The organism is Rhodococcus sp. JVH1, assembly GCF_000280725.2.
GTDB classification, from domain to species: domain Bacteria; phylum Actinomycetota; class Actinomycetes; order Mycobacteriales; family Mycobacteriaceae; genus Rhodococcus_F; species Rhodococcus_F jostii_A.
This window is the reverse complement of the sequence record NZ_CP166289.1, coordinates 5,894,702-5,952,372: the sequence shown is the minus strand read 5'-3', so window position 1 is coordinate 5,952,372 and position 57,671 is coordinate 5,894,702. Positions and strand designations below refer to the sequence as shown.

Annotated in this window: 51 protein-coding genes (2 of these 51 running past the window's edge); 13 read left to right on the top strand and 38 right to left on the bottom strand. The window is 67.6% G+C overall.

Features of this window, described 5'->3' with window-relative positions:
- The 12 genes from rpsG to JVH1_RS27610 all read right to left on the bottom strand — a co-directional run.
- Positions 1-14 carry the start of a 30S ribosomal protein S7 gene (gene rpsG, locus JVH1_RS27665; RefSeq protein ID WP_005252199.1) on the bottom strand. The gene continues 457 nt to the left of window position 1, outside the view, so 14 of the gene's 471 nt are visible here — the first part of the coding sequence; the start codon lies at positions 12-14; its stop codon lies beyond the left edge, outside the window.
- Positions 14-388: a 30S ribosomal protein S12 gene (rpsL, locus tag JVH1_RS27660; protein WP_005252198.1), complete on the bottom strand. Its 375-nt coding sequence runs from the start codon at positions 386-388 to the stop codon at positions 14-16. Before rpsL ends, rpsG begins: the two co-directional genes overlap by 1 nt.
- A 362-nt stretch (positions 389-750) precedes the next feature.
- Positions 751-1,290, bottom strand: a complete 540-nt coding sequence (locus JVH1_RS27655; protein WP_043778770.1) for a DUF3558 domain-containing protein — start codon at positions 1,288-1,290, stop codon at positions 751-753.
- A gap of 11 nt (positions 1,291-1,301) precedes the next feature.
- Positions 1,302-1,826, bottom strand: coding sequence for a DUF3558 domain-containing protein (locus JVH1_RS27650; protein ID WP_009474625.1), 525 nt, complete (start codon positions 1,824-1,826; stop codon positions 1,302-1,304).
- 38 nt (positions 1,827-1,864) lie between these two features.
- Positions 1,865-2,554: a TetR/AcrR family transcriptional regulator gene (locus JVH1_RS27645; protein WP_009474626.1), complete on the bottom strand. Its 690-nt coding sequence runs from the start codon at positions 2,552-2,554 to the stop codon at positions 1,865-1,867.
- A gap of 59 nt (positions 2,555-2,613) precedes the next feature.
- Positions 2,614-3,414 (bottom strand): enoyl-CoA hydratase family protein, encoded by an 801-nt coding sequence (locus tag JVH1_RS27640; protein ID WP_009474627.1) that lies wholly within the window; start codon positions 3,412-3,414, stop codon positions 2,614-2,616.
- Entirely contained in the window at positions 3,414-4,604 is a 1,191-nt protein-coding gene (locus tag JVH1_RS27635) for an acyl-CoA dehydrogenase family protein (protein WP_009474628.1), read from the bottom strand. Before JVH1_RS27635 ends, JVH1_RS27640 begins: the two co-directional genes overlap by 1 nt.
- On the bottom strand, positions 4,601-6,640 hold the full coding sequence (locus JVH1_RS27630) for a biotin carboxylase N-terminal domain-containing protein (RefSeq protein ID WP_009474629.1): 2,040 nt from the start codon (positions 6,638-6,640) through the stop codon (positions 4,601-4,603). Before JVH1_RS27630 ends, JVH1_RS27635 begins: the two co-directional genes overlap by 4 nt.
- A gap of 8 nt (positions 6,641-6,648) precedes the next feature.
- The gene (locus JVH1_RS27625; RefSeq protein WP_009474630.1) at positions 6,649-8,247 is read right to left on the bottom strand and encodes an acyl-CoA carboxylase subunit beta; all 1,599 of its coding nucleotides are present in this window, start codon (positions 8,245-8,247) and stop codon (positions 6,649-6,651) included.
- A complete protein-coding gene (locus tag JVH1_RS27620; protein WP_009474631.1) occupies positions 8,244-9,392 on the bottom strand; it encodes an acyl-CoA dehydrogenase family protein in 1,149 nt (382 codons plus the stop codon). Before JVH1_RS27620 ends, JVH1_RS27625 begins: the two co-directional genes overlap by 4 nt.
- Complete coding sequence (locus tag JVH1_RS27615) at positions 9,389-11,095, bottom strand: acyclic terpene utilization AtuA family protein (RefSeq protein ID WP_009474632.1); 1,707 nt, start codon at positions 11,093-11,095, stop codon at positions 9,389-9,391. Before JVH1_RS27615 ends, JVH1_RS27620 begins: the two co-directional genes overlap by 4 nt.
- A complete protein-coding gene (locus JVH1_RS27610) occupies positions 11,092-11,883 on the bottom strand; it encodes a TIGR03084 family metal-binding protein (protein ID WP_009474633.1) in 792 nt (263 codons plus the stop codon). The genes JVH1_RS27615 and JVH1_RS27610 overlap by 4 nt, the downstream gene beginning before the upstream one ends.
- On the opposite strand from JVH1_RS27610, the gene JVH1_RS27605 reads away from it, so the two are divergent.
- Genes JVH1_RS27605 through pepN form a run of 4 tightly spaced genes read left to right on the top strand, consistent with a single transcriptional unit; the run spans position 11,861 to position 17,109 of the window.
- A complete protein-coding gene (locus tag JVH1_RS27605; protein WP_272943924.1) occupies positions 11,861-12,829 on the top strand; it encodes an SDR family oxidoreductase in 969 nt (322 codons plus the stop codon). The genes JVH1_RS27610 and JVH1_RS27605 overlap by 23 nt on opposite strands.
- Positions 12,830-12,886: 57 nt before the next feature.
- Complete coding sequence (locus JVH1_RS27600; RefSeq protein WP_009474635.1) at positions 12,887-13,687, top strand: crotonase/enoyl-CoA hydratase family protein; 801 nt, start codon at positions 12,887-12,889, stop codon at positions 13,685-13,687.
- A gap of 19 nt (positions 13,688-13,706) precedes the next feature.
- A complete protein-coding gene (locus JVH1_RS27595; RefSeq protein WP_009474636.1) occupies positions 13,707-14,561 on the top strand; it encodes a DMT family transporter in 855 nt (284 codons plus the stop codon).
- 37 nt (positions 14,562-14,598) lie between these two features.
- A complete protein-coding gene (pepN, locus tag JVH1_RS27590) occupies positions 14,599-17,109 on the top strand; it encodes an aminopeptidase N (RefSeq protein WP_009474637.1) in 2,511 nt (836 codons plus the stop codon).
- Here pepN and JVH1_RS27585 read toward each other — a convergent pair.
- Positions 17,099-18,541, bottom strand: coding sequence for an FAD-dependent oxidoreductase (locus tag JVH1_RS27585; RefSeq protein ID WP_009474638.1), 1,443 nt, complete (start codon positions 18,539-18,541; stop codon positions 17,099-17,101). The genes pepN and JVH1_RS27585 overlap by 11 nt on opposite strands.
- 106 nt (positions 18,542-18,647) lie before the next feature.
- On the opposite strand from JVH1_RS27585, the gene JVH1_RS27580 reads away from it, so the two are divergent.
- A complete protein-coding gene (locus JVH1_RS27580; RefSeq protein WP_009474639.1) occupies positions 18,648-19,208 on the top strand; it encodes a TetR/AcrR family transcriptional regulator in 561 nt (186 codons plus the stop codon).
- Here JVH1_RS27580 and JVH1_RS27575 read toward each other — a convergent pair.
- Together JVH1_RS27575 and JVH1_RS27570 are read right to left on the bottom strand one after the other, a co-directional pair.
- Positions 19,184-19,516, bottom strand: a complete 333-nt coding sequence (locus JVH1_RS27575; RefSeq protein ID WP_011594838.1) for a hypothetical protein — start codon at positions 19,514-19,516, stop codon at positions 19,184-19,186. The genes JVH1_RS27580 and JVH1_RS27575 overlap by 25 nt on opposite strands.
- Before the next feature lie 82 nt (positions 19,517-19,598).
- Positions 19,599-20,801, bottom strand: coding sequence for an adenylate/guanylate cyclase domain-containing protein (locus JVH1_RS27570; RefSeq protein WP_011594839.1), 1,203 nt, complete (start codon positions 20,799-20,801; stop codon positions 19,599-19,601).
- Positions 20,802-20,890: 89 nt separating this feature from the next.
- On the opposite strand from JVH1_RS27570, the gene JVH1_RS27565 reads away from it, so the two are divergent.
- From JVH1_RS27565 to JVH1_RS27555, 3 genes are read left to right on the top strand one after another with little or no spacing between them, the layout of a single operon-like run.
- Complete coding sequence (locus tag JVH1_RS27565) at positions 20,891-21,454, top strand: TetR/AcrR family transcriptional regulator (protein WP_009474642.1); 564 nt, start codon at positions 20,891-20,893, stop codon at positions 21,452-21,454.
- 3 nt (positions 21,455-21,457) lie between these two features.
- Positions 21,458-21,886 carry a PaaI family thioesterase gene (locus JVH1_RS27560; RefSeq protein ID WP_005252159.1) on the top strand — a complete coding sequence of 143 codons (429 nt, stop codon included), beginning with the start codon at positions 21,458-21,460 and terminating at the stop codon, positions 21,884-21,886.
- Positions 21,887-21,917: 31 nt separating this feature from the next.
- Positions 21,918-22,862 carry a serine/threonine dehydratase gene (locus JVH1_RS27555; RefSeq protein WP_009474643.1) on the top strand — a complete coding sequence of 315 codons (945 nt, stop codon included), beginning with the start codon at positions 21,918-21,920 and terminating at the stop codon, positions 22,860-22,862.
- Between the two features lie 12 nt (positions 22,863-22,874).
- Here the strand turns inward: JVH1_RS27555 and JVH1_RS27550 are convergent, their stop codons facing one another.
- The 7 genes from JVH1_RS27550 to JVH1_RS27520 form a co-directional block, all read right to left on the bottom strand.
- Positions 22,875-23,852, bottom strand: coding sequence for a pirin family protein (locus tag JVH1_RS27550; protein ID WP_009474644.1), 978 nt, complete (start codon positions 23,850-23,852; stop codon positions 22,875-22,877).
- Positions 23,853-23,871: 19 nt separating this feature from the next.
- Positions 23,872-24,318 carry a MarR family winged helix-turn-helix transcriptional regulator gene (locus tag JVH1_RS27545; RefSeq protein WP_009474645.1) on the bottom strand — a complete coding sequence of 149 codons (447 nt, stop codon included), beginning with the start codon at positions 24,316-24,318 and terminating at the stop codon, positions 23,872-23,874.
- Positions 24,302-25,399, bottom strand: a complete 1,098-nt coding sequence (locus JVH1_RS27540; RefSeq protein ID WP_009474646.1) for an LLM class flavin-dependent oxidoreductase — start codon at positions 25,397-25,399, stop codon at positions 24,302-24,304. Before JVH1_RS27540 ends, JVH1_RS27545 begins: the two co-directional genes overlap by 17 nt.
- Positions 25,400-25,544: 145 nt before the next feature.
- A complete protein-coding gene (locus JVH1_RS27535) occupies positions 25,545-27,074 on the bottom strand; it encodes a DHA2 family efflux MFS transporter permease subunit (protein ID WP_009474647.1) in 1,530 nt (509 codons plus the stop codon).
- Positions 27,071-27,541: a MarR family winged helix-turn-helix transcriptional regulator gene (locus JVH1_RS27530; protein ID WP_005574387.1), complete on the bottom strand. Its 471-nt coding sequence runs from the start codon at positions 27,539-27,541 to the stop codon at positions 27,071-27,073. Before JVH1_RS27530 ends, JVH1_RS27535 begins: the two co-directional genes overlap by 4 nt.
- 107 nt (positions 27,542-27,648) lie before the next feature.
- Positions 27,649-28,614 (bottom strand): NADPH:quinone oxidoreductase family protein, encoded by a 966-nt coding sequence (locus tag JVH1_RS27525; RefSeq protein WP_043778777.1) that lies wholly within the window; start codon positions 28,612-28,614, stop codon positions 27,649-27,651.
- Positions 28,615-28,651: 37 nt separating this feature from the next.
- Positions 28,652-30,313, bottom strand: a complete 1,662-nt coding sequence (locus tag JVH1_RS27520) for an FAD-dependent oxidoreductase (RefSeq protein WP_043778780.1) — start codon at positions 30,311-30,313, stop codon at positions 28,652-28,654.
- 152 nt (positions 30,314-30,465) lie between these two features.
- On the opposite strand from JVH1_RS27520, the gene JVH1_RS27515 reads away from it, so the two are divergent.
- The gene (locus tag JVH1_RS27515) at positions 30,466-31,245 is read left to right on the top strand and encodes an acyl-[acyl-carrier-protein] thioesterase (protein WP_009474651.1); all 780 of its coding nucleotides are present in this window, start codon (positions 30,466-30,468) and stop codon (positions 31,243-31,245) included.
- Here JVH1_RS27515 and JVH1_RS27510 read toward each other — a convergent pair whose 3' ends face one another.
- The gene (locus JVH1_RS27510) at positions 31,246-32,082 is read right to left on the bottom strand and encodes a helix-turn-helix transcriptional regulator (RefSeq protein WP_009474652.1); all 837 of its coding nucleotides are present in this window, start codon (positions 32,080-32,082) and stop codon (positions 31,246-31,248) included.
- Between the two features lie 134 nt (positions 32,083-32,216).
- Here JVH1_RS27510 and JVH1_RS27505 point away from each other — a divergent pair, with 134 nt between their 5' ends.
- Complete coding sequence (locus JVH1_RS27505; protein WP_043778859.1) at positions 32,217-33,230, top strand: aldo/keto reductase; 1,014 nt, start codon at positions 32,217-32,219, stop codon at positions 33,228-33,230.
- Positions 33,231-33,239: 9 nt separating this feature from the next.
- Positions 33,240-33,752, top strand: coding sequence for a histidine phosphatase family protein (locus tag JVH1_RS27500; protein ID WP_009474654.1), 513 nt, complete (start codon positions 33,240-33,242; stop codon positions 33,750-33,752).
- A gap of 5 nt (positions 33,753-33,757) precedes the next feature.
- Here JVH1_RS27500 and JVH1_RS27495 read toward each other — a convergent pair whose 3' ends face one another.
- A complete protein-coding gene (locus JVH1_RS27495) occupies positions 33,758-33,958 on the bottom strand; it encodes a hypothetical protein (protein ID WP_005258232.1) in 201 nt (66 codons plus the stop codon).
- A gap of 117 nt (positions 33,959-34,075) precedes the next feature.
- Between JVH1_RS27495 and JVH1_RS27490 the strand changes: the two genes are divergently transcribed.
- Positions 34,076-34,636, top strand: a complete 561-nt coding sequence (locus JVH1_RS27490) for a TetR/AcrR family transcriptional regulator (protein WP_009474655.1) — start codon at positions 34,076-34,078, stop codon at positions 34,634-34,636.
- On the opposite strand, the gene JVH1_RS27485 is transcribed toward JVH1_RS27490, so the two are convergent.
- The 3 genes from JVH1_RS27485 to JVH1_RS27475 all read right to left on the bottom strand — a co-directional run bounded on the left by JVH1_RS27485 (position 34,633) and on the right by JVH1_RS27475 (position 43,610).
- Positions 34,633-35,865 carry a peptidoglycan DD-metalloendopeptidase family protein gene (locus tag JVH1_RS27485; protein ID WP_051033666.1) on the bottom strand — a complete coding sequence of 411 codons (1,233 nt, stop codon included), beginning with the start codon at positions 35,863-35,865 and terminating at the stop codon, positions 34,633-34,635. The genes JVH1_RS27490 and JVH1_RS27485 overlap by 4 nt on opposite strands.
- A 163-nt stretch (positions 35,866-36,028) precedes the next feature.
- Positions 36,029-39,985, bottom strand: coding sequence for a DNA-directed RNA polymerase subunit beta' (locus tag JVH1_RS27480; RefSeq protein WP_009474658.1), 3,957 nt, complete (start codon positions 39,983-39,985; stop codon positions 36,029-36,031).
- A 118-nt stretch (positions 39,986-40,103) separates the two neighbouring features.
- Positions 40,104-43,610, bottom strand: a complete 3,507-nt coding sequence (locus JVH1_RS27475; RefSeq protein WP_011594854.1) for a DNA-directed RNA polymerase subunit beta — start codon at positions 43,608-43,610, stop codon at positions 40,104-40,106.
- Positions 43,611-44,020: 410 nt separating this feature from the next.
- Here JVH1_RS27475 and JVH1_RS27470 point away from each other — a divergent pair, with 410 nt between their 5' ends.
- Positions 44,021-46,183, top strand: a complete 2,163-nt coding sequence (locus JVH1_RS27470) for an MMPL family transporter (RefSeq protein ID WP_009474660.1) — start codon at positions 44,021-44,023, stop codon at positions 46,181-46,183.
- 108 nt (positions 46,184-46,291) lie between these two features.
- On the opposite strand, the gene JVH1_RS27465 is transcribed toward JVH1_RS27470, so the two are convergent.
- The 11 genes from JVH1_RS27465 to JVH1_RS27415 all read right to left on the bottom strand — a co-directional run.
- Positions 46,292-47,179 carry a hypothetical protein gene (locus JVH1_RS27465; RefSeq protein ID WP_043778787.1) on the bottom strand — a complete coding sequence of 296 codons (888 nt, stop codon included), beginning with the start codon at positions 47,177-47,179 and terminating at the stop codon, positions 46,292-46,294.
- A 79-nt stretch (positions 47,180-47,258) separates the two neighbouring features.
- Entirely contained in the window at positions 47,259-47,855 is a 597-nt protein-coding gene (locus JVH1_RS27460) for a hypothetical protein (RefSeq protein ID WP_009474662.1), read from the bottom strand.
- 134 nt (positions 47,856-47,989) lie between these two features.
- Positions 47,990-49,237 (bottom strand): MCE family protein, encoded by a 1,248-nt coding sequence (locus JVH1_RS27455; RefSeq protein ID WP_011594858.1) that lies wholly within the window; start codon positions 49,235-49,237, stop codon positions 47,990-47,992.
- On the bottom strand, positions 49,234-50,535 hold the full coding sequence (locus JVH1_RS27450; protein ID WP_011594859.1) for an MCE family protein: 1,302 nt from the start codon (positions 50,533-50,535) through the stop codon (positions 49,234-49,236). The genes JVH1_RS27455 and JVH1_RS27450 overlap by 4 nt, the downstream gene beginning before the upstream one ends.
- Positions 50,532-51,788, bottom strand: coding sequence for an MCE family protein (locus tag JVH1_RS27445; protein ID WP_011594860.1), 1,257 nt, complete (start codon positions 51,786-51,788; stop codon positions 50,532-50,534). Before JVH1_RS27445 ends, JVH1_RS27450 begins: the two co-directional genes overlap by 4 nt.
- The gene (locus JVH1_RS27440) at positions 51,788-52,783 is read right to left on the bottom strand and encodes an MCE family protein (protein WP_005564073.1); all 996 of its coding nucleotides are present in this window, start codon (positions 52,781-52,783) and stop codon (positions 51,788-51,790) included. Before JVH1_RS27440 ends, JVH1_RS27445 begins: the two co-directional genes overlap by 1 nt.
- Positions 52,780-53,859 carry an MCE family protein gene (locus tag JVH1_RS27435; RefSeq protein ID WP_011594862.1) on the bottom strand — a complete coding sequence of 360 codons (1,080 nt, stop codon included), beginning with the start codon at positions 53,857-53,859 and terminating at the stop codon, positions 52,780-52,782. The genes JVH1_RS27440 and JVH1_RS27435 overlap by 4 nt, the downstream gene beginning before the upstream one ends.
- Positions 53,856-55,214, bottom strand: coding sequence for an MCE family protein (locus tag JVH1_RS27430; RefSeq protein ID WP_043778792.1), 1,359 nt, complete (start codon positions 55,212-55,214; stop codon positions 53,856-53,858). Before JVH1_RS27430 ends, JVH1_RS27435 begins: the two co-directional genes overlap by 4 nt.
- Entirely contained in the window at positions 55,211-56,071 is an 861-nt protein-coding gene (locus tag JVH1_RS27425; RefSeq protein ID WP_009474663.1) for an ABC transporter permease, read from the bottom strand. Before JVH1_RS27425 ends, JVH1_RS27430 begins: the two co-directional genes overlap by 4 nt.
- A gap of 4 nt (positions 56,072-56,075) precedes the next feature.
- Positions 56,076-56,870 (bottom strand): ABC transporter permease, encoded by a 795-nt coding sequence (locus JVH1_RS27420; protein ID WP_005252107.1) that lies wholly within the window; start codon positions 56,868-56,870, stop codon positions 56,076-56,078.
- A gap of 9 nt (positions 56,871-56,879) precedes the next feature.
- Positions 56,880-57,671 carry the 3' portion of an ABC transporter ATP-binding protein gene (locus JVH1_RS27415; RefSeq protein WP_005258257.1) on the bottom strand. It continues 303 nt past the right edge of the window, so 792 of the gene's 1,095 nt are visible here — the last part of the coding sequence; the start codon falls outside the window, past its right edge; it ends in the stop codon at positions 56,880-56,882.

Here is a 57,671-nt window from a genome sequence, read left to right as displayed (position 1 = left end):
CCCTTACGTGGCATTAGCTCTTCTCCTTCTTGGCGCCGTAGCGGCTGCGGGCCTGCTTGCGGCCCTTGACACCCTGGGTGTCGAGCGAGCCACGGATGATCTTGTAGCGCACACCGGGGAGGTCCTTCACACGACCACCGCGGACGAGCACCATCGAGTGCTCCTGCAGGTTGTGACCCTCGCCCGGGATGTAAGCGGTGACCTCGACGGAGCTGGTCAAGCGCACACGCGCGACCTTACGGAGCGCCGAGTTCGGCTTCTTCGGGGTGGTGGTGTACACGCGGGTGCACACGCCACGACGCTGCGGGCTGCCCTTGAGGGCTGCCGTCTTGACCTTCGCGGTCTTGTCGCGGCGGCCCTTGCGGACCAGCTGGTTGATGGTTGGCATTTACCGGCTTTCTTCGTGTTGAACAGACTGCTCTGGACAAGCAACCTTGGCTGTTCTGAAATTAGGGATCTAGCAGTTGGGGCAAGAGAGCTGCTGCCCCTCACCCGCACCTCGAGCTGCACCCGAGGTCGGGTGTGTCGCATACCCCCACACAGGCAGCCGGATGCTCGTTCCATGCAGATATCTGCACGAACGCGCGCACGGCAATACCTCGCTAGGCACACAGATCGGCCCGGGCATGCCGGACACGACCCACAACGATACCCGGCGGCGCGCCGGAAGGTCAAAGTGGGCTGGCAGTGGTAAGGGCTGACCTGCGATGTGGGGTACTGCTCGGAGCTGTCGGTACGGACACGGGCACATCAACTACTCAGATTGAGCGTCAGATCCGCAAGCGTCGATGCCGCTTCACACGGGTCTGCCGCCCCCGTCTGGAACTGTACCCACCAGCCGACGACGCCCGCGGAGGGAGATCCGACCGTCACTCCGCACGCCCCCGGATCGCCGGGGGGACGCATCACGACAGCCTTGCGGCCCTGGATGGTGGAGGACGCCACGGTGTACCCGAGCTTCTCGCCGGTCGACTTCTCCGTGTCGAGGGAACCCGTCTCGAACCAGTTGAACGTCACCTTCACGGGACCGTTGGCGCCGACCGCGTCCCAGCGGCAGATCGCGCCGAAGAAGCCCCGTTCGATGGCGTCGGCACCAACGGTCTGGGCGATCTGTTCGTCCGCGACGGCGTTGCATTCCTCCAGCAGGGCCGTGAATTGTTCGGTGTCCCCGGACGAGGACGCCCCCTCCGCCCTGGGCGAGCCCTCGATCGTCGACCCGCACCCCGCGATCAGCCCGACCGCGGTGGCCGCGGCCAGTACCCGCACTGCACGCCACGTCCCGCTGCTCATCACTCCCCCGCTCACTTGGCCCTCGACACGCTGAGTTCGGCGAGATCGCGCGCCACCGTGCACGGGTCCGCCGCGGGTTGCGCGTCCGCGTACATCACCGACCAGTGCACGAAGTCGCCCCCGAACTCCACACCGAGTTCGCACAGAATTCCTTCGGACGACGCAATGAATCCGGGATGCCCCTGGATGTCGATGTCGGTGGCCGGCCTGCCGATCAGCTCGGAACCCGCCCGCTCGCGGCCGATGGGACTGCCGCGGTACCAGGAGAACGTGACGCTGGGACCGCCTATTCCCGCGGTTTCCCACTCGCAGCCGACGGAATTACGCGTCACGCCGGTGAAGGGCGGCATCCCGAACGCCTTCGCCACCTCGTCGTCGGTGACCGAACCGCACTGACCGAAGAACGGGCCCGGATCGGTCACCTGCGGGAGTTGCTGCGCGGCGGGTTCGGTACCGGAATCGTCTCCGTCTCCCCCACAGCCGGCCAGACCGGCCGCGACGGCGATCAGGACGAGCGCTCCCCATTTCCGGCCCATGGTCGGTGACTCTACCGATCCCCGCGCTCTTTGCCCGATCAGTCGAGAACGGCCACGTCGAGACTCCGCGGCTCTACCGATTCACCGCTCCGCGGCTCTGCCGATTCACCGCTCCGCGGCTCTGCCAACTCATCGCTCCGCGGTAGTGCCGCGTCCAGCTGCGCCGCCCACTGGCGCACGATCTCCGCCCGTCGTTTGGAGTCGTCCGTGAGCACGTCGGCCAGACCGAGTCCGCGGGCGAGATCGAGGGTGGCCTGGACAAGCCGGTGCGCCACCGGATCGGCGTCGTCGAACCCGAAGTGCTCGACGGCGGTGCGGTGCGCGACCCGCCCGAACCGTTCCTCGAGCGGCACGATCCGGGCCCGGAGTTCGGGGTCGGCGGCGGCGGCCGTCCAGACCTGCAGCGCCGCCTTGAACAGGGTGCCCGTGTAGTAGTCGACGAGCCGCGACACCACGGCCTCGGTGCGTCCCTCCCCGGTCGGCAGGTCGGTGGCCTCGCGGCGGGCCTGCTCCATCCGGGCGTCGAACATGACCTCGAGGGCCGCGGTGATGAGGTCCTCGCGGGTGGGGAAATGGTGCTGGGTCGCGCCGCGGGACACGCCGGCGCGCTGGGCCACGAGGCTCACCGTGGTGGCACCCCAGCCCGACTCGGCGAGGCAGTCGATGGTGACCTCGAGGAGATGTCCGCGCGTGACCCGGCTACGGTCCTGCTTCGGTTCGCGGGTCATGTGTCACTTCCTCTCGTCGCGCTGCGCGCCCGTGAGCGGGTGACGAGTCCTTAGACTCGTCAACCACGCACGGGGCCGGAGGCCCATCTCGGCGGCCGCTTCTGCAGAAACGCCATCATGCCCTCCCGCGCCTCCTCGGATTCGAACAGCCTCGCCGACTGGGCGGTCAGCTCGTCGGTGTAGCGGTCGAAATCGGCGAGCACGCTCCGGGTCGTGAGGGTCTTCGACTCGGCCAACCCCTGCGGCGAGGCTTGCCGCAACTGGTCGAGCAATTCCTGGACGGTGTCCTCGGGATCCTCGGCGGACTCGCTGATCAGCCCGATGGCCTCCGCCTCGTGGGCACCGAACTTCTCGCCCGTGAGGAGGTAGCGGCTCGCGGCACGCGAATCGATGCGGGGCAGCACGGTCAACGAGATGATCGACGCGGCGAGTCCGAGCCGGACCTCGGTGAGCGCGAACGTGCTGCGCGGGCCGGCGACGGCGATGTCGCAGGCCCCGACCAATCCCATGCCCCCGGCCCTGACGTGACCGTCGATCCGGGCGATCACCGGCTTCGGCAACTCGACGATCGCCCGTAGCAGTGCGGCCATCTGCCGGGTGCGTGAGCCGACGTCGCCGGACGTCTCACTCAGATCCGCCCCGGCGCAGAACGTGCTGCCGGTGTGGGTGAGGACGACGCCGCGGACGTCGTTGTCCGCGGCGGCGTCCCGCAATCCCTGCAGCAGTTCGTCCACGAGCCTGCCGGAGATGGCGTTCCTGTTGTGGGGCGAATCGAGGGTGAGGGTGGCGAACCCCCGGTTCACCTCGTACCGGACGTACCGGTCGGCTTCCACGTCGGTCATGTGCTGTCCGTTCGACATCAGTACGACTTCGGCAGCCCGAGCGAGTGCTGGGAGACGAAGTTGAGGATCATTTCCCGGCTCACCGGGGCCACACGGGCGATGCGTGCCGCACCGAGCATCGCGGCGAGACCGTATTCCTTGGTGAGACCCGCGCCTCCGTGCGTCTGGACGGCTTGGTCGAGTGCCTTGATGCTGGCCTCGGCGGCGGCGTACTTGGCCATGTTGGCGGCCTCGGCGGCGCCGAAGTCGTCGCCGCTGTCGTAGAGGACGGCCGCCTTCTGCATCATCAGCTTGGCGAGTTCGAGTTCGATCTTGATCTGCGCCAGCGGATGCGAGATGCCCTGGTGCGCGCCGATCGGCTCCTTCCACACCGTGCGGTCCTTCGCGAACCGCACCGCGGCGTCCAGCGCGTAGCGGCCCATGCCGATCGCCATGGCGGCGCCGAGGATGCGTTCGGGGTTGAGACCCGCGAACAGCTGCATCAACGCCGCGTCGGCCTCGCCGACGAGCGCGTCGGCGGGCAGCCGGACGTCGTCGAGGAACAGCATGAACTGGTGGTCGGGCTCGACGATGTCCATCTCCATCGGCGTCTTCACGAAGTTCTCGGCGTCGGTGGGGACGATGAACAGTGCAGGCTTCAGCTTGCCGGTCTTCGAGTCCTCGGTCCGCGCGACGATCAGCACGGCGTCGGCCTGGTCGACCCCGGAGATGTAGATCTTGTTCCCCGACAGCAGCCAGTCTTCGGCTTGACCATCACCCCTCGCTTCGCTCGACCGGACCCGCCGCGCAGTGGTCGTGATCTGGTGCGAGTTCGAACCCGCGTCGGCCTCGGTGATGCCGAACGCCATGATCTTCGAGCCGTCGGCGAGGCCGGGGAGCCAGGTCTGCTTCTGCTCCTCGGTGCCGTACTTGCCGATGATCGTGCCGCAGATGGCCGGCGACACGACCACCAGCAGGAGGCCGGCGCCGTGGGCCGCGAGTTCTTCCTGGACGAGGGCGAGTTCGTAGATGCCTGCGCCGCCGCCCCCGTATTCTTCGGGGAGATTGACGCCGAGGAAGCCGAGTTTGCCGGCCTCGTTCCACAATTCGGTCAGCGGTTCGCTGCGCCGCGCCCGGGGCAGCACGTAGTCGACGTAGTTGAACCGCTCCCCGAGCCTCGACACGGAGGCGCGGAGTTCCTTCTGTTCTTCGGTCTCGATGAAGCTCATAGTTCTCCTTCAGGCTGCGCTGCTTCGACTACTGCAAGGACCGTTCCCACGTCGACCTGCTGACCGGCGGTCACGGAAAGTTCGGTGAGGACGCCGGAGGCCGGTGCCTTGATCGTGTGTTCCATCTTCATCGCCTCGAGCCACACGATCGGCTGGCCGGCGGACACGGAGTCGCCTGCCGCGGCGCCGAGGCGGATGACGGAACCCGGCATCGGCGCGAGCAACGACCCCTCGGCGACGACGGCGCTCGGATCGGTGAATCGCGGTGCGGCGTGCAGGCTCACCGGGCCCAGGGCGGAGTCGACGAACACGTCGTCGCCGTACCGGGACACCTCGAACGAGCGGCGCAGCCCCGCGACGTCCAGTGCGACGTGACGCGCCGTGGCCGACACGAGCGCGACGTCGTCGAAACCCTCGGCCTTCAGCCCGTACCGGGTGAGCAGGTACCGGATCTCGATGTCACCGCCTCCGCCCGTGAACGTCTTGCTCTGCGGCGCAGACGTCAGGTTCCGCCATCCGCTGGGCAGCGAGGTGTTCACCGTCGCGACGTCGCGGTTGTGCGCGGCGTCCGCGAGTGCGGCGGCCAGCGCCGACAGTCGCTCGGCGTCGGCCGAGGCCAGCGGACGGGCCAGCACGTCCAGCCCGTAGGTGTCGAAGAACGCGGTGTCCGTGTCGCCGGCGAGGAATGCCGGGTGGCGGAGCACGTTGACGAGGAGGTCGCGGTTGGTGCGCAGTCCGTGAATCTGCGCGCGGCCCAGGGCCGCAGCCAGCCGGGTGGCCGCATGCGTGCGGGTAGGCGCGAACGAGATGACCTTCGCGAGCATCGGGTCGTAGTGCACGCCGACGGTGGAGCCGTCGACCACGCCGGAGTCTAGGCGGATCCCCGGGGAGCGCAGGACGTCGAATTCGACCGCGTTCTCGGGCAGGTCCAGACGGTGGACCGGTCCGCTCTGCGGCTGCCAGTTCTGCGCCGGATCCTCGGCGTACAGCCGGACCTCGATGGAATGGCCGGACACGGCGGGCGGTTCGGGGTCGAGCCTGCCGCCCGCAGCGACCTGCAACTGCAGGTCCACGAGGTCGAGGCCGGTGGTGCACTCGGTGACCGGGTGTTCCACCTGCAGCCGGGTATTCATCTCGAGGAAGAAGAAGTTCCCCTGGTCCGGGTCATCTCCCCCTCGCTCCGCTCGACCGGAGTCATCTCCCCCTCGCTCCGCTCGACCGGAAGCCAGGAACTCGACCGTCCCCGCACCCTCGTAGTCGATGGCCTTCGCCGCGAGCCGGGCGGCCTCGAACAGTCGCTCGCGCATCCCGGGGACGGCGTCGACCAACGGTGACGGCGCCTCTTCCACCACCTTCTGGTGCCGACGCTGGATGGAGCATTCACGCTCCCCCACCGCCCAGACGGTTCCGTGCCGGTCGGCCATCACCTGGACCTCGATGTGCCTGCCCGTTTCCAGGTAGCGCTCGCAGAACACGGTCGGGTCACCGAAGGCCGATTGCGCTTCGCGGCGGGCCCCTTCCAGCTCTTCCGGGAGGTCCGCGAGTTCACGCACGACACGCATGCCGCGTCCGCCGCCGCCTGCGGACGCCTTGACGAGCACCGGCAGGTCCGCTTCGGTGACGGCGCCCGGGTCGAGTTCGGTCAGCACCGGGACTCCCGCGGCGGCCATCATCTTCTTGGACTCCACCTTCGAACCCATCATCTCGATGGCGGGCGCAGGCGGGCCGATCCACGTCAGGCCCGCCTCGTGGACGGCGCGCGCGAAGTCCGCGTTCTCGGAGAGGAACCCGTAGCCGGGGTGGATGGCATCGGCGCCGGCGAGCAGTGCCGCCTCGATGACGAGGTCACCGCGCAGGTAGGTGTCGGCGGGACTGTTGCCCGGCAACCGGACCGCGGTGTCGGCCTCGGCGACGTGCGGGCTGAGGGCGTCGGCGTCCGAGAACACGGCGACGGTCCCGATGCCTGCGCGGCGGCAGGTGGCGAAGACGCGGCGGGCGATCTCACCACGATTGGCAACCAGTACGGACTGGATCATGTCGGGCCTCACATCCGGAAGACGCCGAAGTTCTCGGCGCCTTCGATCGGGGCGTTGGCAATGGCCGACAGGCACATTCCCACCACGGTTCGGGTGTCGCGCGGGTCGATCACGCCGTCGTCGTAGAGGCGACCGGACAGGAACATCGGCACGGATTCCGCCTCGATCTGGTTCTCGATCATGGCGCGCATGCCGGCGTCTGCCTCTTCGTCGAACGCCTGCCCGCGGGCTTCGGCGGAGGCGCGGCTGACGATGGAGATGACCCCGGCCAGCTGCGCCCCGCCCATGACTGCGGATTTGGAGCTGGGCCAGGCGAACAGGAAGCGCGGGTCGAATGCGCGTCCGCACATCCCGTAGTGGCCGGCGCCGTAGGACGCACCGAGCAGGATCGAGATGTGCGGGACGGTGGAGTTGGAGACGGCGTTGATCATCATCGACCCGTGCTTGATCATCCCGCCCTCCTCGTACTCCTTGCCCACCATGTAGCCGGTCGTGTTGTGCAGGAACAACAGTGGCGTGTTCGAGCGGTTGGCGAGCTGGATGAACTGGGTGGCCTTCTGCGATTCCTCGCTGAACAGCACGCCGCGCGCGTTGGCGAGGATGCCCACCGGATATCCGTGCAGTTCGGCCCAGCCCGTGACGAGCGACGATCCGTACATCGGCTTGAACTCGTCGAAATCGGAGCCGTCGACGATGCGGGCGATCACCTCGCGGGGATCGAACGGGATCTTGAGGTCGGCGGGGACGATGCCGAGCAGTTCCTCGGGGTCCTCGAGGGGTTCGATGACCTCGGCCCGCGGCGCGGGACCCTGCTTCTTCCAGTTGAGGCGCTTGACGATGCTGCGGCCGATCCGGATGGCGTCCTGCTCGTCGACCGCGAAGTAGTCGGCGAGGCCGGACTTGCGGGCATGCATCTCGGCGCCGCCGAGGGTTTCGTCGTCGGATTCCTCACCGGTGGCCATCTTCACGAGCGGCGGTCCGGCGAGGAACACCTTGGACCGTTCCTTGATCATGACGACGTGATCGGACATGCCGGGGATGTACGCGCCGCCGGCCGTCGAGTTTCCGAAGACGAGGGCGATGGTCGGGATACCCGCGGCGGAGAGCTGGGTGAGGTCGCGGAACATGCGACCACCGGGGATGAACACTTCCTTCTGGGTGGGAAGGTCGGCGCCGCCGGATTCCACGAGGGAGATGACGGGGAGCCTATTCTGCCGGGCGATGTCGTTGGCGCGGAATCCCTTCCGCAACGTCCACGGATTGCTGGTGCCGCCGCGGACCGTCGGGTCGTTGGCGACGATCAGGCACTCGACGCCCTCCACCACGCCGATACCGACGACAGTGCTGGCGCCGACCGGGAAGTCGCTGCCCCACGCCGCGAGCGGGCACAGTTCGAGGAACGGCGAGTCGGGGTCCAGGAGCAGTTCGATGCGTTCGCGGGCGAGCAGCTTGCCGCGCTTCTTGTGCCGTTCGGTGTACTTCTCGCCGCCGCCCGCGAGCGCCTTGGCGTGCTCGGTGTCGATCTCGGCGAGCTTGGCGGTCATGGCCTTCGCCGCCGCGGCGTATTCTTCGGAACCCGTGTCCAGCGTGGACTTCAACGTGGTCATGACTGATACCCCAATCGCTTGGCCGCGAGCCCCGTCAGGATCTCGGTGGTACCGCCACCGATCCCGAGGATGCGCATGTCGCGGTACTGCCGTTCCACTTCGCTCTCCCGCATGTAGCCGAGGCCGCCGAACAGCTGGACGGCCTGGTTGGCCACCCACTCGCCCGCCTCGACGGCGGTGTTCTTCGCGAAGCAGACCTCCGCGATGAAGTCCTCGTTCGACACGAGCGAACGCTCCACCAGCGCTCGGGTGTAGACGCGGGCCACGTCGGTCTTGCGCGCCATCTCCGTGACCGTGTTCTGGACGGACTGCCTGCTGATCAGCGGACGGCCGAACGTCTCGCGGTCGCGCACCCACTGCAGCGTGAGGTCGAGGCACCGTTGTGCGCTCGAATAGGCCTGCGCGGCGAGGGCGATGCGCTCGGTGAGGAACGCCTGCGCGATCTGTGCGAACCCGCTGTTCTCCTCGCCGACCAGGTTTGCGGCGGGCACCCGCGCGTCGACGAACGACAACTCGGCCGTGTCCGACGCGCGCCAGCCCATCTTGTCGAGTTTGCGTGCCACCTCGAATCCCGGTGTGCCCTTCTCGATCACGAGCAGGGAGACCCCGGATGCGCCGGGACCGCCGGTGCGGACGGCGGTGACGACGAAGTCGGCCCGCACGGCGGAGGTGATGAACGTCTTCGACCCGTTGACGACGTAGTGGTCGCCGTCGCGGATCGCGGTGGTCCGCAGATGCCCGACGTCGGAACCGCCGCCGGGTTCGGTGATGGCGAGCGAGCCGATGAGCTCGCCGCGCAGGGTGGGGCGGACCCACTTCTCGATCTGCTCCGGGTCACCGGCCGCGGCGAGGTGCGGCAGGGCGATTCCCGACGTGAACAGGGAAGCGAACGCCCCGCCCGAGGCCCCCGCCTGATGGAATTCCTCGCAGATCAGTACGGCGTCGACGAGGTCTCCGCCCTCGCCTCCGACGGATTCGGGGAAGCCGGCGCCGAGGAGTCCCAGCTCGGCGGCCTCCCGGTGCAGCGCGCGGGGCAGTTCGCCGTCGCGTTCCCAGTCGTCCAGGTGCGGCAGTATCTGCCGTTCGACGAAGCTGCGCACCGTCTTGCGCAGTTCCTGCCGTTCGGGTGTGTCCCACACGCTCACAACGTCGTCCCTTCGGGAAGGAGTGCTTCCGGTATGTCGAGGTGCCGGGATCTCAGCCATTCGCCGAGACCTTTGGCCTGCGGGTCGAACCGGGCCTGGGACGCGACGCCCTGCCCGAGGATTCCCTCGATCACGAAGTTGACGGCGCGCAGTTTCGGCAGCACATATCTCGTGACGGTGAGGTCGGCGGCCTCCGGGAGGAGGCGCTTGACTTCGTCGACGGTCAGGGCGTGGGCCAGCCACCGCCACTGTTCGTCGGTACGCACCCACACACCGACATTCGCGTTGCCGCCCTTGTCCCCGCTGCGCGCCCCGGCGATGGTGCCGAGCGCCACCCGGACCGTGGGTTCGGCGCCCCGCGGCTCCGGGAGCGCGGGTTCGGCGACGTCCTCGAGTTCCCGGACGTCGGTGGGGGGTTCGATGTCGACGCGCGTTCCGTCCGGCAGCACCGCGACGTGCGGCACCTCCTTGGCGTACACGTATCCCGGGGTGAACACGCCGTACGGCTGCCCCTGCCCGGGCGGCGCCGTCAGCGTGAATCCGGGGTAGCTCGCAAGTGCCATTTCGACTGCGACGGAGGAGAATCCGCGTCCGACCGCGTTGGCGTCGGAATCCCGGACCACGCAGCGCAGCAGCGCGCTCGCGGCCTCCTCGGTGTCGGCGTCCGGGTGATCGGTGCGGGCGAGCGACCAGTCGAGTTCGGCAGGCCGGGCGGGAAGCCACCCCTCGAGCTGCCGCTTCACCAGGGCCGCCTTGGCCTCGATGTCGAGGCCGGTGAGGACGAACACGGCCTCGTTGCGGAATCCCGCGAGCGTGTTCAGCGACACCTTGAGCTGCGGCGGCGGCGCCTCCCCGGTGACACCGCTGATGCGCACGCGGTCGGGTCCGTCCTGCGACAGTGCGGCGGAGTCGATCCGCGCGGTCACGTCGGGACCGGCGTAGCGGCCACCGGTGATCTCGTACAGCAACTGCGCGGTGACGGTACCGACGTTCACGGCGCCGCCGGTCCCGGGGTGCTTGGTGATGACGGACGAACCGTCCGAGTCGATCTCGGCGATCGGGAATCCGGGACGGTCGAGGTCGTCGATCTCGGTGAAGAACGCGTAGTTGCCGCCCGTGGCCTGGGTGCCGCATTCGATGACGTGCCCCGCCACCACGGCGCCGGCGAGCTGGTCGAAAGCGTCTCGCTGCCAGCCGAAGTGCGCGGCCGCCGGGCCCACGATCACGGACGCGTCGGTGACACGCCCGGTGACGACGACGTCGGCGCCGGCATTCAGGCATTCGACGATGCCCCACGCGCCGAGGTAGGCGTTGGCGGTCAGCGGGCTGCCCAGCCCCAGTTCGGCGGCCCGGCCGATGAGGTCGTCGCCTTCGACGTGGGCGATCTTCGCCTGCAGCCCCAGCTTGTCGTTCACCTCCCGCAACGCGTCCGCGAGACCGGCCGGGTTGAGGCCGCCGGCGTTGGCGACGACGCGGACTCCCTTGTCGAGGGCCAACCCGAGGCAGTCCTCCGCCTGACGGAGGAATGTCTTGGCGTACCCGCGGTTCGGGTCCTTCATGCGGTCGCGGCCGAGGATCAGCATGGTGAGTTCGGCGAGGTAGTCGCCGGTCAGGTAGTCGAGCTCGCCGCCTTCGAGCATCTCGCGCATCGCCGACAACCGGTCGCCGTAGAAGCCGGAGCAGTTGCCGATCCGCACGGTCATCGGGTTCCCGCCTCACGCCCGCCGCCCGCGGGGCCCGCGAAGGCCTGAGCGATGTTCAGCCACGTGTCCGCATCGGCGCCGGTGGCCTCGAGGGCGAGATCCGCCCGGTTCGCGCGCTGGGTGACGAGAAGGCAGAAGTCCGCGGCGGGCCCGGTGACCTTTTGCGCGGCATCCTCGGGTCCCCACGTCCAGACGGACACCCCGTCGGGGGCGGTGAGTTCGACGCGGAACTCCTCCGCGGGTGGGGCGAGTTCGTTGACGGCGTAGGCGAAGTCGCGGGTGCGGACACCGAGGTGGGCGATGCTCTTCAACCGCTCGGTGGGTGTGCGCGGCACCGAGAGCGCGTCGGCGACGTCCTGGCCGTGTGCCCACGTCTCCATCAACCGGGCGGTGGCCATCGAGGCCGCCTTCATCGGCGGGCCGTACCAGAGGATCTTCTGCCCGGGCGGCACCGACAGGAGGGCCTCCGCGAGTCGGGCGCGGGCCGAGCGCCAGGCCGCGAGCAGTTCCGCGGGTTGCCGCCGGGCGTGCTCCTCGGCACCGGCATCGACGAAGCCGGCCGGGTTCGAGGCGGCCACCGTGAGTTGCTCGGTGAAGCCGTCGGGGTCGGTGATCGCCAGGAGGGCGGCCTCGTCGGTCCACAGCAGATGTCCGATCTGGTGTGCGATGGTCCAGCCCTCGGCGGGCGTCGGATCGGCCCAGCGGGAGTCGGGAAGGTCGGCGACCAGGGCGTCCAGTGAATCGCTCTCGGCGCACAAGTCGTCGATGAACCTCTGCAGTTCAGCCATGCGACCAGCATCACACCGGCCCGAGAAAAAAGCAAGCACGATTGATTGTTATTTGGCTGCGGATCGCCCGGCGAGCTGCCACGCTGGTCACGTGATACGACAGTTGCTCACCCATGCCGCGCTCAACCCACTCCCCTCTCCGCGCGCACTGGCCGCCCGAGTCGTACCGGGGGCCGGCCACCGAATCGCCGGGAAACGGATCCTCGTCACCGGTGGTTCCTCGGGGGTCGGGGAAGCGGCCGCACGCCGGCTCGCCGCGCTCGGCGCGGAGGTCGTCCTCGTGGCCCGCGGCTCCGACGCCCTCGAGTCGGTGCGCGACGACATCCTGCGGTCCGGTTGCGACGCGCACGCCGTTCCCTGCGACCTCACGGACCCGGAGTCCGTCGACGCCCTCGTCGCTCAGGTGCTCGGGGAGATCGGCCCCGTCGACGTACTCGTCAACAACGCCGGGCGGTCGATCCGGCGGACGGTCGAGGACTCGCTGGACCGATTCCACGATTTCGAACGCACCATGGCCGTCAACTACTTCGGCTCGACGCGGCTGACCCTCGCGTTGCTCCCGTCGATGATCGAGCGCCGCAAGGGCCACATCATCAATGTCGCGACGTGGGGCGTGCCTGCCGGTGTCATGCCCAAGTTCTCCGCCTACCACGCGTCCAAGGCTGCCGTCGGCGCGTTCGGCCGGAGCCTGGGCGCCGAAGTGCGCGACCGCGGAATCTCCGTGACCACCCTGGACTTTCCCTTGGTCCGGACGCCGATGATCGCGCCCACCACGGACTACGACGCGATGGCCGCCCTGACTCCAGAGCAGGCGGCGGAATGGTTCGTCACCGCCGTGCGCACCCGGCCGATCGAACTGCTCCCCGGTTATGCCGAACTGTTCCGGCTGCTCGGCACGTTCGCGCCGTCCGCCACCGACGCACTGGTACGGCGCACCGGCATCTGAGCGCAATGACAGACTGGGACGGTCTCGAATCCGCGCTCACACCCGAGGGAGTCGTCCATGACCGACGCCGTGCTCACCACCCGCGAAGGCGACATCGTCACCTGGACGCTCAACCGTCCGGAGGCGCGCAACCCGATCTCCGAGCCGGACGTGATCGAGGCGCTCGAGAATGCGGTGGCCGACGTCAACGGTGATCCCAGCGTGCGCGTCGCGATCGTCACGGGTGCGGGTTCGGCGTTCTCCTCCGGTGGCAACGTCAAGCACATGCGCGACCGCGCCGGAATGTTCGGCGGCTCCCCCGCCGACCTGCGGCAGGGCTACCGGCACGGTATCCAGCGCATCCCGCTGGCCCTCTACCACTGTGAGGTGCCGACCATCGCCGCCGTCAACGGACCCGCGATCGGTGCCGGATGCGACCTGTCCCTGATGTGCGACATGCGGATCGCCTCCACGGCCGCCGTGTTCGCGGAGAGCTTCGTCAAGGTCGGACTCGTCCCCGGCGACGGCGGCGCCTGGTTCCTGCCGCAGGCCGTCGGGATGGCGCGGGCCAGCGAGATGGCGTTCACCGGCGACGCGATCGACGCCGCGAAAGCCCTCGAGTGGGGACTCGTCTCGCAGGTCACCGAGCCCGAGGAACTCCTCGGCGCGGCACGGGCGCTCGCCGAGCGGGTGGCGGTCAACCCGCCGCAGGTGCTGCGGATGACCAAGAAGCTGCTACGCGAGGGCCGTCACCAGAGCCTCGAGAGCCTCCTCGAACTGTCGGCGGCCATGCAGTCGCTCGCCCATCACACCGCGGACCATCACGAGGCGGTCGGCGCGATGCTCGAGCGCCGCAGCCCGAACTTCACCGGCGAGTGAACCCGGGCATCGCACACCGGTGACAGCCGAGCCGCGCAGTCAGCTTCTTCCCGTCGTCTCGGTCCTCGGATCGGTGCTGTCCGTCCAGTTCGGCGCCGCCTTCGCGAGCACCCTGTTCGAGGCGGTGGGCGCCAGTGGCGCGGTGTCGCTGCGGCTGACGATCGCGGCGATCATCCTCGGGGTGATCGTGCGGCCGCGGTGGCGACGGTGGACGCGAACGCAGCGCGAGGGCATCCTCGCACTCGGAGTGGCGCTGGCCGTGATGAATTCGGCGTTCTACGAGGCCCTCGCGCGGCTCCCGCTCGGCACCGCCGTCACCATCGAGTTCCTGGGTCCGCTCACCCTCGCCGCCGTGCTGTCGCGAAGACTGCGGGACGGCGTGTGGGTGCTGGCGGCGCTGACCGGCGTGGTCATGCTCGGCCTGCGCGAGAACTCGGGCGCCGAGTCTCTCGACCTCGTGGGGGTGGCATTCGCGCTCACCGCCGGGGCGGCGTGGGCCGGTTACATCGTCGCCGGCTCGAACCTCGCGGTAACGGTTCCCAGCGCGGACGGCCTCGCCGGCGCGAGCATCGTCGCGGCGGCCCTGACGCTCCCGCTCGGCGCGGTGTCCGGCGGCACCGCACTGTTCGACCCCCGGATCCTGGCCGTGGGCGCGGCGGTGGCCCTGCTGTCGTCGGTGATCCCGTACTCGCTCGAGCTACGGGCGCTGCAGGTGATGAGCAAAAAAGTGTTCGCCGTGCTCATCGCGCTCGAGCCCGCGGCCGCGACCCTCGCCGGGGTGATCGTGCTCGGGCAGGTCCTCGGACTGCAGTCGCTGGCCGCGATCGCGCTCGTCGTCGCGGCCGGCGTCGGCTCCGTCCTGAGCAACCGGTAGCGGCACGGCCTGCGGGCGGGGCTGGCAGGATCGACGCGTGAGCACAGCGAACCTGACCCGAGCCGAAACCGCCGAACGTTCCCGCGCGATCGACGTTCTCGGCTATCGGGTGGAACTGGACGTACTCGGCGCCGTCGACCGGGAGGTCGGGACGTTCGCGACCACCACGACCGTCGAGTTCACCGCCCGCACGTCCACGACCTGGCTCGACTTCCTCGGCGCCGGTGTGGAGTCGGTGACGGTCAACGGCGCCGACGTCCCCGTCGACTACGACGGCGCCCGTATCGCGTTGACCGGACTGCGTGAATCCAACGTCGTGACCGTCGCCGCCCGGGGCGAGTACAGCCGTTCCGGTGAGGGTCTGCACCGGTTCCTCGACCCGGCGGACGGGCAGACGTACCTGTACACGCAGTACGAACCGGCGGACGCGCGGCGGGTGTTCGCGTGCTTCGAACAGCCGGACCTGAAGGCGCCGTTCACGTTCGTCGTCACCGCGCCGGAGGAGTGGGAGGTGGTCTCCAACCAGCAGGTCGCCGAGCGGGAAGACACCACCGGTGGGCAGGTGGTCACGTTCGCGCCGACACTGCCGATCTCCACCTACATCACCGCCGTCGCGGCCGGGCCCTACCACCGGGTCGACTCGGAATGGAGTGGCGGCGACGTCACGATCCCGCTGGGCGTCCTGTGCCGCGCCTCGCTCGCGCGGTACCTCGACGCGGACACGATCTTCGAGATCACCCGGCAGGGGCTGGGGTTCTTCACGGAGAATTTCGACTACCCCTACCCGTTCGGCAAGTACGACCAGGTGTTCGTCCCCGAGTACAACCTCGGCGCCATGGAGAACCCCGGCTGTGTGACGTTCACCGAGGCGTACGTGTTCCGCGGCGCCGCCACCGACTCCCAGTACGAGGGCCGGGCCAACACGATCCTGCACGAGATGGCCCACATGTGGTTCGGCGACCTCGTCACGATGGTGTGGTGGGACGACCTGTGGCTCAAGGAATCGTTCGCCGACTACATGGGCGCACTGGCCAACGCGGAGGCCACCCGGTGGACCGACGCGTGGGTGGCCTTCGCCAACCGTCGCAAGGCGTGGGCGTACCTGCAGGACCAGTTGCCGACGACGCATCCGATCGTCGCGGACATCGTCGATCTCGAGGCCGCGAAACTGAACTTCGACGGCATCACGTACGCGAAGGGCGCCAGCGTCCTCAAGCAACTCGTCGCGTACGCCGGGCGTGATGCGTTCTTCGAGGGGGCACGCCGCTACTTCCGCGCCCACGCCTTCGGGAACACCACCCTCACGGATCTGCTGACGGAACTGTCGGCCACGTCGGGCCGGGACCTGACGAGCTGGGCGCGCGCCTGGTTGCAGACCACCGGCGTGTCCGCACTGAGCCTGCAGCGCGGCGCCGACGGGCGCGCCTCGATCGTGCAGACCGATCCGCGTCCACACCGCCTCGGCGTCGGGCGCTACGACTTCGACGGGACCGGCGACCTCCTGTGCGTGGAGCGGGTCGAGGTCGACCTCGCCGACGCCCACACCCCGATCGGTCTCGCCGACGCGCCGCTCGTGTTGCTCAACGACGCCGACCTGACGTACGCGAAGGTGCGGCTGGACGACCGATCGCTGACCACCGTCGAGACCTCCCTCGACCGGGTCCGCGACCCGCTGGCGCGTGGCCTGATCTGGTCGTCGCTGTGGAACGCGACCCGCGACAGCGAACTGGGTGCCACGCGGTATCTGTCGATGGCCCAGCGGTTCTCGCCGGCGGAGTCGCACCTGACCCTCCTCACGTCGGCGCAGGCCAACGCCCCCTATGCGATCGAGCACTTCTTCCCCGAGACCTCGCGCGACAGCGCCCGCCTCGACTGGCTCGAGCACACCTGGCGCGCGTTGTGGAACGCCACGCCGGGTTCGGGAAGCCAACTCGCCTGGGCACGGGCGGTGGCGTCCGCAGCGGCGATGGACGGCAGTCGCGCGGCCGGCATCCGGTCGATTCTCGAGGCCGGCGGGCCGGCACCGACCGGCCTGTCGCTCGACCCGGATCTGCGCTGGGGATTCTGGGGCGCGCTCGCCGCCACCGGGCACGCCGACGACGCGGACCTCGACGGTGAGCTGCGCCGCGACGACACCGGCTCCGGCCGCACCGCGTACCTGCGGGCGAGTTTCTCGCGACCGGACCCGGACGTGAAGGCGAAGGCCTGGGAATCGATCTTCCACGACCGCACACTGTCGAACGAACATCTCGGCGCGATCATCGCCGGGTTCCGCGCAGGTGCCCGGAACGACCTCGTCGAGGGATACGCTGCCGACTACTTCGCCTCGATCCGCTCGGTGTGGGAGGAGCGCAGTATCGAAATCGCGCGGCGGATCGTGGTCGGGCTGTTCCCGTCCGAGCCCACACTCGACGCGGCGGACGGTTGGCTCGTCACCCACGCCGATGCGCCCGCCGCGCTACGACGGCTGGTGCTCGAGCAACGGGATCATCTCGCCCGGGACCTGCGAGCGCAGGCGTTCAACAGCCGTTCGGACGTCACCGGCTGACCGGCCGGGCACCGTTCGACGTGCGGGCCGTCCACCGTTCCAGGACGCCCCGCCACAGCCCGGACGCACTGTCGCCCGCCCAGGCGATGTAGCCGTCGGGACGCACGAGCAGTGCGGGGCCCTCGTCGGTCCGGGTCACCGCGCGGACATCGCCCGGGACAGGAACCCCGTCCTCGGTGACCAGGACGAAACCGCCCGAGCGCATCACCTCGTACAGCCGTCCGCCGTCGGTGGGCAGGTCGTCGGCGCGTCGGCCGACGAGGGTGCTCTCGCCGGCGACGTGGCCGTACCCGATTCCGATCCCCGAGAACATCCGGGCGATCGCGTCGCCGATCGCCGGGAAGCCGAGAAGCGCCGCCACTACCCCGTTCCGGATCTTCCGGAGGATCCACGGCCGGACAATCATCATCCGCATCGTGGCACCGCTCGACCGCAGAACCAGCCGGCCCACCGGGTGCCGCTCGGAGTGGTACGTGTCGAGCACCGCGTCGTCCGCGCCGTCCAGCACGGCCGCGAGCTTCCATCCGAGATTGACGGCGTCCTGAATGCCGGTATTCATTCCCTGCCCGCCTGCAGGGGAATGCACGTGGGCGGCGTCACCGGCGAGAAACACCCGGCCCGTCCGATACTGCGGGACCTGCCGTTCGTCGCTGTGGAAACGCGACTGCCACCGCACGTCGCCGAGGCCGTAGTCCGTGCCCATGGCGACTTCGATGGTGCTGCGCAGTTCTTCCCGGTCCACGGGCGCGGTGTCGTCCACCTGATGCCGCCGGTTCCAGGCGATCACGCGAAACAGGTTGTCGCCGTACGGTGCGATGAACGCGAATCCGTCGCGGACGGCGTTGACGGTCACGAGATTGTCCGGTGGGTTTTCGAGTTCGACGTCGGCGAGCATGATCGACCGCAGCACGGCCTTGCCGGGGAACGGTTGCCCGATCATCGTCCGCACCGCGCTGTGCGCGCCGTCCGCACCGACCGCATACGTCGCGTGGAACGTGCTGTCGCGTCCAGAACTGTCGTGGCCGTGAACGCGCACGCCGTTCCCGTCCTGCTCCACCCCGGTCACGGTGAACCCGCGGATGATGTCGGCGCCCCTGTCCCGGGCGTGTTCCTCCAGGAGTGCGTCGACGTTCCGCTGCGGGGTGACGAGGACGAACGGGAACCGGGACCGCAGGCGCCCGAGGTTCAGCGCTGCACCGCGCCACAGCTTCAGACCGGGTGAGGCGGCACCGGTGGCGACGAGTCGGTCGGCGAGTCCGCGGGCGTCGAGCAGTTCGAGGGTGCGGGCGTGGACGCCGAATGCGCGGCTGAGGGTGGACGGCGCGGCGCGCTTGTCCAGCACCGTCACCGATCGGCCGGCCGCCGCCAACTCTCCCGCGAGCATGCATCCGGTGGGTCCCGCGCCGATCACCACCACGTCGATGTGCTTCATGACGTTGCCTCCGATCGAAAGTGCCCCAGCTAAGTCAACAACTGTTGACTTCAACGGTAGGCGCATCCCGGCGCCAGGTCAACAGCTGTTGACTTATACTCTGAGAATGCCCGACCGCCGCGCCCGCTCCGCCGTCGCCACCCGCGCCGCGATACTCGACGCCGCCCGCGCCCGATTCGGCACCGACGGCTACGAACGCACGACGATGCGCGTCATCGCGTCGGATGTGGGCGTCGACCCCGCACTGGTGGTCCGGTACTTCGGCAACAAGGAATCACTGTTCGCCGAGGCCGCCGAATTCGATCTGCACCTGCCCGACCTCCACGACGTTCCCGCGAAGGACCTCGCGACCGTGCTCATGCCGCGCTTCTTCGCGGTGTGGGAGAACGACGGCGCGTTCCTCCCCCTGCTCCGCGCGGCGGCGAGCAGCCCGCGGGCCGCCGAGGCGATGTTGCAGGTCTTCGCCCGCCAGGTGGCGCCCGCGCTGGCAGTGGTCACGGCGGACCGCCCGGACGAACGCGCGGCCCTCGTCGGGTCGCAGGTCCTCGGACTCGCCTTCTCGCGCTACGTACTCCGGGTGCCGCCCGTGGCGGACATGACGCACGAGGAGCTGATGCGCTGGGTCGGGCCGGTGCTCGAGTACTACCTCACGACCGAACCGCGGTAGCCCTGCCGGTGATGCCTGCCGCCGTTCAGCATCCAGCGGGCGTCGAGCTCGCTCGTGCTGCGGTGGTGCCGCCTGATCGTGAACGATGTGATCGGCAACCGCTCGACGACGCTCGCCTCGGCACGCGCATCGCCCGCGATGCCCTGTTCGAGAACCGAATACGCGGTGTGGTTGACCGAATGCACGGCCAGCCGGAGCGCGTCGAGCGCCGTGGGTCGCGGCCCGAACGCGGCGAGCGTGTGACCGCCGTCCACCGCGGTTTCGACCACCGCGTAGAAATGCCAGTCTGCGCCCGAATCGCCAGTCATGATGTGCCTCACTCGATGTGCTTCTGTGAGCTGTGCCATGACGATATCGCGGGGGTACGACACGTTTTCGGAGCCGCGTCGCTCAGGCGACGGACCGGCGGCCGATCCCGAAGAGCTCCTGGGGGACGTCGATCCCCTTGAGGCGGTGACTGCCCGCCGGTTCACCCCAGAACTCGTCGGTGTCGAGTTCGTCGTAGAACTCGCCGGTCACGACCACCTCGTGAGACGGCGCGACCGCGACGACGCGGCTCGCCATGTTCACGGGCCTGCCGAACCAGTCGCCCGCGCTCGGCACGGCTGTGCCCCAGGCGATCCCGGCCCGCAACGGCGGAAGCCCCTCGGCGCGGGCGGCCTGCACGAGGTCGAGGGCGGTGTATGCCAGCGCGTTGGGATCGGGCGAGACCAACATGACGGCGTCGCCGATCGTCTTCACCAGACGCACCGGCGGAAGCACCAGATCGGTGGCCAGCCCGTCCAGCCGCTCGGCCACCCGTCCCAGATCGGCGGGCGCCACCTGCTCACCGAGCAGCGTGAATCCGACGAGGTCGGCGAAGCAGACGCCGATCTCCTGCGCCCCTCGAACCTGCAGGTTCGAGTCCCTGGCGATACCCACCGCATCGGAGCGCAGTTGGTGGCGCAGAGTCGTGGCGATGAGGTGAGCCAGGATCTGCGCCTCGAAATCCGCGATGCGCCGTACCTCGACCGCGTACCGCAGGGCCACCTCGGGGTGATCCCGCGTCGCCTCGAGTCGCTCCTGTAGGAGCGCGTCCGCGGCGTCGGCGACCGTCCAGAGGTTGCGGCCGAGGACCCGGGCGGCCGCGAAGATTCCGCTCTCGTCGAGCCCCAGATCCCGGTACTGCTTGAGTCCGCGCGCGAGGTCGAGGTCGCCGTCGTCGTAGAACGTCCCGTCCTCCGACGCACCCCGGCCGATCGCCCGGAACCACCGCCGGGCGTCCTCCACGGTGACGCCGGTCTTCTCGGAGATCTCGTCGATGCCGTACCGGCCCTTCGGCGCCAGCGCGTGCTCGAGCAGCAGGTGCGCGAGCCGATTGTTCCGCGAGGCGGCGCGGAGTTCGTCGATCGACACCCCGTCCTCGATCAGGGTGTTCAGGACGCCCATCCGCGCAGAACGATCCGATCCGCTGAGTCCGTCGAGGAGGCCGGCGGCCTCGAACTCGTGGACTTGCGTGGGCGGCGGACCCGGGCGTCGAAGCGGGCGAGGCGGCGGGGACACCAGACGTCCCGTTCGGGGCGTGATCCGTCGGGGCTGTCGCGGGTTGCGCACGCCCTCATCGTCCCAGGAACGACGCCGCCCTTCGCCGTAATCCTGCGAACTCGCTTCCCCCGCGACCCCGACCGAACTATATTCGGTAGGTGCCGATTCAAAGTCTGTTGCTGGACGCGGCGGAGGGCCACTTCGCCCGCCGCGGCGTCCTCGCGACGCGGCTCGCCGACATCCGGCACGAGGCCGGTGTCAGCGTGGGAGCCGTCTACCACCACTTCCCGAACAAGGAAGAGCTGTACCTCCAGGTCTGGTTACGCGCTCTCGCCGACTATCAGGACGGATTCCGGACCGCGCTCACGAAATGCGCGGATGCGCGGTCCGGGGTGGAAGGCGCTGTCGTCCGCCACCTGCAGTGGGTGTCCGGCAACCCGCAGCGGGCCACCATCCTCGCCGCGCCCCGGCCCCCGGGCATCGACGAGCGGGCCGATTCCACCAACGCGGCGTTCTTCCGCGACGTCACCCACTGGTGGCGGGTCCACGAACACTACGGAACGGTCCGCCGGTTCGAGTTCGACGTGCTCTACGCGCTGTGGCTGGGCCCGGCCCAGGAGTACTCCCGCCAGTGGCTCGCGGGCGCCATGACCACCGACCCCACCGCCGTGGCGCCCGAACTGGCGACCGCCGCATGGAACTCGCTACGGAACCAGGAGTAGAGGATGACAGTCGACGTCGCGCTCACCGCCGACACCGCGCAGGCCGTGCTGGCGGCCCAGCCGTTCAGCGTGCTGGTCGGCGCCCGCATGACCCAGTTCGGGGAGGGCGGCGCCACCCTCGAGATCCCGGTCCGGGACGAACTGCGGCAACAGAACGGCTTCGTGCACGGCGGTGTCCTGTCATACGCCGCCGACAACGCTCTGACGTTCGCCGCGGGCACCGTGCTCGGCGCGAACATCATGACCGCCGGCTTCACGATCACCTACCTCCGCCCCGCCCAGGGCGTGCTGCTGCGGGCGGACGCCCGAGCCGACGCGTCGACCCGGCGACAGGCGTTGTGCCGGTGCGACATCTACGCGGTGCAGGACGACGGCTCGGAGGTACTGTGCGCCGCCGCCCAGGGCACGGCGACGGTCAAGCAGCCGCGGTAGTCGCGGCCGCACGGGATGGGACGATGGGACCATGGCTGAATCCGTCGACCGCGCATCCGTGGACAGGGCGCGTGAGCGCATCACCGGCCTGATCCGCAGGACACCCACGTTCCGCGCCACCGTCCCCACCGTGCACGGCGCCGTACCGGTGATCTTCAAACTCGAGTTCCTGCAGTACGGGGGCTCGTTCAAAGTGCGGGGCAGCCTCAACGCGCTGCTCCACGCCGAGGAGGACGGGCGGCTCGACGACGCGGGTGTCGTCATCGCGTCCGGCGGGAACGCCGCCATCGGCGCGGCCTGGGCGTCGCGTCTCAGGGGTGTGAAGTGCACGGTCGTCGTCCCCGTCACCGCACCCGACGTCAAGATCGACAAGCTGATCGCGCTCGGCGCGGACGTACGCAAGGTCGGTGCTCGATACGCCGAGGCGGCCGAGTATGCGGACGAACTCGCGACGTCGTCGAACGCTCTCGCCCTGCACGCCTACGATCTCCCCGACATCGTCGCCGGGGCGGGCACCATCGCCCTAGAGATCCAGGACGACGTCGCCGAGCCGCTGTCCTACGTGATCGCCGTCGGCGGCGGCGGACTGCTCTCCGGTGTCGTCGCAGGCAGCGGCGAGGACGACAGCATCCACGGCGTGGAACCGAGCGGAGCGGCGACGCTGCACTCCGCGGTCGCCGCCCGGCAACCCGTGGACATCGACATCGACAGCATCGCCGGCGATTCCCTCGGCGCCACCAAGATCGGTTCCATCGCCTGGGACACCGTCCTGTCGCGGCCCGTGTCCAGCTTGATCGTCGACGACGACGCCCTGATCGACGCGCGAACACTGCTGTGGGAGGAGTTCCGGATCGTCGTCGAGCACGGCACCGCCGCGGCGCTCGCCGCGATCGTCACCGGACAACTCGCCCCCGCCGACGACAAGCCGCTCTGCGTGGTGCTCTGCGGCGCCAACACGTCGATGACCAGCTACTGATCCGCCGTCTTCTCAGCCGCGCGGTTTCAGCCGGCTGTTCGGCAGTTCGGGTGCGGGCAGCGGATCGCCGTCATAGCCCTCGACCGTGCCGAACCGGGGGTCCGCGGGCGCCGCGCCCCGGAGCTCGGACTGCCACTCACGGCGGGAGCCGACGATCTCCTCGTGGGTGCGGCCGAGGAAGTTCCACCACATGATCACCTGTTCGCCCAGCGGCTCACCGCCGAGCAGCAGCAGCCGGACCCGCGTTCCGCCCGCGTTGCGCAGCGCCACCAGCGCCTCCCCGGGCGGCTGATAGCCGAGTTCCGCCCACCGCAGCGTGGTCCCGCGCAGCTGCACCTCGCCCTCGTCGACGAGCACCCCGACCTCGAAGCCACGTTCGATGTCGAGGGTGACGTCCGCACCCGGCTCCAGGAGGATCTCCGCGCCGAGCAGCGGCGTGAACGTGCGCACCGGCGACGTGGAGCCCACCGTGCTCCCGAGGAACACCCGCACGGTCGCGCCGTCCAGTTCGACCGGGTCGGGTGCGTACGTCTCGAACGCCGGATCCGCGTCCTGCGCCGACGCCGGCAACGCCACCCACAGCTGCGCGCCGTGCAGGATGCGTGTCTGCGGGGTCGAGACCTCGGAGTGCGCGATCCCCCGCCCCGCGGTCATCAGGTTGAGCTCACCGGGACGCACCATCGCATGCGAGCCGATGCTGTCGCGGTGTTCGATCTCGCCGGTGAACAACCAGCTCACCGTCTGCAGTCCCGTGTGCGGGTGCGGCGGAACGTTCATCCCGCCCGTCGTCCCGACGTCGTCCGGACCGTAGTGGTCGGCGAAGCACCAGGCTCCGATCAGCGACCGCTCCCGCTGCGGGAGGGTGCGCCGGACCGGCATCGCGCGGGGACCGCCGAGCGGGACCTCGCGCGCGCCGAGCACTTGGATGCCCCCGCCGTCGGGGTGCGACTCGCACCGCTCTTCCACCGAATTCGTCTCCAGATTGCTCACTGTTCCATCGTGCCTTCCGTCAGCCCTGTGCGCCGCGCAGTTTCGCGCAGAGCTCGGTGAGCGTGTCGAGTTCGTCGTCGGACAGTGCCGGGCCGACGCGCCTCCGGATGCTCGCCGCGTGCCGACGTCCGACGGACTTCTGCACACGAGCACCCTCGTCCGTCAAAGCGACGACGGTCCCCCGGCGGTCGCCCGGATCGCATTCCCGCGTGACGAATCCGGACCCGGCCAGCCGCTCGACGAGCCGGCTCAGCGACGGCTGGCTGAGCAGGATCTCCCGGTTGAGATCGTGCAGACGCAGTCTGCGCCCGGGGGCCCGGCCGAGCGTGAACAGCACGTCGTATTCGCGCATGCTCAGCTCGTCCCACACGTCGTCGGCGGCGAGGTTGCGCATCACCGCGACCTGGGCGCGGAAGAGTGCCTCCCACGCCTCGGCCGCGCGTTCGGTCCTACTGACGGGCGGCATCGACGGGCTCGCGATCGGCCTTCATCGACGCGTGCGTCGGCGGGTTGTCCGGCACGCCGGCAGGTCGGCGGGCAGCGAACTCCTTGCGCAGCACGGGCACGACCTCGCCGCCGAGCAGATCCAGCTGCTCGAGCACCGTCTTCAGGGGTAGTCCCGCATGGTCGACGAGGAACAACTGCCGCTGGTAGTCGCCGAAGAAGTCGGCAAACGTCAGGGTCTTCTCGATCACCTGCTCCGGTGTGCCGACGGTCAGCGGGGTCTGCTCGGTGAAGTCCTCGAGACTCGGCCCGTGGCCGTAGACGGGGGCGTTGTCGAAGTAGGGCCGGAACTCGTCGACGGCGTCCTTGGCGTTCCGGCGCATGAACACCTGCCCGCCCAGTCCGACGATCGCCTGGTCCGCGCGGCCGTGACCGTAGTGCTCGTACCGCTCGCGGTAGAGGTTGATCAGGGCGATGTAATGCTCCTTCGGCCAGAAGATGTTGTTGGCGAAGAAGCCGTCACCGTGGAACGCCGCGATTTCGGCGATCTCCGGACTGCGGATCGAGCCGTGCCACACGAAAGGCGCGATGCCGTCGAGCGGACGCGGCGTGGACGTGAACCCCTGCAGCGGGGTGCGGAACTGTCCCTGCCAATCGACGACGTCCTCGTCCCACAGCCGGCGCAGCAGCCGGTAGTGCTCGAGCGCCAGCGGAATCCCCTGGCGGATGTCCTGCCCGAACCATGGGTAGACGGGGGCCGTGTTTCCGCGACCCATCATGAGGTCCACCCGGCCGTCCGCGAGGTGCTGCAGCATCGCGTAGTCCTCGGCGATCTTCACCGGGTCGTTGGTGGTGATCAGCGTCGTGGACGTCGACAGGATGATCTTCTCGGTCTGCGCTGCGAGGTAGCCGAGCATTGTGGTCGGGGACGACGGCACGAACGGCGGGTTGTGGTGCTCGCCGGTGGCGAACACGTCGAGCCCGACGTCCTCCGCATGCTTGGCGATGGTCGTCATCGCCTTGATGCGCTCGTGCTCGGTGGGGGTACGGCCGGTGGTGGGATCGGGGGTCACGTCGCCGACGGTGAAGATTCCGAACTGCATAGCTGTTCCTCTCGCGCCAGAACTCCATGCGTTTGCATGAACCTATTGCAACATTCAACCACCTTGTCCTATTCCGGGAACGGCGAAGGGCGGCAAGCGCAGTGCGCTTGCCGCCCTCGGCGACGTTCGGATCGAACGAACCTGATCAGTGCATCATGACCGTCGGGGCACCTTCGGCCTCGAGCTTCGGGTTGACCGACTTCTTCCGCGGCAGCAGGAACGCCGGGATGAGCGTCAAGGCGATCAGCACGGTGGCGACCAGGAACGTGTTGCCGAACGCATCGGCGGCCTGGCTCAGGACCTGATCCACCATTCCGGGAGGCTCCTGTGCGGCGACCTCGGGCACGTGCTGCATCGCGACCGTCTGACTGTCGAGACCGCGATCGAGCAGCTGGTTGGTGAGGACCACCGACATGACGGCGGTACCGATCGAACCGGCGGTCTGCTGGACGATGTTCATCAGCGTGGAACCGCGAGCGACCTGCTCGTTGGACAGCGTGACGATCGCTGCCGTCATCAGCGGCATCATGGTGCAGCCCATGCCCATGCCCATCACGAACAGCGCACCCATCAGCAGCCAGGTCGGCGAGTCCGACGCCACCTGCGTGAAGACACCCAGACCGATCAGGATCAACGGCAGACCCGTCAGCACGATCTTGCCGGGGCCGATCTTGTCGACGAGACGTCCGGCGACCGGCATGGTCAGCATCGCGCCGATACCCTGCGGAGCCATCAGCAGACCGGCGGCGAGCGTGGTGTGCCCACCGACCTGGATGAAGTAGCTGGGGAACAGCAGACCGGCACCCATGAATGCGACGATGAACAGCGAGGTCGTGATGACCGCGACCGACAGCTGCCGGTTCTTGAACAGGTGCAGGTCGATCAGCGGGTGATCCTTGCGGAGTGCGTGGACGACGAACGCGACGATCAGCGCCAGGCCGATCGCACCGGGCACAAGCACGCGAGCCGAAGCGACCGTGCCCACCTCCGGGATGGACGACACACCGAACAGGAACAGAGCCAGACCCGGCGAGAGCAGCAGCATGCCGAGGAAGTCGAAGGACTCCGAGGGCGACGCGTTGTCGGACGGCAGGATGATGAACGCGGCAGCCAGGGCGATGATGCCGATGGGCAGGTTGATCAGGAAGATCCAGTGCCAGCTCGCCGCCTCGATCAGCCAGCCGCCGAGGATCGGACCACCGATGGGGCCGAGCAGCATGGGGATTCCGAGAACCGCCATGACCCGGCCGACACGGTCGGGGCCGGCCGCCTTCGTCATGATCGTCATGCCGAGCGGCATCAACATGCCGCCGCCGAGGCCCTGCAGGACGCGGAAGCCGATGAGCGACGTGATGTCCCACGCGAAGCTACACAGCACCGAGCCGAGGACGAACAGCACGAGCGCCGTCATGTAGAGGCGCTTGGTGCCGAATCGGTCGGCCGCCCACCCGGTGACGGGGATGACGGTGGCCAGGGCGAGCGTGTAGGCGGTCATCGTCCACGCGACAGTGGCGTACGTGGTGTCGAACTCCGTGGCGAACGTCGGCAACGCGACGCTGACGACGGTCACGTCGAGGATCGACATGATGGCACCGAGCACCACCACGGACGCGATCTTGAGGACCGTGCCGTCGAGCTTGTCGGGCGCCGCGTTCGCGGCGGTCGGCGATGTCATCCGAGTATCTCCTGGTTGAGTTCTCGCAGGGACTCCCCCGCGAGGATCGGTTGTAGTGCCTCGATCAGCCGAGTCCGCTCGATCTCCGGAACCCGCCATGCGAACCGTCGCAATTGATCACGCTTGCATTCGATGTGCTGGGTAGCGACCTTATGTCCGGCCTCCGACAAGGAGACCCGCTTGACCCGCCGGTCGCGTTCGTCCTCCCGGCGAACGACCAGACCCAGTTTCACGAGTTGATCGACGTTCCGACCCGCTGCGGCCACCGAGAGCCGCAACCGCTCGGCCACCTCGTTGATCGGAAGTGGCTCACCGTGCTGAACCAGCGCGAAGAGCATGCGCACCTGCGAAAACGTGAGGTCCAGCTCGATGAGGTTGTCCATCGACTCCGACTCCCCCGCACTCAACAGTTGGGTGAAGAAGTCGTTGAGTAGTTCGAAGAGAAGATCAGGAGATTTGTCGGGCACCCTCGAATGCTAGCGCTCATGCAACTATTGCCCAAGAGCAACTATGGCGCAACCGAATAAATGGTGTCAGGTATCACATTCCCCGGCGACACCCTCGACCTGCGGGTTCAGTCCTGGACGAGCACCGCTTTACCCACCACGAGGCCCGCCTCGAGATCTCGCAGTGCGTCCGCGGCCCGCTCGAGTGGATACCGGGAAGTGACCACGGGACGCAATCCTCGTTCGACATGCCGGATCAGCGCGGCATGCACCTCTTCCAGCTCATTCGGTTCGGTCCGGATGAACTCACCCCACGCCGCACCCACGATGCTGATGTTGCGGAACAGCACCCGGTTCACCTTCACCTCGGGGATCGTCCCTCCCGCGAAACCGATCACGACCAGCCGGCCTTCCGGGGCCAGCACCCGGACGGCCTCGTCGAACGCGTCGCCGCCGACCGGGTCGACCACGATCTGCGCGCCCCGGCCGCCGGTCAGCGCGCGGACCCGGGCACCCCAGCCGTCGTCGAGGCGGACGACCTCGTCGGCCCCCAGTTCGCGCAGGAAGTCTTCGGCCCCGTCCCGGCGCACCACCGCGATCACGCGGGCGCCGTGCGCCTTGGCCAGCTGGATGGTGGACGTCCCCACCCCACCCGCCGCGCCGAGGACGACGACGGTTTCGCCTGCCCGCAGCCGGGCCCGGCGCTCCAGCGCGAACTCCATCGTCTGGTAGTTGACGATCAGCGACGCCGCTTCGTCGAAATCCAGGATCGACGGAATGGGGAGCACCTGCGCCGGCGGCACCGCGACCCGTTCGGCGTAACCGCCGACCTGCGACGCCGCGAGCACCCGCTGACCGGGCTCGAATCCACTGTCCGCCGGTGCCGACACCACGACACCTGCGACTTCGGCGCCGGGAACGAACGGCAACTCGGGGCCGACCTGATACTTGCCGTAGCTGATCAGCAGGTCGGGGAAGCACACGCCGCTGGCCTTGACGTCGATCAGGACGAGCCCCTCGGCCGCCGGTTCGGGTACGTCCCGCAGCGTCATGCCGCCCGGCCCCGACAGCTCCGTCACCACCACTGCGCGCATGCTCGAAACAGTAGACGCGCGGGGGTGGCGAGAGGCGTCAACGAGCGAACAGCCGCTTCCGCTTGCGGGCGACGGACACCAGCTCGACCTTGTCGGTCATCTTCACGCGGGGCCGGCCGGACCCCGCCGCGCGACCGGTCTCCGCCTTGTCGATCGCCCGCCAGCCGGGGAACCCGATCTGTTCGGGCTGGCGCCGCTCGATCAGCTTCTTCACGTCCTTGCGGGTGCCGACCGTGCCGAGGAGTTTTCCGGCCTCGAAATCCGCGAGCAGCGACGACACCGTCTCCTTCGCGCACGCCTTGTTGGTGCCGATGACGCCGCTGGGACCGCGCTTGATCCATCCGGTCACGTACACCCGGTCGGTGACCCGGCCGTGCTCGTTGGGGATCACGCCGCGCTTCTCGTCGAACGCGACACCGCTGACGCGGTTGCCGCGGTAGCCGATGGAGCGCAGCACGAGCGAGGTGTCCAGCGAGCCCTCCTCGCCGCGAGCCCGGGCGGACAACGCGCCGGAGTCGTCGACCACCAGTTCGTTGCGTCCATAGCGCAGGGCCTCTGCCTTGCCGGATCCGGTGACCTCGAGCGGCGACGTCAGGTAGCGGAACACGATGCGCTTGTGACCGGGCCGCGGGGCACGCTGCGCGAACTCCCGCGCAAGCCGGACTTTCATCGCGGTGGCCGGATCGTCGAGCAGTGCCTCACTGGCCGGGTCGAGGTCGAGATCGGCGTCGTCGATGACGACGTCCACGTTCTCGAGGTCGCCGAGCGCCAGGAACTCGGGGTTGCTGTAGGCGGCCTGCGCGGGCCCGCGGCGGCCGAGGAGCACGACCTCCTCGATGTTGCTGCGCCGCAGGGCGGCGAGGGTGTGATCGGCGATGTCCGTCCGTTCCAGCTCCTCGACGTTCATCGTGAGGATGCGGGCCACGTCGAGCGCGACGTTGCCGTTACCGACGATCACCGCGCGCTTCGCGGACAGGTCGAACGTGCGCTCCGCGTAGTCCGGGTGGCCGTTGTACCAGGCCACGAATTCGGTGGCGGCGTGCACGCCGGGAAGGTCCTCGCCCGGGATTCCCAGACGCCGGTCGCTCGACGCCCCGACGGCGTAGATGACGGCGTGGTGATTCTCCAGCAGCTCGTCGTGGGTGACGTGCGTGCCGACCTCGACGTTGAGGTGGAACTCGAAGTTCGGCCGGTCGAGGCTCCACTCGAACATCCGGGTCACCTCCTTGGTGCCGGGATGGTCGGGTGCGACACCGGCGCGGACGAGTCCCCACGGGGTCGGGAGCTTCTCGAACATCTCGACCTCGACGTCGGAGCGTTCGAGCAGTTCACCGGCGGCGTAGCAGGCCGCCGGGCCCGCGCCGACGACGGCGACCCGGAGCTTGCCGAGGTCGCGGCGCGGCGGCGTCGCGGGCGTGAGGGGGATCCACCCCGTCGGCATGGGGTTGGTCGTGTAGTACTCGGCGTTGATGTCCTTGTAGCGGGTGAGCGAGCCGATGAGCTTGTCTTCCGGGAAGATCGCGTCCACCGGACATGCATCGACGCAGGCCCCGCAGTCGATGCAGGTTTCCGGGTCGATGTGCAGCATCTCGGTCTGCGCGAATTCCCGCTCCTCCGGTGTCGGATGGATGCAGTTCACGGGGCATGCGGAGACGCAGCTCGCGTCGTTGCAGCACGCTTGGGTGATGACATATGCCATTGCGGTTTCCTCACACCTGTCCGGACCACGAACTCGTTTGTGTTACACGTAGTAACAGTTATATGAACTGTACTGAGAATCGCGTCCGCAAACAAGCACCGGCGCCGGGATGGAAGAATCGGGGCTCCGTCCACGAGCGAAGGAACCGCATCTTGGCACTCGACCGACCCCTCGCCGCTGCCCCCGCACGCGGCCGCTTCTTCGAGACGTCCTGGCCGGTCCGCACCGGCGACATCGATGCCGCCAAGCGCCTGCGCCTCGACGGGATCGCGCGGTATCTGCAGGACGCCGGACTGGACAACCTCGACGCGGTCGACGCCGCCGACAGCCACCCACTGTGGATCGTCCGGCGCACCGTCATCGACGTCGTACGACCGGCGGTATGGCCCGAGCGGGTGCACCTCCGGCGCTGGTGCTCCGCGCTCTCGACCCGCTGGACGAACATGCGGGTCCAGATCGAGGGTGAGGCGGGCGCCCTCATCGAGACCGAAGGCTTCTGGATCCACATCAGCGGCGAAACGGGAATGCCCACCCGCATCGACGACGGGTTCATCGAACGCCTCGGCGAGTCGGCGGAGGAACACCGGCTCAAGTGGAAGCGGTGGCTCGTCGAGAATGCGCCGGCCGCAGACGAGGACGGCATCGTGGATACCGAGTTCGTCCTACGCCGCACCGACATCGACCCGTTCGACCACGTCAACAACGCCGTCTACTGGCAGGCCGTCGAAGAACTGCTCGCCGACCACGAGCATCCGGGCGGCGGCCGCCTCGTCGACAATCCCCATCGCGCCGTGCTCGAGTACCTCTCGCCCATCGTGTCGACCGACCGAATTGTCCTGCGCTCGAGGCGGGACGACACGTCGCTGACCGTGTGGTTCCTGGTCGACGACGCCCTGCGTGCCGTGGCCAGCGTCGGGCCACTCGCCGCCTGATCAGACCATCTGCTGGGTGCCGATCACCCGCAACAGGTCGAGCCGGGCCCGCGCGTCGGAGCCCGGCTGCGGCATGTACACGAGCAGGTGCTGGTAGGCGCTCGGGGTCAGCAGCGTCTCGCAGACGAGGTCGATGCGTCCGACCTCGGCGTGGAGGACGGTCTTGGTGTCGGACCGCCGGACGGCCACATCGTGTCGGTCCCAGAGCGCCGCGAACTCCGCGCTGCTCTCGTAGAGGCGGTCCACCAGTTCCGTCACGTCGGCGTCACCGGCCCGCCGGGCGGCCGTCGCCCGCAAATCCGCGACGTGGTTTCCGGCGAGCCGCTCGTGATCGTCCTCGGGAAACATCCCGCGCTCGCCGGGATGCGCGAACCACCGCCACGGCACGTACCGATCGAGACCTGAATACCGGGACGCGTCGCCGAACAGGATCACGTGCATGCGGTTCTGGACCAGAACTTCCCCGAGATCCGAGATGACACAGCCCGGGGTGTCGTCGAGCTTGTCGAGCAGGTGCAGCAGTCCCGGTCCGACGTGCTTGTTTCCCGCGGCCCGCATCGGCGGCACCTGTCCCGACAACAGGTAGAGGTGGTCTCGCTGATCGTCGGTCAGCCGCAGCGCCCGCGCGATCGACGCCAGGACCTGCGTCGACGGATGCGGGCCGCGTGCCTGCTCGAGTCGCGTGTAGTAATCCGTCGACATACCCGCGAGCATCGCCACCTCGTCGCGCCGGAGCCCCGGCGTCCGCCGACGCAGTCCCGGTGGCAATCCGACGTCGGCCGGGACGAGCTGTTCCCTGCGACGGCGGAGGAAATCGGCCAACTCGGAGCGGTTCATGCATCAACTGTGCCGGACCCACCGGGGCGCTGCCAGGGATCGCCGGTCCCCCGATGAACGGTCTCTGGTTGCCGCTCCCGGCGACGGCGACGCTGGTGTCAGTCCGGAACAGACACCGACCATCGGAGCAGAACATGATCAGCACCACCGCACTCGGAACCACCGGTCCCACCGTCAGCCGGCTCGGCCTCGGCGCCATGGGCATGTCCGGGATGTACGGCAGGACGGACGACGTGGAGTCCGTCGCCACCATCCACGCGGCGCTCGACGCCGGGATCGACCTCGTCGACACCGGGGACTTCTACGGATCGGGCCACAACGAGTCCCTGATCGGCAAGGCCCTCGCCGGCCGCCGACGCGAGGACGTGACCCTCAGCGTCAAGTTCGGCGGCCTGCGCGGGCCCGGCGGCACGTGGGCCGGAGTCGACACGCGACCCGAGTCGATCCGCAACTTCCTCGCATACTCGCTGCAGCGTCTCGGCGTCGACTACATCGACGTCTACCGCCCCGCCCGTCTCGACCCCGCCGTGCCGATCGAGGACACCGTGGGAACGATCGGTGAACTCGTCGAGGCCGGCTACGTGCGCCACATCGGCCTGTCCGAGGTGGGTCCCGAGACCCTTCGCCGAGCGGCGGCGGTGCACCCGATCGTGGATCTGCAGATCGAGTACTCGCTCATCTCCCGGGGGATCGAGACCGAGATCCTGCCGCTCTGCCGGGAACTCGGGATCGGCGTGACGGCCTACGGCGTGCTCTCCCGAGGCCTGCTCAGCGACTCGCTGCGCACCGACCAGACTCTCGCGGCCGACGACTTCCGCGCACACAGCCCCCGGTTCCAGGGCGAGAACCTCCGGCGGAACCTCACCCTCGTCGACTCGCTCGCCGCCGTGGCCGCGCAGCACGGGGTGAGCGTCGCGCAGCTGGCGATCGCGTGGGTTCTCGCCCAGGGCGACGACATCGTGCCCGTCGTCGGAGCGCGTACCGTCGCCCGGCTCGCGGAGACGCTCGGCGCACTCGACGTCCACCTCGGTGCCGGTGACCTCGCGGCCATCGCCGCAGCGGTTCCCGACACCGCAGTCGCCGGGGAACGCTACGCGCCCGCGCAGATGGCCCAGCTCGACAGTGAACGTGCCGGCGTGGGGAGCTAGCGTCTAGCCATGGCCTCGCACAGCTCGTCGCGGAATCGCACCCTGATCCTGATGCGCCACGGCAAGTCGGCGTACCCGGAGGGGGTCGCGGATCACGAGCGGCCGTTGGCGCCGCGCGGACGCAAGCAGGCAGGACTGGCCGGTGAGTGGCTGCGGTCGACTCAGCCGCCGATCGACGCCGTGCTGTGTTCGACCGCTCGCCGCACCCGGGAAACGCTGGAGGCGACCCGGGTCGGCGCTCCCGCCCGGTTCGCCGAGGAGTTGTACGGCGCGTACCCGTCCGAGGTGCTCATGGAGATCGTGCGGGTCGAACCGTCGGTACGCACGCTGCTCGTGGTCGGGCATGTTCCCGGCATGCCGTCGACGGCACTGGATCTGGCGGGCAACCCCGATACCGGGGATGCCAACCTGATGCGGGAGAAGTTCCCGACGTCTGCGCTCGCCGTCCTCACGGTGCCGTGCGACTGGGACGAACTGACGTCGAGCGCGGCGTCACTCGCCGCGTTCCACGTTCCGCGGTAGCGGCGTCAGAACAGCTTCCGGCCGACGACGGCGACGACACCCAGAATCAGGACCAGCACGAGGGCCGACCAGAATCCGAACAGCCACCACACCACCCCGAAGACGACCAGCGCCGGTGCCACGGTGATGAGTGCGATCGTGGGGCTTTCCCGCAGCACTTCGAGTGCCGACTCGGTCTTGACGCGGTCGATCTTCTTCTCGGACATCTCGTCTCCGTTCAGCGAACCACGCATATCGGACAGGTGTGGTCGAGGATAGTCTTCACGGGACGAGAACCGGCTCGAGCGAGGGCACGCGAGCGGCGAGGAGATGGGGAAAGCGCAGTGACCACCCGACAGGAGAAGGCCGCTCAGACACGCCAGGACCTGCTCGACGCAGCCAGAGTGGTCTTCGAACGCAAGGGTTACCTGAACGCCACCATCACCGACATCACCACCGAGGCCGGCAAGGCCGCGGGTTCGTTCTACAACCATTTCGACGGCAAGGGAGCGTTGCTCCTCGCGCTCGCGGACGACATCGGCGACGACGCGGACGCACTCATCACCACGTCCCCCGGCGATCTGCGGGACCTCGGCCCTCATCTCGCCGTGTTCTGGCAACTACAGGCGCGGCATCGCACCGTGATGGCCGCGCTCCGCGACGCAGCCCTCGTCGATCCCGACTTCGCGCAGCGGATGCACGACTTCGGGATCGAGCAGATGAAGCCGTGGGCCGAACTCCTCAGGGCCCTCGCCGCGGACGGGGCGCACCTCCCCGGCGGCCCCGAGGTCAGTGCCCGGCTGATCGCCGCGGTGGCGACCGCCTTCGTGGGCCTGTGGGACGGCGGCGACGACGAGGGCATCGCCGCGCTCACCCGGTTCGTCGAGCGCGGGCTCCTCGGCTAGCTGCCCGGGAACGTCACGACGTCGAGGTACAGCGGCATCTCGTCGCTGCGCGATCCGGTCTGCGTCCCCGCCTCGTCGACCACCGGGGCGCCGGCGGTCGCGGCGGCCTCGAGGCTCTCCCCCGTCGCCCTTCCGTCGAGGTCGAAGTTCTCGAATTCGAACGGAATGCCGTTCGCCGCCAGAAAGTCCGGCCCGTCCATCAGATGGAAGTGCAGATGCGGCGCGTCGGTGTTTCCGCTGTTGCCCAGCAGCCCGATCTGGTCGCCCGCCCGCAGGTCCTGGCCGACACTGATGTCGTCGACGCTGCCGGGCTGCAGGTGCGCGTAGAACGCGTACCGCCCGTTCCCGATGTCCTGGACGACGTGGTTTCCGCCGTACTGGTCGAGGGTCAGTCCCTGCGGAGTGGCACCCGGAACCTGTTCGGACAGATCGCCCACGACGGCGATCACCTTGCCGTCCGACACCGCCCGGACCGGTGCGCCGTAGTACTCGTAGCTGGACAGCTGGGTCTGGTCACCGACGTAGATGCGTCCCTGTTCGTCGAGCTGGACGAAATCGATCGCGAAGCGCTCGGCGGCGAGCATCCGGCCGTTGATCGGCAGGACGGCCGCGCGGTGGGACGTGACCGTGCAGCAGCCGGTGCCGTCGAGCCAGCGCGGACCGTCGAGGGGCGCGCGGATACGGACGGCGTCGCGGGTGTCGACTTCGGTGTCCGCCACGTTCTCGGCGAGCTGCGACGGCACGAGTGACGTCGCCTGCGGGAAGTCGACGTTCACGACGTGGCCGAGACTGCCGGGCACGTCGTCGGGACTGTTCAGCGTCGCGTCGATCCACACCAGCCCCTGCTGTCCGGGGGCGAGGACGGTGCCGGTCTTCGGGCCTCCGCCGAGGGCCTGGAACCACGGCGTCAGCGCGTCGCCGCTCAGGTCCACCAGCGTGCGACCGTCACCCTTCACCTGCAGCGACGTAATCGTCGCCGGCTGCGACCCGGTGTTCGTCAGCCGCAGTTCGTAGGCCAGGTGCACGCGACCGTCGCTGCCCGTCACCGGGATCGGTGGGGCCACCACATCCGCGACCACCGGAGTGAGCACCGCGGGACCGGCGGACGCGGCAGGCGCCGACGACGACGTCGCCTCGCTCTGCTGGTCGTCCGACGCCGTGCAGGAGGTCGCGGCCCCCACGACAACGGCGATCAGGAGTGCGATGGCGAACCTCGACCGGGCCATCATCCGACGCTAGCAACGGCGAACATCAGGCGACAAGGCATGGAGGGCGACAAGGCATGGAAACAGATGAAGGCCCCACCCCCGAAGAGAGAGGGGTGGGGCCTTCGTCCTTGGTGAGTGCTCGGCGAGTCCGAGGACTCGTCAACCGCTCACGGGCGCGGAGCGCCTACCGGTAATCGTTGCTGAAACCGTAATCGTCCAGCGGCACCGCGGCACCGGTGTTCTGGCCGAAGCCGTCCGGGCTGTAGTACTGGTCGTCGTAGGACGGAACCGCGTACGCAGCAGCGCGAGCTTCTTCGGTCGGCTGAACCTGGATGTTGCGGTAACGGTTGATACCGGTACCGGCGGGGATCAGCTTTCCGATGATCACGTTTTCCTTCAGACCGATCAGCTTGTCCGAGCGGCAGTTGATCGCCGCATCGGTCAAGACGCGAGTGGTCTCCTGGAACGACGCCGCGGACAGCCACGAGTCGGTCGCCAGCGATGCCTTGGTGATACCCATCAGCACCGGACGTCCGGCTGCCGGCTCGCCACCCTCGGCGACGACACGGCGGTTGGCCGCTTCGAAGTCCGCACGCTCGGTCAGCGAACCGGGCAGGAACTCCGTGGCGCCCGAGTCGATGATCGTCACGCGACGCAGCATCTGGCGCACGATGACCTCGATGTGCTTGTCGTGGATCGACACACCCTGGCTCCGGTACACCTCCTGGACCTCGTTGACGAGGTGGATCTGCACCTGACGGGGGCCCATGACACGCAGCACCTCGTGCGGATCGGCAGCACCTTCCATGAGCTGCTGACCGACCTCGACGTGGTCACCGTCGGCCAGAAGGCGTTCGGTGCCGTCGTCGTGCTTGAAGACACGCAGACGCTGACGCTTCGAGAGCTTGTCGTAGACAACCTCTTCGCCACCGTCGTCCGGGACGATGGTGATCTTGTAGAAGCGGTCGCCGTCCTCGAGCTGCACGCGGCCACTGACGTCGGCGATCGGGGCCTTGCCCTTGGGGACGCGGGCCTCGAACAGCTCCTGAACACGCGGCAGACCACCGGTGATGTCGTCTCCAGCGACACCACCCTGGTGGAACGTACGCATGGTCAGCTGGGTACCGGGCTCACCGATGGACTGTGCGGCGACGATACCGACGGCCTCACCGATGTCGACGAGCTTGCCGGTGGCCATGGAGCGGCCGTAGCAGGTGGCGCAGACGCCGGTGCCGGTGGTGCAGGTGAGCACCGAGCGGACCTTGACCTGCGTGATGCCTGCCTCGAGCAGCGCGTCGATAGCCGGGTCGCCCAGGTCGTGTCCACGCTCGACGATGACGTTGCCGTTCTCGTCGACCGCGTCGGCGGCCAGGGTGCGGGCGTACGTGCTCGTCTCCACGTGTGCATCGCGGATAAGCGTGCCGTCGGCCTGCTTCTCGGCGATCGTGGTGACGATGCCGCGCTCGGTTCCACAGTCGACCTCGCGGACGATGACGTCCTGCGAGACGTCCACCAGACGACGGGTCAGGTAGCCCGAGTCGGCGGTGCGGAGCGCGGTGTCGGCCAGACCCTTACGGGCACCGTGCGTGTTGATGAAGTACTCGAGAACGGTCAGGCCTTCCTTGAAGGAAGACTTGATCGGACGCGGGATGAACTCACCCTTCGGGTTGGTCACCAGACCCTTCATGCCGGCGAGCGAACGAACCTGAGTCATGTTGCCGGCGGCGCCGGACTTCACGATCATCGGGATCGGGTTGTCGTCGGGGAAGTGGGCCTCCATGGCCTTACCGACCTCGTCGGTGGCCTCGGACCAGATCTTGACCAGGGCGCTGTTGCGCTCGGTCTTGTTCAGAGCACCACGCTGGTACTTCTTCTCGATCTGGTCGGCCTGAGCCTCGAAGGACTCCATGATCTGAGCCTTCTCCGGCGGCACGAGGACGTCGGAGATCGAGACCGTGACACCGGAACGCGTGGCCCAGTAGAAACCGGCGTCCTTCAGCTTGTCGACGGTCTGCGCGACCACGATCATGGGGTAGCGCTCGGCGAGATCGTTGATGATCGTCGCCTGACGCTTCTTCGGCATCTGCTCGTTGACGAACGGGTAGTCCGCGGGCAGCAGCTCGTTGAAGAGCACGCGACCCAGCGTCGTCTCCGCGGTCCAGCCGTCACCGTAGTTCCAGCCTTCGGGGAACAGCTCCGACTCGATGTCGCGGGGCGGGCGCTGCTGCGTGAGCCGCACCTTGATCTTCGCCTGCACGACGAGCGCGCCACGATCGACGGCCATCTGAGCCTCGGCAGGCGAGGAGTACACGCCCTGCTCCGCCTCGTCGCTGGTCGACGCTGCGAGCTCGCCGATCGCACCCTCGTCCAACCGGGTCAGGTGGTACAGACCGGTGACCATGTCCAGACGGGGCATGGCGAGCGGTCGACCCGACGCGGGCGACAGGATGTTGTTCGACGACAGCATCAGGATGCGAGCCTCGGCCTGCGCCTCCGCGGACAGCGGAAGGTGCACGGCCATCTGGTCACCGTCGAAGTCGGCGTTGAAGGCCTCACACACCAGCGGGTGGAGCTGAATGGCCTTACCCTCGACCAGCTGCGGCTCGAAGGCCTGGATGCCCAGGCGGTGCAGCGTCGGTGCACGGTTCAGCAGCACGGGGTGCTCGGCGATGACCTCTTCAAGGACGTCCCACACCTGTGCGCGCTGACGTTCCACCATGCGCTTGGCGGACTTGATGTTCTGCGCGTGGTTCAGGTCGACCAGACGCTTCATCACGAACGGCTTGAACAGCTCGAGAGCCATCAGCTTCGGCAGACCGCACTGGTGCAGCTTGAGCTGCGGGCCGACGACGATAACGGAACGACCCGAGTAGTCGACGCGCTTGCCGAGCAGGTTCTGACGGAAACGACCCTGCTTGCCCTTGAGCAGGTCGCTCAGGGACTTCAGCGGACGGTTACCGGGACCCGTGACGGGGCGGCCACGACGGCCGTTGTCGAACAGCGCGTCCACGGACTCCTGCAGCATCCGCTTCTCGTTGTTGACGATGATCTCGGGGGCACCGAGGTCGATCAGTCGCTTGAGGCGGTTGTTGCGGTTGATCACGCGGCGGTACAGGTCGTTCAGGTCGGAGGTGGCGAAACGGCCACCGTCGAGCTGAACCATCGGACGCAGCTCCGGCGGGATCACCGGGACGGCGTTCAGAACCATGCCCATGGGCGAGTTCTGGTTGGTCTGGAAGGCTGCGACGACCTTGAGACGCTTCAGCGCACGGAGCTTCTTCTGCCCCTTGCCGCTGCGGATGGTCTCGCGGAGGTTCTCGGCCTCGGCGTCGATGTCGAAGTTCTCCATGAGCTTCTGGATCGACTCGGCACCCATGGCGCCCGTGAAGTACTCGCCGTAGCGGTCGACGAGCTCGCGGTACAGCAGTTCGTCGACGATGAGCTGCTTGACACTGAGCTTGGTGAACGTGGTCCAGATCTCGTCGAGACGGTCCAGCTCACGCTGCGCGCGGTCACGGAGCTGACGCATCTCGCGCTCGCCGCCGTCCTTGACCTTGCGGCGGACGTCGGACTTCGCGCCCTCCGCTTCCAGCTCGGCGATGTCGGCTTCGAGCTTCTGCGCGCGGGCCTCGAGGTCGGCGTCACGCTGATCCGCGACGGACTTCTTCTCGACCTGCATCTCGGCTTCGAGAGTGGACAGCTCGTTGTGACGCAGTTCCTCGTCGACACCGACGATGACGTACGCGGCGAAGTAGATGATCTTTTCGAGATCCTTCGGCGCCAGGTCGAGCAGGTAGCCGAGACGGCTGGGCACGCCCTTGAAGTACCAGATGTGCGTGACCGGGGCGGCCAGTTCGATGTGGCCCATGCGCTCACGCCGAACCTTGGCGCGGGTCACCTCGACGCCGCAGCGCTCACAGATGATGCCCTTGAAGCGGACACGCTTGTACTTACCGCAGTAGCACTCCCAGTCCCGGGTGGGGCCGAAGATCTTCTCGCAGAAGAGGCCGTCCTTCTCGGGCTTGAGGGTGCGGTAGTTGATGGTCTCCGGCTTCTTGACCTCGCCGTAGGACCAATTGCGGATGTCCTCTGCACTGGCGAGGCCAATGCGGAGTTCATCGAAGAAGTTGACGTCGAGCACGTAACTTCCTTTCCCCAGAGGGATTGTGGATCAACGGTCGCCCGCCGATTCCTGACTGCCAATTCAAATGTGAACTACGCCCCCGGATCCTGATTTCTCAGGACCCGGGGACCGAAACCTAGTTCGCGAGGTCGTCGACCGTCGCCGCTTCGTTCCGGGACAAGTTGATGCCCAGGTTCGCTGCGGCCCGCTCCAGGTCCTCGTCGTCGCCGTCCGCCATCGCGATGGCCGCGCCGTCCGAGGACAGCACCTCCACGTTGAGGCAGAGCGACTGGAGCTCCTTCAGGAGCACCTTGAACGACTCGGGGATGCCCGGCTCGGGGATGTTCTCGCCCTTGACGATGGCCTCGTACACCTTGACTCGACCCACCACGTCGTCCGACTTGATGGTGAGCAGCTCCTGCAGCGTGTATGCCGCGCCGTAGGCCTGCATCGCCCAGCACTCCATCTCACCGAAGCGCTGGCCACCGAACTGGGCCTTACCGCCGAGCGGCTGCTGGGTGATCATCGAGTACGGACCGGTCGAACGAGCGTGGATCTTGTCGTCGACCAGGTGGTGCAGCTTGATGATGTACATGTAGCCGACCGAGACCGGGTACGGGAACGGCTCGCCGGAACGACCGTCGAACAACGTGGCCTTTCCGTCGGACGCGACCATGACCTCACCGTCGCGGTTCGGCAGCGTCGAACCGAGGAGACCGGTGAGCTCGTCTTCCTTGGCACCGTCGAACACCGGGGTGGCGATGTTGGAGTCGGCAGGTGCAGACAGCATCTCCTCCGGCAGCTGCTCCGCCCAATCGGGACGGGAGCCGTCGCCGGCGATCTGAACGTTCCAGCCGGTCTTGCCGATCCACCCGAGGTGGGTCTCCAAGATCTGACCGATGTTCATACGACGCGGAACACCGTGGGTGTTCAGAATGATGTCGACCGGAGTGCCGTCGGGCAGGAACGGCATGTCCTCCTGCGGGAGGATCTTGCCGATGACGCCCTTGTTGCCGTGGCGGCCGGCGAGCTTGTCGCCGTCCTGGATCTTGCGCTTCTGTGCCACGTAGACGCGGACCAGCTCGTTGACACCGGGGGGCAGATCGTCGTCGTCGTCGCGCGAGAACACGCGGATGCCGATAACCTTGCCGGTCTCACCGTGGGGGACCTTCAGCGACGTGTCGCGAACCTCGCGAGCCTTCTCACCGAAGATGGCGCGCAGCAGGCGCTCCTCGGGGGTCAGCTCGGTCTCGCCCTTCGGCGTGACCTTTCCGACCAGCACGTCGCCGTCACGAACCTCGGCACCGATACGGATGATGCCGCGCTCGTCGAGGTCGGCGAGGACCTCGTCGGAGACGTTCGGGATGTCGCGAGTGATCTCCTCGGCACCGAGCTTGGTGTCGCGGGCATCGATCTCGTGCTCCTCGATGTGGATCGAGGTCAGGACGTCCTCTTCCACGAGGCGCTGCGACAGAATGATCGCGTCCTCGTAGTTGTGGCCTTCCCACGGCATGATCGCGACGAGCAGGTTCTTGCCGAGCGCCATCTCACCGTTCTCGGTGCAGGGGCCGTCGGCGAGGACCTGTCCGAACTCGACACGCTGTCCCTCGTCCACGATCGGACGCTGGTTGGCGCAGGTGCCCTGGTTCGAACGCGCGAACTTGCGCATCCGGTAGGTCTTGCGGCTTCCGTCGTCGGCCATGACCGTGACGTAGTCGGCGGAGACCTCTTCCACGACACCGGTCTTCTCGGTGACGATGACGTCGCCCGCGTCGACGGCGGCACGCAGTTCCATGCCGGTACCGACCAGCGGAGCTTCGCTACGGACGAGCGGCACCGCCTGACGCTGCATGTTCGCACCCATCAGGGCACGGTTGGCGTCGTCGTGCTCGAGGAACGGAATCATCGCGGTCGCGACGGACACCATCTGTCGCGGCGAGACGTCCATGTAGTCGATCTCGGCGGACGAGACGAACTCGACCTCGCCACCCTTACGACGGACCAGAATGCGATCGTCCGTGAAGTGACCGTTGGCGTCGAGGGCCGAGTTGGCCTGGGCGACGACGTGGCGGTCCTCTTCGTCCGCGGTCAGGTAGTCGACCTGGTCGGTGACCTGGCCGTTCTCGACCTTGCGGTACGGCGTCTCGATGAAGCCGAACGGGTTGACCCGTGCGTACACCGACAGCGAACCGATCAGACCGATGTTCGGACCCTCAGGGGTCTCGATCGGGCACATGCGGCCGTAGTGCGACGGGTGAACGTCTCGCACCTCCAGGCCGGCGCGCTCACGGGACAGACCACCCGGGCCGAGGGCGGACAGACGACGCTTGTGCGTCAGCCCCGACAGCGGGTTGTTCTGGTCCATGAACTGCGACAGCTGGGAGGTTCCGAAGAACTCCTTGATCGCAGCCACGACGGGCCGGATGTTGATCAGCGTCTGCGGCGTGATCGCCTCGACGTCCTGGGTGGTCATGCGCTCACGAACCACGCGCTCCATGCGGGACAGGCCCACGCGGATCTGGTTCTGGATGAGCTCGCCGACCGTGCGCAGACGACGGTTACCGAAGTGGTCGATGTCGTCGACCTCGACGGGCACCGCACTGCCGCCGGGGGCGGTCATCTCGGTGTCACCGGCGTGCAGGCGCACCAGGTACTCGATGGTGGCGACGATGTCTTCCTCGGTGAGGGTCGACGCGACGATCGGCTGTCCCAGGTTCAGGCCCAGCTTCTTGTTGATCTTGTAGCGACCCACGCGAGCCAGGTCGTAGCGCTTGTCCTTGAAGAACAGGTTCTCCAGGAGCGTCTGCGCACTCTCCTTGGTCGGCGGCTCGCCCGGACGCAGCTTGCGGTAGATGTCGAGCAGCGCCTCGTCGGTGCCGGCGGTGTTGTCCTTCTCGAGCGTCGCCATGAGGATCTCCGAGAAGCCGAAGCGCTCGGTGATCTGCTCGGTGGTCCAGCCGAGGGCCTTCAGCAGCACGGTGACGGGCTGGCGGCGCTTGCGGTCGATGCGAACGCCGACCGTGTCGCGCTTGTCCACGTCGAACTCGAGCCATGCACCACGTCCCGGGATGACCTTGACGCTGTGCAGGTCCTTCTCGGTGCCCTTGTCGACGGAGTGGTCGAAGTAGACGCCGGGGGAACGCACCAGCTGCGAGACCACGACACGCTCGGTGCCGTTGATGATGAACGTGCCCTTGTCGGTCATCATCGGGAAGTCGCCCATGAAGACCGTCTGGCTCTTGATCTCACCGGTGTTGTTGTTGATGAACTCCGCGGTGACGAACAACGGCGCCGCGTAGGTCATGTCTTTGTCTTTGCACTCGTCCGTCGAGGCCTTCACCTCGTCGAAGCGCGGGTCCGAGAAGGACAGAGACATCGAGCCCGAGAAATCCTCGATCGGGGAAAGCTCCGCGAGAATGTCCTCGAGACCGCCGGAGATTGCGCTGTCGCCACGAGCGGCGGCGCGTTCGCGCCAGCTCTGCGCACCGATCAACCACTCGAACGAATCGGTTTGTACATCAAGAAGCCCGGGAACTTCGAGGGGTTCGCGAATCTTTGCGAACGAAACCCTCTTCGGGGCTCCGGGGATTCCGGAAACTGCCTTGGTCTGGCTAGAGACTGCCAAGATGCGTCCTTCCAGCACCTCACGCGGGCCGCTCTTGCTGTTGCGACCGCCGCTGTATCTGCTTCGAATTTCGCTGGTCACAACCCGAACGAAACTCGTCACAGTTGCTGAAGAGTGAATCACTTCGCAGCGGTGCGGACGAGGGGTGGACAGGAGGCAGCCAGCGCAACGTCCAAAAGTACACCCAAACTCAGTAGATGTCGAGTCGGGCACCCGAAACAGCACCCAGCCGGGCGCTTGGCCACGCGTCACTGCGCATGTTCACGCATCAGAGTGACGCGTGATCATCGCGGCGTCAAGAGTTAGGGGGCGTGTCGCGTCGTTTCGCGAGGCCCGGGGACTGTTCCCGCCGCCCCTTCCCAGCCGCTGACGGGCGGTGAACAATATGCGCACGCGATCGCCGTCGATTTCGCGAGGGAAGCAGAGCCGTGACGCGCTGGAGTTCGTTCGTCGTCGCCCGTCCGAAGCTGGTACTCGCCGCCACGGTGCTGCTGGTGCTGCTCGGTGGGGCGTGGGGATCGGGCGTGTTCGACCGGCTGAGCCTCGGCGGGTACACCGATCCGGGCAGCGAGTCCGCGGGCGTCGAGCGCCTGATCGAGGGGACGTTCGGACGGCAGACCCCCGATCTGGCGGTCGCCTACCACGCACGTCCGGGTTCGACGATCGACGACCTCGGGCCCGAGGTGGCCGCCCACCTCGCGCAGATCGACCCCGGCATGCTCGCCAGCACTTCCCTGTCGTACTGGTCGGCGCCGCCGCAGGCGAAGGAGTTCCTGAGGTCCACCGACGGCACCGAGGGACTGGTGGTGCTGTCGCTGAGCGGCGACGAGAACACTCGCATCGCGGCGTACAACGATCTCGGACCCCTGCTGGTCATCGACGGCACGGATGCGGAGTTCAGCGGCTTCAGCGCGGCCGCCAACGCCTTCAACGAGGTGTCCGAGAGTGATCTGCTGCGAGCCGAGGCGGTCTCGTTCCCGCTTCTGCTGCTTCTTCTGCTCGTCATCTTCGGCGGCCTCGTCGGCGCGGCCGTCCCGCTGTGCGTCGGCGGCCTCGCGATCCTCGGCGCCCTCGGCGCCCTGCGCGTGATCTCGTACTTCACCGAGGTCAGCGCATTCTCGGTGAACATCGCGAGCCTCGTCGGGCTCGGCATGTCCATCGACTACGGATTGTTCGTGGTCACCCGGTTCCGCGAGGAGCTGCGGTCCGGCTCCCGCACCGACGACGCCGTCCGCCGGACCCTCGCCACGGCCGGCCGGACCGTGGGATTCTCCGCTCTCCTCCTCGTGTGCGGTTTCGTGGGCATGCTCGTGTTCCCCCAGGCCATCGTCCGGTCGTTCGCCTACGGCGGGATGGCAGCCATCGGGATCGCCGCCGTGCTGTCGCTGTCCGCGCTGCCCGCGGCACTCGCGCTGCTCGGGCCGCGCATCAACTCGCTGACGTGGCGACCGGGTGTGGTCGAACGCGGCGAAGACCGGGCGCACCGGTTCTGGGGCGGCGTCGCCGCCCGCGTCATGCGGCGACCCGTCCCGATCGCGACGGCCATCGTCGCGGGGTTGCTCGTGCTCGCCGCGCCGCTCACAGGCGCGTCGCTGGGTGATCTCGACCACACCGGACTGCCCGCGGCTCACCCGCTCCGGCTCGCTGTCCAGGATCTCGCCACCGACTTTCCACTCGCCAACAACGGGGCGACGCTGGTCCTGCAGGGCAGCGACGGCAAGGCACCGCCGCCGGCCGCAACGGCGGAGTTCTTCCGGGCGACGGCCGCGGTCGACGGCGTCCAGCGGGTGGTCCCGGTCGGCGCGACCGACACGTTCGTCGCCATCCGAGCCATCTTCGACGACGCCGACCGCACCACGGGGGCCATGGCGACCGCCGCCGCACTGCGCGACCTCCCGCCCCCGGAGGGCACCGAGAAGATGCTGGGCGGGTTGAACGCCCTGACCGCCGACGGACTGGACGCGATGGCCGCGGGACTGCCGTGGATGATCGGGATCATGGTGGCCGTCACCTTCGTGCTGATGCTGCTGGCGTTCCGGTCGGTGGTGCTGCCCCTGAAGGCGATCGCGATGGCCACCCTGAGCCTCGCCGCTTCGTTCGGTGTGCTCACGTGGATCTTCGAGGACGGTCACGGTGCGGAATTTCTCGGTGTGACGCCGGGGCCGCTGCCCGCCACGATGGTCGTCCTCATCATCGCAGTGGTGTTCGGGCTCTCCACCGACTACGAGATCTTCCTGATGTCACGGATGGTCGAGGCCCACGACAACGGTGCGTCGACCGAAGAGGCCGTGCGGATCGGCACCGCACATACGGGACGCATCGTGACGGCGGCCGCCGCGCTGCTGATCGTCGTCACCGGCGCGTTCACGCTCTCGGAACTGACGATGATGCGATTCATCGGGCTCGGCATGATCGTCGCGCTGGTCATCGACGCCACCGTCATCCGCATGATGCTGGTGCCCGCCCTGGTGAAGCTGATGGGTGAGGCAAACTGGTGGGCGCCGGGATTCCTGGCGCGGAAGGCACCTACCCCCGGTTCACCGGAGGATCCGAAATCGTCACCGCAACAACAGATTCCCATCCAATCGTGAAGACGATCGGATGGGAATCGGTTCACTCAGCCGGAGAGGGCAATTCAACGCCCACCCATTCCGGAGCACACGGATCCCGTTCCGGCTCAATTCTTTCCGGGTGGCAGATCAGCCCTCGCTGTCGGAGATGTCGGACAGCACCCACTTGCCGTCGATCTTCTCCATCTTGATCGACAACGGGGTCGCAGCACTGCCCTGAGCCACGGCGTCACCGGTGGCGCTGACGTTCATGTGCGCGAGCAACTCGGCGCGGTCGCCGTCGAGCATCGTGACCCCGATGTCGGTGACGGAGGCCTGGGTGGCCGTCTTGGTCTGGATGGCCGCCTGCTTGGTGGTGTCGGCGGTCGAATCGAACTCGTCACGCTTGGCGTCGTCGAGGTAGCCGCGCGCCTTCTCGAAGTCCTGATCGATCGTTTGGTAGCTGTACGTGTACAACGTCTCGATCGCCTCGGTTCCCGCCTTGGTCACCTCGGCGGTGGCACCTTCGTCGACCCAGGCGGTGTTCGTGATGTCTGCGCCGGGCTTGAAAGCCGCGACCACCGCGAACACCCCGAGCACCACCGCCACAGCTCCGAGGATCCCGACGAGCTTCCAGGTGATCCGACTGGACCCGCTGTCGGCCGCCGCGGTCTCGGCGGCGGGGGCCTGCTGCTTGCTGATGCGCGGTTGAAGGTTGGGCACCTTCGCCTTTCCCGCCGACGCGGCCTTCGCCGTCGACACCGGCTTGGCCAACGACACAGTCGTGTCCGTGTCGGGGGTCTTCGCCGTCTCGTCGGACGTGGTCGAGGAGACTGCTGCTGCTGCGGTCGTCGCGGCCTCGGCCTTCGCCACCGGTTCCGTCTTCTTCGCCGGTTCCGTCGTCGTCACCGGCTCCGTCTCAGTGACCGGGGTTTCCGATCGAGGCGGCTTGGACGCTGCCTGACGGGTTCCCGCCACGCGCGGACGCCTGCCCTTTGCAGCGCTGTCCGGCACGTTGTTTCGGCGCTTGGGGGGCATAGTTCACCACTTTCTCATTGCACGACGAGCTGTCGTCGACGTGGACACCGCAGCGACACGCCGCCGCGGCACATCAGGACTACTGACCGCCGCTGTCGCCTTCGGGAGCCTGTTCGGCCGGCGCCTGCTCGGCGGGAGCCGGTTCGGCAGGGGCAGGGGCGGGGGCAGCGCCGTCGGCGGGCACGGGACCGCTCTCGAGCGGAATACGCCCGCCCACCGGTTCGACCGACGAGGCCTTCCAGACCCCGTCCACGTCCTGGACGTCCATCCGCATCGTCACCTTGGCCTTGTCGAAGCGGTCGGGCCACGTGGTGGTGACTGCCACGACGACCAGCGCCTTCGCGGTGCCGTCGTCGGTGTTCAGTTCCGTGAGTGTGCCCTGGATCAGCTCGGCCTTGCTCGCCGCACCCGATTGACGCATCTGGTCGGTGAACCCGTCCATCGTCGCCTGGAGGTCCTGGTTCATCTTGTCGCCCGTGATCGACGACTTCATGTTCTCGAAGGATCCGTCGAGGTCTTTCGAATCGACCGAGTTGAGGTTGATCGCGGCCTGCTGTGCGCCTGTCAACGCGGAATCGCGTGCGTCGGCGATCGGCTTGTCCACGAAGAGAGCGCGCGCCCACCCGAAGCCAAACCATCCGGCTGCGACAACCGCGATCACCACCAGTGCGGTCACCGCAGCAAACGAGGCCTTCAGAGTTCTGTCCTTCCCCGGAGTCGATTGTCCCGACTCCGGGGGCGTGGTAATTCGCGTCACACCAATACCCTACTGATTGTTTTCTTCTACTCGCCCTCGGTCGGGACCGAATGCTACTTGGGAGTAACCCCGAGGAGCGGCGCGAGCTGCGTTGCGATGGGATTCAAGTTGAGAGTGTCAGGCATGACCTTCGGCTTGAAGTCCCACGGCTGGATCGTGTCCGGATCGGCGAACACGATGCGGTCTGCACTTCGCACACCCGTCACGCTTCCCTGGGGAGCGTCGCAGTTGGCCTTCGTGTTGTACGGGAAGTCCTGCTGGGTGTCGTCGAAGTTCGGGTCCTGCCGCTTCATCTCCGCCAGGATCTCCTGTGTCCCTTCGTAACCGAGTGTGCACGGCGGCGGATTGTTGGTTTCCAGGACGATGCCCTGATGCACCGTGCCGTCGCCGGGGGCCACGGTCGACGCGGACGCCGCGATGGCAGGGAGGAACATCAGGATCGGCCGCAGCGCGATCGCCTGCGGAGCCAGCTTGTCGCCGACCGCGGCGAGGTTCGTCAGGTCGGTGGTGAGACTCGGACCGATCTGGTTCACCAGCAGACCGATCTCGTCGCTCGCCGGAATTCCCTTGTCGATGATCGCGCGGAGATCGGGGTCGCTGGTCCGCAGCTGCGCCGCAACCGCGTCGAGGTCCGAACTGAACTGGACGATCGCGGAGGACTGATCGGACTGCGTCGCCAGCACCGTCTGGCTGTCCCGGATGAGGGCCAGCGTTTGCGGGAGAACGTCGAGTCCGTCCTTCGTCAGCGTCGACAGAGAATCCGCGAGTGTCTGCAGATCCTCGCCCTTGCCGTTGAATGCCGTCCCCAGCTGGGTGACGACCGTGCGCAGCGAATCGACCGGAACCGACCGGACCAGACCGTCGGTAGCCATCAGCACCTGCTCGACCGGAACCGGTGTCGACGTGTCGGCCTCGGTGATCACCGAGCCCTGTTCGAGGAACGGCCCCTGGTCACTGTCGGGCTGAAGGTCCACGTACTGCTCACCGATCGCGGATCGGTTGGCGACGACGGCCTTGGCAGACGCCGGGATGTCGGGCCCACCCGAGGAGATCTTCAACTCGACATTGATTCCGTCCGCGGTCAGGGACAGGTCGCCGACACGGCCGACGGGAACTCCGCGGTACGTGACCTCGGCATTGGTGAAGATGCCGCCGGAGTCCTTGAACTGCGCGTTCACGTCGTACTCACCGAACCCGAGCAGGTTGTCGAGGCGGACGTACTTGGCGCCGACGTAGACCAGCCCGAGCATCGCCACGATGGCGAACGCGACGAGCTGGATCCTGACCAGTCGTGACCTCACTGTCCACCCCCTATTCCGAACTGCTCCAGCAGTCCCCCGAGCGGGTTCTGCGGCGACGGCGCTGCGCCGTCCGTCGTGCCGTTCCCTGCGCCACCGTTGCCTGCCGCAGGCGCGGTGCCGGGGAGACCCGGGATCCGCAGGCCCGTCGGGGCGGGGATGATCGGCGGAATCGGCAGCAGCGACACCGTCGGCCATCCCGGCTTGGGTCCGTTGCCGTTGTAGTACGGGTTCGAGGGATCGACGATCGGCTTGGGCTCACCGAACTTCGGCGGCACGTACACCGGATCGCCCTGACCGACGCCGAGGGCGCTGAGCGCATCGCCGATCTGCAGGTCGACCGTGAGGAACAGGTTGACCGATCCGCCGAGCGCGATCTTCTCGACGCCGTCCGGGAACGGAACGGTCGGGATGAACGCCAGCGAATTGGGCAGGTCGTCGCCGGACTCGGCGAGCGCCTTCAGCGTCGGCCGCAGCGCGAGGAGGTCCGCGATCAGATCGTTCTTCGACCGGTTGATCACGTCCGTGCCGACGGTGCCGAGCCGGTCCAGTTGCGTGAGCATCTGGGTGAGCTGCGGACGCTGCTCGTTGAGCACTTCGGCGGCGATCGGGAGCTGGTCGAGGATGAGCCCGATCTTCTCGTTCTGTTCGTTCACCCGGGTGGTCAGGGCGTCGAGGCCGTCCAGGGCGCGGGTGATGTCGTCGCGCTGCTGGTTGAGACCGTCGATGAGCGTGTTCGCCTGCTCGAGAAGTCCCCGGACACGATCCTCACGCCCGTCGAGTGCGGTGGTCAGTTCGTGCACGATCGGCTGCAACTGGCCGACGCCGCCGCCGTTGAGCAGCAGTGACAGCGCGCCGAGTACCTGCTCGATCTCCGTGGCGTGCCGGGTGCGATCGAGCGAGATCGTGTCGCCGTCCTCGAGCCGCGCGGGATCCTTGTCTTCCGGCGGTTCGGACAGCTGCACGAACTTCTCGCCGAGCAGGTTGGTCTGCTCGATGGCGGCGACCGCGTTGGCCGCGAGATCGACGGACGAGTCGAGGACGACCTCCACATCCGCCGTCCAGCCGTCCGGCGCCACCTTGATCGTTTCGACCCGGCCCACCGGAACACCGTCGACCTTGACCGCGGACTGCGGGACGAGGTCAAGGACGTCGTCGAACTGAATCGTCAGGTGCATCGGGTGGTCACCGATATCCGGACCGCCCGGCAGCGGAACTCCGTAGATTCCCTCCGACGAGCAGGACGTCACTGCGATGGCGACGGCGCACGCACCGGCGCCGAGGATTACCGACCGCTTCATTCGCCCTCACCACCCGTTGCGCCTTCGAATCGCGGCGACACGACACCCGGCACCGTGCCGGGCGTGACCGTCCGCTGAATGTTGTCCGCACTCATGATCCCGAAGGGAAGCACGAGCGACGGCGTCTTCGCCGATTGCGTGATCTGCGACGTGATGTTGGCGCAGTTGTCGATCAGCGGCTGCATCTGACGCCCGAGTTGCTCGAAGCGCGGATCGCCGGGGACCAGCTTGCCGAGGTCGATCAACTTGCACGCGACGCCGGCCGGGTCCTGCAGATCCGGGAGCGCCAGGCGCGAGGCCAGGTTGCCGGACTCCGCGTCGTAGGAGTTGGCCAGGTTGCTGATCGCCAGCGGAAGCAGGGTCAGCGAATTGACCAGCGACTCGCGGTTGTCCGCGAGGGTCTGCGTCACCGGAACCAGATCGTCCACGTTCTCGGCGAGGATCTCCCGGTTGTCGGCCACGAACTTCGAGACGTCACCCAGGGCGATCGCCAGCTGGTTCAGGGCGGCACCGAGGTTCTCCCGCTCCCCCGCAAGGAATCCCGACAGGTCGGACAGCTGGGAGTTGAAGTCGCGGACCTGCTGATCGTTGGCCGCCAATGCACCCACGAACACCTGGAGGTTCTTGACGGTGTCGAACAGATCGCCGCGGCTCTCGTTGAGCGTGCGGGCGGCGTCGGACAACTGATTGATGCTCTGCCCCAGCGCCTCTCCGTTACCGTCGAGGTTGGCCGCGCCGGTCTCGACGAACTGTGACAACGCGCCTTCCTTGTTCGCCCCGTCCGGGCCGAGGGCGGTGGACAGCTTCTCGATGCTCGCGTACAGCTCATCCACCTCGACGGGGGTGGCCGTGCGGTCACGCGAGATCACGGCGCCGCTCTGCATCTTGTCGCCGCCCGTGTAGGCAGGCGCGAGCTGGATGTAGCGGTCGGACACCACCGACGGCGTGACCTGCGCGGCCTTCGCGTCGGCGGGGATGTCGACGCCACGATCGACGCGCAGGTCGACCTTCACCTGGTCGCCCTGCGGTTCGACACCGTCGACGGATCCGACCTTCACACCGAGGATCCGCACATCGGAACCCTCGTAGATGCCCACCGACTTGTCGAAGTACGCGGTGATTTTCGTGGTGCCTGCGCGGGTGAACACCCACCACAGGGCGCCGGCGATCACCAGCGCGACGATGACGATTCCCGCGATGAGGGCGATCGTGCCGCGTCCTCCGCGCTCGGCTCCATTATCGACGTCTGCCATCAGTTACCCCCCAACGTGCGGACGGGATCGCGCGGACCGGGAATGTCGGGCAGACCCGGCGGCAGGAGGTTCACCACGACCTGGTCGAACCAGCGACCGTTACCGACCACGTTCGTGTACAGGCGGACGAACGGTTCGTACAGTTTCATCGCCTTGTCCAGGTTCTCGTTATTGGCCTTGAGGATCTCGACGACACCGTCGAGTTGTTCGAGCGCGGGACCGATGGCGGCCTCGTTGTCGCGCACGAGTCCGGTCAACTGCTGCGACAGCCGCTGAGTTCCGGTGAGCAGCTGGGAAATCGACTGCTGACGGCTGTTGAGCTCACCGAGCAGCAGACCGGCGTCGCTGATCAACCGGTTGAATTCGGCGTTGCGGTCGGCGAGGACCTTGGTGGTCTTGCCCGTCGCGTCGAACAACTTCTGCAACTCCTGATCGCGGCTGGCGATGGTCTGAGACAGCCTGCTGACACCGTCGAGGGAGGCACGGATCTCTGTGGGAGTTCCCTCGAACGCCTGCGACAGCGTGACCATGCTCTGCGCGAGCTGATCGGAGTCGATGTCACCCACCGTCTGTGCGGCGGCCGAGAACGCCTCGATCACGTCGTACGGAGACGTGGTGCGGTCCAACGGGATCACGTCGCTCGGATTCAACGTGTCCGAGCCGCGGGGGTCGAGGGCCAGGTACTTCTGGCCCAGGATCGTCTTGATCTGGATGGACGCCGACGTCTCGTTGCCGACCCACGCATCCGACACCTTGAAGGCGACGTCCACATGGTCGCCGTCGAGTTCGACGGACGTGACCTTGCCGACCTTCACGCCGGCGATCCGGACCTCGTTGGAGGGCTTGAGCCCCGCCGCCTCGGTGAATTCGGCGTGATAGGTGGATCCGGCGCCGATGAACGGCAGCGAATCGAGGAAGAAAGCCGACAGGGTGGCCAACAGCACCACGAGAATGCCGAGGGCACCAGCCACTGCCGGGCTGCGACGTCTGCTCATCGTGTCTGCAACTCCTGTAGGCCGTCCTGCGTGCACCGTTTCGCCGAGTTCGTATAGAGCGGCTGGTTGACGGTGGGCAAGCCCGTGGGCAGGTTCAGTTGGGGCGCGGTACCTGGTCCTGCGACGATGTCGACTCCACAGAGGTAGAACTGGAACCAGGATCCGTAACTGGCTGCCCGGCCGAGCTTCTCGAGCTTCACCGGAAGCGTCTGGAGAACGCTGTTGACCGTGTCGGAGTTACGGTTCAACGTCGTCGCCAGCGTGTTCAGCGACGTGATGGATTCCTGGATGGACGGTCGGGTGGGTTCGAGCAGGTCGGCGGTCGCGTCGGTGAGTCCCGCGAGGGACGTCACCGCCGAGCCGACGGTGCCCCGCTCGTTCGCCAGGCCCGTGACGAGTTGCTGGGTGTTGACTATCAGCGAATCGAGTTGATCGTCACGCTGATTCACCGTGGCCAGCACGTCGTTGAGGTTGTTGATCACCGCACCGATCACCCGATCCTTGTCGGCGACCGTGTTGGTGAGGCTTGCCGTGTTCTTGACGAGTTCCGTGATGGTTCCCGACTCACCCTGGAACACCTGGATGATCTGGTACGACAACTTGTTCACGTCGTCGGCGCTGAGGGTCTGGAACAGCGGACGGAACCCGTCGAACAGCGTGGTGAGGTTGACGGCAGGCTTGGTCCGCTCCATCGGAATGGTGTCGCCGCCGCTCATCTTCATCCCTTGCTGGCCCTCGCCCTGTTCGAGCGCGATGTAGCGCTGCCCCACGAGGTTCCGGAAGCGGATGGTCGCGGTGGTGCTGGCGGGCAGCCAGTCCCGTTCCGACACCGTGAACTGGACCTCGGCTTCGCGGTCGTCATGGATCGCGATCTTCTCGACCTGACCCACGCGCACACCGGCGATGCGGACCTCATCGCCCTCGTTGAGCGAGGTGACGTCCGAGAAGATCGCGTTGAACTTGGTGCCACCGCCGCCACCGAAGTTGGCGATGGTGGCGGCCAGCAGAGCGGTCGCCAGGATGGTGACCACGGCGAACACGATCAGCTTGACCAATGGTGCGGTCAGGCCCCTCACTTGAAGCTCACCTCAGTCCCCCTCATGGTCGGCGCGCCGACGAGTGTCGTCCAACTCGGCACGTCCTCCGGCGCCATGCCCCCGGCCTCGCCGTAGACGACGTCCAACGTGTCCTGCTCCATCTTCGAACCCGCGTAACTTGCGGGCGTGACCTCGGCTCCGTACCCCGGGACCTGATCGGGGACCCCGGCGGGCGCCGGGAGGAAGTCGATGGTCGACGGGCCGGGATTCCGCGAGGGCACCTGGTAGGCGCCGTCGTTGTAGGACGACCCGCCCGGGTACTGCGGAAACTTTCCACCCGGAGCGGTGACGTTGTCGTAGCAAGCCGGTCCGCGGTTGTCGAGCAGCCGCGGCTCGTCCTGGTTGGGCACGTAGCGACCCTTCGGATTGACGAACTGCACGCTGGCACGCACTCCCGGGTACGGATCGTCCGGTGCCAGCAGTTCACGGGCGACGGGAGCGGATTTCGCGAAGCCCGCGAACGTGCAGCCGAAGCTCGGCGAGTAACGGCCCAGGATCTGCAGCGCCTCACGCGAATCGGCGGCAATACTGACGATCGATTCGGCGTTGGTCTGCAGGAGGTCCGCGGTGCTCGACGCGGTTCCGGTCAGCGACGCCAGCAGCGTCGAGATCTCGCCCTGCTTCTCCACCACGGTGTTTCCGGTGGTACGCAGGTTGTCGAGGGCGTTGACCAGGTCGGGTGCCGCCTCGGAATACGTCTGCGAGAAGTCCGCCAGACCGCGCAGATCCTCCTGGATGGCAGGAAGTTCGGTGTTCAGCCCGCCGAAGATCTCCTCGAGACGGTCGAGTGTCAGGCCGAGTTCGGCGCCGCGGCCGCTCAGTCCCTGGGACAGCGCGCCGAGCGTGTTCGCCAGGTCCTGCGGCGGAATCGCCTGCAGCAGCGGCAGCAGACCGTCCAGAACCTGACCGACCTCGACGGCGTTGCCACTCTTGTCCTGACGCAGCGTGTCGCCGGCCTGGATCGGCGGAGCGTTGTCGCCCTCGGGAACGATCAGCGCCACATAACGCTCACCGAACAGCGTCTTGGGCAGCAACCGCGCCGTCGCGTTGGACGGAATCAGCGGCGCCTTGTCCGGCTGGATCGCGAGAGCCAGGGTGACCTCGCCCTCCTGGGAGGACGCGGAGCGCACCTCGCCGACGATGAGGCCACGGACCTTCACGTCAGCGTTGGGCGGCAGGGCATTTCCGGCGGTATCGGTGAGGAGGTCGATCTTGACGACCTTGGTGAACGTCTTGTTGAACATGCCGATGGTGAAGGCCAGGAACAACGCGAGGACGAGGAAGAACACCAGCCCCAGCACCCGTCGGCCCACAACAGATGTCGTGTTGCTCATCCGGCCACCCTCACTGTGGTCGTCGTGCCCCAGATGGCGAGGCTCAGGAAGAAGTCGAGAACGGCGATGGTGACGATCGCGGTGCGAACCGCCCGACCCACGGCCACACCGACACCGGCGGGACCGCCGGAGGCGTGATAGCCGTAGTAGCAATGGATCAGGATCAGCACGAACGCGAAGACCAGCACTTTCGCGAACGAATAGAGGACGTCCTGCGGTGGCAGGAACAAGTTGAAGTAGTGGTCGTACGAGCCGGTCGACTGGCCGTTGAACACGGTACTGATGATGCGGGACGCGAGGTAGGCCGCGAGCAGACCGACGATGTACAGCGGGATGACGGCGACGAATCCCGCGATCATGCGGGTGGTGACGAGGAACGGCACACTCGGCACCGCCATGACCTCCAGCGCGTCGATCTCTTCCGAGATCCGCATGGCGCCGAGCTGCGCGGTGAAACCACAACCGACGGTTGCCGACAGCGCGAGTGCCGCAACGATCGGCGCGATCTCACGGGTGTTGACGTAGGCCGACAGGAAGCCGGTGAGCACCGAGCTGCCCAGCTGTTCGAGCGCGGCGAAACCCTGCAGTCCGACGACGACGCCGGTGAAGCCGGACATCATCGCGATGACGCCGATGGTGCCGCCGATGACGGCGAGCGCGCCGCTGCCGAACGTGACCTCGGCGAGCAGCCGGAGCACTTCCTTGCGGTAGTGCACGAGAGTGTGGGGCGACCAGGCGATTGCCCTGGCGTAGAACGACATCTGCTCGCCGGCCCGGTCGAGCACGTTGAGCGGCGCACGACCGACTCGGCGTGCCGCTATCAGAGTCCGGTCACCGCGTCCCTTGGCGATTGTCATGGGGTCACGATCCCTTCGCCGGAACGATCTGGAGGTACACCATGGTCAGGATCAGGTTCGCGAAGAACAGCAGCAGGAACGTGATCACCACCGACTGGTTCACTGCGTCACCGACGCCCTTGGGTCCACCCTTCGGATGGAGCCCCTTGTACGCGGCGATGACACCGGCGATGACACCGAAGACGGCCGCCTTGAGCTCACCGACCCAGATGTCGGGAAGCTGCGCGAAGGCCGAGAACGATGCCAGGTACGCACCGGGATTACCCCCTTGGAGGATGACGTTGAAGAAGTACCCGCCGGCGATACCGACCACGGACACGAGGCCGTTGAGCAGGATCGCGACGAGAACCATGGCAAGCACCCGAGGCACGACGAGTCGCTGGATCGGGTTGATACCGAGAACTTCCATGGCGTCGATCTCTTCGCGGATCGTCCGCGCACCGAGATCCGCCGTGACGGCCGAGCCCGCAGCCCCGGCCACCAGTAGTGCCGTGACCAGCGGGGAACCCTGCTGGATGACGGCGAGCACGCTGGCCGCTCCCGTGAACGACTCTGCACCGAGCTGCTTGATGAGCGATCCGGTCTGCAGTGACACCACTGCGCCGAACGGAATCGCGACCATTGCCGTCGGCAGGATCGTGACGCTGGCGATGAACCAGGCCTGTTCGATGAACTCGCGGAACTGGAACGGCCGCTTGAACGTGTTTCGTGCAACGTCGACGAAGAGCTCGACGATGTTTCCGGCCTGTGTCAGCGCACCGTTGACCGGCCGCAAGACCGAGCTGCGGGTAACCCCCATCCGATATGCCTACCCTTGCCCGTGAGTGGTGTTTTCGTATCCTTCGCCCCGGTATGCGGGGATGACCTGAGTGTCTTCCTGGCTGTATGCGTAGTCGTAGCCGCCGCCGCCGTTTCCGCCGGAAGTCTCGTCGAGACTTTCCTGGATGGCGATCTGGGCATTCTCCGGCAGGGTGTGCATGATGTGCCGGACGCGTTCCTGCCGGCGGGCGACCGCCTGCCGGAACGGCATCCCCGGCGTCGCCTTCATCTGCGGGACGATGCCCTCGACGTCGTCGACACCACCGGCGTGGTGACCGGCGTCGACCATCGCCTGCTCCTGCGCCATGGTGGCCTCGTCCTTCTCCTCGGACATGCCGATCGGACCGATCATGGTGCCGTTGAGGAACTGCTTGACCACCGGCTCCTCACTGGTGAGCAGCACCTCCCGCGGACCGAACATCACCAAATGACGACGGAACAGCATGCCGATGTTGTCCGGCACCGTGCGCGCGAGATTGATGTTGTGCGAGACGATCAGGATCGTCGCGTCGATCTCGGCGTTGATGTCGATCAACGTCTGCGAGATGTAGGTGGTACGCACCGGATCCAGACCCGAGTCCGGCTCGTCGACCAGGATGATCTGCGGGTCCAGCACCAGGGCGCGGGCCAGGCCGGCACGCTTGCGCATACCACCGGAGATCTCACCGGGCAGCTTGTCCTCGGCCCCGAGCAGGCCGACGAGCTCCATCTTCTCCATGACGATCTTGCGGATCTCGGACTCGGACTTCTTGGTGTGCTCGCGCAGCGGGAACGCCACGTT

Excerpts from the sequence above, each read along its gene's own strand:
- JVH1_RS27625 (WP_009474630.1), bottom strand. The coding sequence starts at position 8,247 with ATGACCACGTTGAAGTCCACGCTGGACACGGGTTCCGAAGAATACGCC.
- JVH1_RS27640 (WP_009474627.1), bottom strand. The coding sequence starts at position 3,414 with ATGTCGAACGGACAGCACATGACCGACGTGGAAGCCGACCGGTACGTC.
- JVH1_RS27635 (WP_009474628.1), bottom strand. The coding sequence starts at position 4,604 with ATGAGCTTCATCGAGACCGAAGAACAGAAGGAACTCCGCGCCTCCGTG.
- JVH1_RS27430 (WP_043778792.1), bottom strand. The coding sequence starts at position 55,214 with ATGAGCAACACGACATCTGTTGTGGGCCGACGGGTGCTGGGGCTGGTG.
- JVH1_RS27630 (WP_009474629.1), bottom strand. The coding sequence starts at position 6,640 with ATGATCCAGTCCGTACTGGTTGCCAATCGTGGTGAGATCGCCCGCCGC.
- JVH1_RS27485 (WP_051033666.1), bottom strand. The coding sequence starts at position 35,865 with ATGATGGCCCGGTCGAGGTTCGCCATCGCACTCCTGATCGCCGTTGTC.
- JVH1_RS27445 (WP_011594860.1), bottom strand. The coding sequence starts at position 51,788 with ATGGCAGACGTCGATAATGGAGCCGAGCGCGGAGGACGCGGCACGATC.
- JVH1_RS27520 (WP_043778780.1), bottom strand. The coding sequence starts at position 30,313 with ATGGCATATGTCATCACCCAAGCGTGCTGCAACGACGCGAGCTGCGTC.
- JVH1_RS27580 (WP_009474639.1), top strand. The coding sequence starts at position 18,648 with ATGCCCGACCGCCGCGCCCGCTCCGCCGTCGCCACCCGCGCCGCGATA.
- JVH1_RS27555 (WP_009474643.1), top strand. The coding sequence starts at position 21,918 with ATGGCTGAATCCGTCGACCGCGCATCCGTGGACAGGGCGCGTGAGCGC.
- JVH1_RS27495 (WP_005258232.1), bottom strand. The coding sequence starts at position 33,958 with ATGTCCGAGAAGAAGATCGACCGCGTCAAGACCGAGTCGGCACTCGAA.
- JVH1_RS27510 (WP_009474652.1), bottom strand. The coding sequence starts at position 32,082 with ATGAACCGCTCCGAGTTGGCCGATTTCCTCCGCCGTCGCAGGGAACAG.
- JVH1_RS27645 (WP_009474626.1), bottom strand. The coding sequence starts at position 2,554 with ATGACCCGCGAACCGAAGCAGGACCGTAGCCGGGTCACGCGCGGACAT.
- JVH1_RS27505 (WP_043778859.1), top strand. The coding sequence starts at position 32,217 with ATGATCAGCACCACCGCACTCGGAACCACCGGTCCCACCGTCAGCCGG.
- JVH1_RS27605 (WP_272943924.1), top strand. The coding sequence starts at position 11,861 with ATGAACCTCTGCAGTTCAGCCATGCGACCAGCATCACACCGGCCCGAG.
- JVH1_RS27535 (WP_009474647.1), bottom strand. The coding sequence starts at position 27,074 with ATGACATCGCCGACCGCCGCGAACGCGGCGCCCGACAAGCTCGACGGC.
- JVH1_RS27585 (WP_009474638.1), bottom strand. The coding sequence starts at position 18,541 with ATGAAGCACATCGACGTGGTGGTGATCGGCGCGGGACCCACCGGATGC.
- JVH1_RS27650 (WP_009474625.1), bottom strand. The coding sequence starts at position 1,826 with ATGGGCCGGAAATGGGGAGCGCTCGTCCTGATCGCCGTCGCGGCCGGT.
- JVH1_RS27575 (WP_011594838.1), bottom strand. The coding sequence starts at position 19,516 with ATGACTGGCGATTCGGGCGCAGACTGGCATTTCTACGCGGTGGTCGAA.
- JVH1_RS27420 (WP_005252107.1), bottom strand. The coding sequence starts at position 56,870 with ATGGGGGTTACCCGCAGCTCGGTCTTGCGGCCGGTCAACGGTGCGCTG.
- JVH1_RS27440 (WP_005564073.1), bottom strand. The coding sequence starts at position 52,783 with ATGAGCAGACGTCGCAGCCCGGCAGTGGCTGGTGCCCTCGGCATTCTC.
- rpsL (WP_005252198.1), bottom strand. The coding sequence starts at position 388 with ATGCCAACCATCAACCAGCTGGTCCGCAAGGGCCGCCGCGACAAGACC.
- JVH1_RS27560 (WP_005252159.1), top strand. The coding sequence starts at position 21,458 with ATGACAGTCGACGTCGCGCTCACCGCCGACACCGCGCAGGCCGTGCTG.
- JVH1_RS27610 (WP_009474633.1), bottom strand. The coding sequence starts at position 11,883 with ATGGCTGAACTGCAGAGGTTCATCGACGACTTGTGCGCCGAGAGCGAT.
- JVH1_RS27450 (WP_011594859.1), bottom strand. The coding sequence starts at position 50,535 with ATGAAGCGGTCGGTAATCCTCGGCGCCGGTGCGTGCGCCGTCGCCATC.
- JVH1_RS27525 (WP_043778777.1), bottom strand. The coding sequence starts at position 28,614 with ATGCGCGCAGTGGTGGTGACGGAGCTGTCGGGGCCGGGCGGCATGACG.
- JVH1_RS27655 (WP_043778770.1), bottom strand. The coding sequence starts at position 1,290 with ATGAGCAGCGGGACGTGGCGTGCAGTGCGGGTACTGGCCGCGGCCACC.
- JVH1_RS27540 (WP_009474646.1), bottom strand. The coding sequence starts at position 25,399 with ATGCAGTTCGGAATCTTCACCGTCGGCGACGTGACCCCCGATCCCACC.
- JVH1_RS27465 (WP_043778787.1), bottom strand. The coding sequence starts at position 47,179 with ATGCCCCCCAAGCGCCGAAACAACGTGCCGGACAGCGCTGCAAAGGGC.
- JVH1_RS27615 (WP_009474632.1), bottom strand. The coding sequence starts at position 11,095 with ATGACCGTGCGGATCGGCAACTGCTCCGGCTTCTACGGCGACCGGTTG.
- JVH1_RS27545 (WP_009474645.1), bottom strand. The coding sequence starts at position 24,318 with ATGCCGCCCGTCAGTAGGACCGAACGCGCGGCCGAGGCGTGGGAGGCA.
- JVH1_RS27500 (WP_009474654.1), top strand. The coding sequence starts at position 33,240 with ATGGCCTCGCACAGCTCGTCGCGGAATCGCACCCTGATCCTGATGCGC.
- JVH1_RS27425 (WP_009474663.1), bottom strand. The coding sequence starts at position 56,071 with ATGACAATCGCCAAGGGACGCGGTGACCGGACTCTGATAGCGGCACGC.
- JVH1_RS27600 (WP_009474635.1), top strand. The coding sequence starts at position 12,887 with ATGACCGACGCCGTGCTCACCACCCGCGAAGGCGACATCGTCACCTGG.